This is a genomic window from Stenotrophomonas sp. P5_A9 (genome assembly GCF_056400525.1).
In genome coordinates this window covers 1-57,671 of the sequence record NZ_JBFULC010000016.1, presented here as the reverse complement: position 1 = coordinate 57,671, position 57,671 = coordinate 1, and the positions used below count along the sequence as shown (strand labels likewise).

General features: G+C 66.3%; 47 protein-coding genes and 1 pseudogene (1 of these 48 running past the window's edge). 33 read left to right on the top strand and 15 right to left on the bottom strand.

All coding sequences use genetic code 11. The features are described 5' to 3' along the window. The 16 genes and pseudogenes from dnaN to AC1DR7_RS07035 all read left to right on the top strand — a co-directional run. A protein-coding gene (gene dnaN / locus AC1DR7_RS07110) for a DNA polymerase III subunit beta (RefSeq protein ID WP_256776085.1) crosses the window boundary here: on the top strand, window positions 1-634 show its 3' portion. 467 nt of this gene lie to the left of the window's left edge; the window shows 634 of its 1,101 coding nt (coding positions 468-1,101); its start codon lies beyond the left edge, outside the window; the stop codon is at window positions 632-634. A gap of 945 nt (window positions 635-1,579) precedes the next feature. Continuing rightward, entirely contained in the window at window positions 1,580-2,677 is a 1,098-nt protein-coding gene (gene recF / locus AC1DR7_RS07105; protein ID WP_457319110.1) for a DNA replication/repair protein RecF, read from the top strand. Between the two features lie 114 nt (window positions 2,678-2,791). After that, a complete protein-coding gene (gene gyrB / locus AC1DR7_RS07100) occupies window positions 2,792-5,251 on the top strand; it encodes a DNA topoisomerase (ATP-hydrolyzing) subunit B (RefSeq protein WP_256776083.1) in 2,460 nt (819 codons plus the stop codon). 73 nt (window positions 5,252-5,324) lie between these two features. Beyond that, window positions 5,325-6,176, top strand: coding sequence for a lysostaphin resistance A-like protein (locus AC1DR7_RS07095; protein WP_478051677.1), 852 nt, complete (start codon window positions 5,325-5,327; stop codon window positions 6,174-6,176). A 72-nt stretch (window positions 6,177-6,248) separates the two neighbouring features. Continuing rightward, window positions 6,249-7,055: a M48 family metallopeptidase gene (locus AC1DR7_RS07090; protein WP_478051676.1), complete on the top strand. Its 807-nt coding sequence runs from the start codon at window positions 6,249-6,251 to the stop codon at window positions 7,053-7,055. A gap of 132 nt (window positions 7,056-7,187) precedes the next feature. Next, entirely contained in the window at window positions 7,188-8,390 is a 1,203-nt protein-coding gene (locus AC1DR7_RS07085; protein ID WP_478076432.1) for a tetratricopeptide repeat protein, read from the top strand. A 146-nt stretch (window positions 8,391-8,536) separates the two neighbouring features. After that, window positions 8,537-9,205 (top strand): energy transducer TonB, encoded by a 669-nt coding sequence (locus AC1DR7_RS07080; RefSeq protein WP_478052861.1) that lies wholly within the window; start codon window positions 8,537-8,539, stop codon window positions 9,203-9,205. 85 nt (window positions 9,206-9,290) lie between these two features. Further along, window positions 9,291-10,052, top strand: coding sequence for a TonB-system energizer ExbB (exbB, locus tag AC1DR7_RS07075; RefSeq protein WP_256776079.1), 762 nt, complete (start codon window positions 9,291-9,293; stop codon window positions 10,050-10,052). Window positions 10,053-10,109: 57 nt separating this feature from the next. Continuing rightward, complete coding sequence (locus tag AC1DR7_RS07070; protein WP_038691526.1) at window positions 10,110-10,535, top strand: ExbD/TolR family protein; 426 nt, start codon at window positions 10,110-10,112, stop codon at window positions 10,533-10,535. A gap of 3 nt (window positions 10,536-10,538) precedes the next feature. After that, window positions 10,539-10,952 carry an ExbD/TolR family protein gene (locus tag AC1DR7_RS07065; protein WP_038691524.1) on the top strand — a complete coding sequence of 138 codons (414 nt, stop codon included), beginning with the start codon at window positions 10,539-10,541 and terminating at the stop codon, window positions 10,950-10,952. Between the two features lie 125 nt (window positions 10,953-11,077). Then, window positions 11,078-12,538 carry a cardiolipin synthase gene (cls, locus tag AC1DR7_RS07060; protein ID WP_457319841.1) on the top strand — a complete coding sequence of 487 codons (1,461 nt, stop codon included), beginning with the start codon at window positions 11,078-11,080 and terminating at the stop codon, window positions 12,536-12,538. 64 nt (window positions 12,539-12,602) lie between these two features. Continuing rightward, the gene (locus AC1DR7_RS07055) at window positions 12,603-12,860 is read left to right on the top strand and encodes a hypothetical protein (protein ID WP_457319839.1); all 258 of its coding nucleotides are present in this window, start codon (window positions 12,603-12,605) and stop codon (window positions 12,858-12,860) included. Between the two features lie 4 nt (window positions 12,861-12,864). Next, window positions 12,865-13,608: a pyridoxine 5'-phosphate synthase gene (locus AC1DR7_RS07050; RefSeq protein ID WP_256776602.1), complete on the top strand. Its 744-nt coding sequence runs from the start codon at window positions 12,865-12,867 to the stop codon at window positions 13,606-13,608. A gap of 281 nt (window positions 13,609-13,889) precedes the next feature. Beyond that, window positions 13,890-14,981, top strand: coding sequence for a PA0069 family radical SAM protein (locus tag AC1DR7_RS07045; protein ID WP_478052860.1), 1,092 nt, complete (start codon window positions 13,890-13,892; stop codon window positions 14,979-14,981). 1,499 nt (window positions 14,982-16,480) lie between these two features. Beyond that, window positions 16,481-16,960, top strand: a pseudogene (locus AC1DR7_RS07040) (SPL family radical SAM protein); the annotation flags it as partial. 66 nt (window positions 16,961-17,026) lie between these two features. Further along, entirely contained in the window at window positions 17,027-17,374 is a 348-nt protein-coding gene (locus AC1DR7_RS07035) for a hypothetical protein (RefSeq protein ID WP_457317844.1), read from the top strand. A gap of 121 nt (window positions 17,375-17,495) precedes the next feature. Here the strand turns inward: AC1DR7_RS07035 and AC1DR7_RS07030 are convergent, their stop codons facing one another. From AC1DR7_RS07030 to AC1DR7_RS07020, 3 genes are all read right to left on the bottom strand, one after another. Then, entirely contained in the window at window positions 17,496-18,206 is a 711-nt protein-coding gene (locus AC1DR7_RS07030; RefSeq protein ID WP_457317845.1) for a 2OG-Fe(II) oxygenase, read from the bottom strand. Window positions 18,207-18,330: 124 nt separating this feature from the next. Beyond that, window positions 18,331-19,347 carry a class 1 fructose-bisphosphatase gene (locus AC1DR7_RS07025; protein WP_457317846.1) on the bottom strand — a complete coding sequence of 339 codons (1,017 nt, stop codon included), beginning with the start codon at window positions 19,345-19,347 and terminating at the stop codon, window positions 18,331-18,333. 279 nt (window positions 19,348-19,626) lie between these two features. Beyond that, the gene (locus tag AC1DR7_RS07020) at window positions 19,627-20,829 is read right to left on the bottom strand and encodes an amino acid aminotransferase (RefSeq protein ID WP_457317847.1); all 1,203 of its coding nucleotides are present in this window, start codon (window positions 20,827-20,829) and stop codon (window positions 19,627-19,629) included. 175 nt (window positions 20,830-21,004) lie between these two features. Between AC1DR7_RS07020 and AC1DR7_RS07015 the strand changes: the two genes are divergently transcribed. After that, complete coding sequence (locus AC1DR7_RS07015) at window positions 21,005-23,119, top strand: TonB-dependent receptor family protein (RefSeq protein WP_478051370.1); 2,115 nt, start codon at window positions 21,005-21,007, stop codon at window positions 23,117-23,119. Between the two features lie 47 nt (window positions 23,120-23,166). On the opposite strand, the gene AC1DR7_RS07010 is transcribed toward AC1DR7_RS07015, so the two are convergent. Beyond that, window positions 23,167-23,505, bottom strand: coding sequence for a hypothetical protein (locus tag AC1DR7_RS07010; RefSeq protein ID WP_457317849.1), 339 nt, complete (start codon window positions 23,503-23,505; stop codon window positions 23,167-23,169). A 143-nt stretch (window positions 23,506-23,648) separates the two neighbouring features. On the opposite strand from AC1DR7_RS07010, the gene AC1DR7_RS07005 reads away from it, so the two are divergent. From AC1DR7_RS07005 to ligD, 3 genes are all read left to right on the top strand, one after another. Continuing rightward, window positions 23,649-24,047, top strand: coding sequence for a hypothetical protein (locus AC1DR7_RS07005; protein WP_457317850.1), 399 nt, complete (start codon window positions 23,649-23,651; stop codon window positions 24,045-24,047). Between the two features lie 93 nt (window positions 24,048-24,140). Continuing rightward, complete coding sequence (gene ku, locus AC1DR7_RS07000; RefSeq protein WP_457317851.1) at window positions 24,141-25,073, top strand: non-homologous end joining protein Ku; 933 nt, start codon at window positions 24,141-24,143, stop codon at window positions 25,071-25,073. A gap of 6 nt (window positions 25,074-25,079) precedes the next feature. Next, window positions 25,080-27,635: a DNA ligase D gene (ligD, locus tag AC1DR7_RS06995; RefSeq protein ID WP_457317852.1), complete on the top strand. Its 2,556-nt coding sequence runs from the start codon at window positions 25,080-25,082 to the stop codon at window positions 27,633-27,635. 68 nt (window positions 27,636-27,703) lie between these two features. Here ligD and AC1DR7_RS06990 read toward each other — a convergent pair whose 3' ends face one another. The 3 genes from AC1DR7_RS06990 to AC1DR7_RS06980 all read right to left on the bottom strand — a co-directional run bounded on the left by AC1DR7_RS06990 (window position 27,704) and on the right by AC1DR7_RS06980 (window position 29,857). Next, window positions 27,704-28,090, bottom strand: a complete 387-nt coding sequence (locus AC1DR7_RS06990; protein ID WP_457317853.1) for a hypothetical protein — start codon at window positions 28,088-28,090, stop codon at window positions 27,704-27,706. Window positions 28,091-28,215: 125 nt separating this feature from the next. Beyond that, window positions 28,216-28,854, bottom strand: coding sequence for a bifunctional 4-hydroxy-2-oxoglutarate aldolase/2-dehydro-3-deoxy-phosphogluconate aldolase (eda, locus tag AC1DR7_RS06985; RefSeq protein ID WP_457317854.1), 639 nt, complete (start codon window positions 28,852-28,854; stop codon window positions 28,216-28,218). Further along, the gene (locus tag AC1DR7_RS06980; RefSeq protein WP_457317855.1) at window positions 28,841-29,857 is read right to left on the bottom strand and encodes a sugar kinase; all 1,017 of its coding nucleotides are present in this window, start codon (window positions 29,855-29,857) and stop codon (window positions 28,841-28,843) included. Before AC1DR7_RS06980 ends, eda begins: the two co-directional genes overlap by 14 nt. 270 nt (window positions 29,858-30,127) lie before the next feature. Here AC1DR7_RS06980 and AC1DR7_RS06975 point away from each other — a divergent pair, with 270 nt between their 5' ends. Both AC1DR7_RS06975 and AC1DR7_RS06970 read left to right on the top strand, forming a co-directional pair. After that, a complete protein-coding gene (locus AC1DR7_RS06975) occupies window positions 30,128-32,887 on the top strand; it encodes a TonB-dependent receptor (protein ID WP_478051366.1) in 2,760 nt (919 codons plus the stop codon). Between the two features lie 204 nt (window positions 32,888-33,091). Continuing rightward, on the top strand, window positions 33,092-36,907 hold the full coding sequence (locus tag AC1DR7_RS06970) for a LamG-like jellyroll fold domain-containing protein (protein WP_478052583.1): 3,816 nt from the start codon (window positions 33,092-33,094) through the stop codon (window positions 36,905-36,907). A gap of 312 nt (window positions 36,908-37,219) precedes the next feature. On the opposite strand, the gene AC1DR7_RS06965 is transcribed toward AC1DR7_RS06970, so the two are convergent. The 4 genes from AC1DR7_RS06965 to AC1DR7_RS06950 all read right to left on the bottom strand — a co-directional run bounded on the left by AC1DR7_RS06965 (window position 37,220) and on the right by AC1DR7_RS06950 (window position 41,589). Beyond that, entirely contained in the window at window positions 37,220-38,059 is an 840-nt protein-coding gene (locus AC1DR7_RS06965) for a PhzF family phenazine biosynthesis protein (RefSeq protein WP_457317858.1), read from the bottom strand. Window positions 38,060-38,217: 158 nt separating this feature from the next. After that, a complete protein-coding gene (locus AC1DR7_RS06960; RefSeq protein WP_457317859.1) occupies window positions 38,218-38,808 on the bottom strand; it encodes a cysteine dioxygenase family protein in 591 nt (196 codons plus the stop codon). Between the two features lie 154 nt (window positions 38,809-38,962). After that, on the bottom strand, window positions 38,963-40,591 hold the full coding sequence (locus AC1DR7_RS06955) for a carboxylesterase/lipase family protein (RefSeq protein WP_478076431.1): 1,629 nt from the start codon (window positions 40,589-40,591) through the stop codon (window positions 38,963-38,965). Continuing rightward, a complete protein-coding gene (locus AC1DR7_RS06950; protein WP_457317861.1) occupies window positions 40,588-41,589 on the bottom strand; it encodes an alpha/beta hydrolase in 1,002 nt (333 codons plus the stop codon). Before AC1DR7_RS06950 ends, AC1DR7_RS06955 begins: the two co-directional genes overlap by 4 nt. A gap of 150 nt (window positions 41,590-41,739) precedes the next feature. Between AC1DR7_RS06950 and AC1DR7_RS06945 the strand changes: the two genes are divergently transcribed. From AC1DR7_RS06945 to AC1DR7_RS06905, 9 genes are all read left to right on the top strand, one after another. Then, the gene (locus AC1DR7_RS06945) at window positions 41,740-42,561 is read left to right on the top strand and encodes a 2-keto-4-pentenoate hydratase (protein ID WP_457317862.1); all 822 of its coding nucleotides are present in this window, start codon (window positions 41,740-41,742) and stop codon (window positions 42,559-42,561) included. Window positions 42,562-42,598: 37 nt separating this feature from the next. Then, entirely contained in the window at window positions 42,599-43,603 is a 1,005-nt protein-coding gene (locus AC1DR7_RS06940) for a TRAP transporter substrate-binding protein (RefSeq protein ID WP_478051042.1), read from the top strand. Between the two features lie 11 nt (window positions 43,604-43,614). Continuing rightward, complete coding sequence (locus tag AC1DR7_RS06935) at window positions 43,615-44,148, top strand: TRAP transporter small permease (RefSeq protein ID WP_457317864.1); 534 nt, start codon at window positions 43,615-43,617, stop codon at window positions 44,146-44,148. Window positions 44,149-44,151: 3 nt separating this feature from the next. Beyond that, the gene (locus tag AC1DR7_RS06930) at window positions 44,152-45,435 is read left to right on the top strand and encodes a TRAP transporter large permease (RefSeq protein ID WP_256776624.1); all 1,284 of its coding nucleotides are present in this window, start codon (window positions 44,152-44,154) and stop codon (window positions 45,433-45,435) included. Between the two features lie 64 nt (window positions 45,436-45,499). Then, the gene (locus tag AC1DR7_RS06925; protein ID WP_478051047.1) at window positions 45,500-47,080 is read left to right on the top strand and encodes a family 43 glycosylhydrolase; all 1,581 of its coding nucleotides are present in this window, start codon (window positions 45,500-45,502) and stop codon (window positions 47,078-47,080) included. 43 nt (window positions 47,081-47,123) lie between these two features. Further along, complete coding sequence (locus AC1DR7_RS06920; RefSeq protein WP_457317867.1) at window positions 47,124-48,185, top strand: LacI family DNA-binding transcriptional regulator; 1,062 nt, start codon at window positions 47,124-47,126, stop codon at window positions 48,183-48,185. Between the two features lie 219 nt (window positions 48,186-48,404). After that, window positions 48,405-49,253 (top strand): 5-dehydro-4-deoxy-D-glucuronate isomerase, encoded by an 849-nt coding sequence (kduI, locus tag AC1DR7_RS06915; protein WP_256776626.1) that lies wholly within the window; start codon window positions 48,405-48,407, stop codon window positions 49,251-49,253. Between the two features lie 66 nt (window positions 49,254-49,319). Next, window positions 49,320-50,075: a 2-dehydro-3-deoxy-D-gluconate 5-dehydrogenase KduD gene (gene kduD, locus AC1DR7_RS06910; RefSeq protein ID WP_457317868.1), complete on the top strand. Its 756-nt coding sequence runs from the start codon at window positions 49,320-49,322 to the stop codon at window positions 50,073-50,075. Window positions 50,076-50,207: 132 nt separating this feature from the next. After that, window positions 50,208-51,308, top strand: a complete 1,101-nt coding sequence (locus tag AC1DR7_RS06905) for a GDSL-type esterase/lipase family protein (protein ID WP_478051044.1) — start codon at window positions 50,208-50,210, stop codon at window positions 51,306-51,308. Between the two features lie 30 nt (window positions 51,309-51,338). Here AC1DR7_RS06905 and AC1DR7_RS06900 read toward each other — a convergent pair whose 3' ends face one another. Next, on the bottom strand, window positions 51,339-52,028 hold the full coding sequence (locus tag AC1DR7_RS06900) for a DMP19 family protein (protein WP_457317870.1): 690 nt from the start codon (window positions 52,026-52,028) through the stop codon (window positions 51,339-51,341). 120 nt (window positions 52,029-52,148) lie between these two features. Beyond that, a complete protein-coding gene (phhA, locus tag AC1DR7_RS06895; RefSeq protein WP_478051048.1) occupies window positions 52,149-53,045 on the bottom strand; it encodes a phenylalanine 4-monooxygenase in 897 nt (298 codons plus the stop codon). Between the two features lie 127 nt (window positions 53,046-53,172). Between phhA and AC1DR7_RS06890 the strand changes: the two genes are divergently transcribed. After that, entirely contained in the window at window positions 53,173-53,655 is a 483-nt protein-coding gene (locus AC1DR7_RS06890) for an Lrp/AsnC family transcriptional regulator (RefSeq protein ID WP_256776630.1), read from the top strand. A 46-nt stretch (window positions 53,656-53,701) separates the two neighbouring features. On the opposite strand, the gene AC1DR7_RS06885 is transcribed toward AC1DR7_RS06890, so the two are convergent. After that, window positions 53,702-53,929: a hypothetical protein gene (locus tag AC1DR7_RS06885; protein WP_457317871.1), complete on the bottom strand. Its 228-nt coding sequence runs from the start codon at window positions 53,927-53,929 to the stop codon at window positions 53,702-53,704. A gap of 43 nt (window positions 53,930-53,972) precedes the next feature. Next, window positions 53,973-54,971 (bottom strand): patatin-like phospholipase family protein, encoded by a 999-nt coding sequence (locus tag AC1DR7_RS06880; RefSeq protein WP_457317872.1) that lies wholly within the window; start codon window positions 54,969-54,971, stop codon window positions 53,973-53,975. A gap of 299 nt (window positions 54,972-55,270) precedes the next feature. Between AC1DR7_RS06880 and AC1DR7_RS06875 the strand changes: the two genes are divergently transcribed. Continuing rightward, a complete protein-coding gene (locus AC1DR7_RS06875) occupies window positions 55,271-57,538 on the top strand; it encodes a TonB-dependent receptor (protein ID WP_478051045.1) in 2,268 nt (755 codons plus the stop codon). The last annotated feature ends 133 nt before the right edge of the window (window positions 57,539-57,671 follow it).

Sequence of the window (57,671 nt, the reverse complement as noted above, 5' to 3'; positions counted from 1 at the left end):
TTTGCTGTTCGACCTGCGCGGCGATGCCCTGCGAACCGTTGCCACCGACGGCCATCGTCTTGCGCTGTGCGAGACCGACCTGGAAAAGGCCAGCGGCGCCAAGCGTCAGATCATCGTGCCGCGCAAGGGCGTGACCGAACTCCAGCGTCTGCTGGAAAGCGGCGATCGCGAGATCGAGTTGGAAGTCGGCCGCAGCCACGTGCGGGTCAAGCGCGACGATGTCACCTTCACCTCGAAGCTGATCGACGGCCGTTTCCCGGATTACGAGGCCGTGATCCCGATCGGCGCCGATCGCGAAGTGAAGGTCGATCGTGAAGCACTGCGTGCCTCGCTGCAGCGCGCCGCGATCCTGTCCAACGAAAAGTACCGCGGTATCCGCGTGGAAGTCTCGCCGGGCAACCTCAAGATCAGCGCGCACAACCCGGAGCAGGAAGAAGCCCAGGAAGAGATCGAGGCCGATACCACGGTCAGCGATCTGGCCATCGGCTTCAATGTGAACTACCTGCTGGACGCGTTGTCGGCACTGCGCGATGAGTTCGTGGTGATCCAGCTGCGTGATTCGAACTCGTCGGCCCTGGTCCGCGAAGCCAGCAGCGAGAAGTCGCGTCATGTGGTGATGCCGCTGCGCCTGTGACCTGAGCGCTTGGTTCCACGTGGAACCGATGTTTTGAAGAAACCCGGCCTCGTGCCGGGTTTTTTTTTCAGCCTTCGAATGATCCATGTTCCACGTGGAGCATTGGCAATCATCATGGGGTGAACCCGAAACCGCGTCGACGTTGGCCAGGACGGCAGCGGTCGGTAATCAGAGTCGCACCGCTCGCGCTGAACTGCCTTGCTTCGCTAACACAAGCCTCAAAGGATCCGCACCGATTGCCAGCAGACCATCCTCTTCGAATCTCGCCCGATCCTGAAGCAGCTGCGTGTGGTTTCGCCTCGGCCTGATCCGCGGTCGGACGGCTCCTGATTCGCCCGCTGGATCACAGCTCTATGCTTTAAAAACTGTATATAAATCTAAAGCTAGGTGGTGGTGGTAGGGCCAGATTTGGTTGAAAAGTACCTTATCTAGTTGAAATATAAGGGTTAATTGACCTCGAAACCCCCTGTAAAAGAGGGTCTGGGCCTGGGGGTCATCCTGTGGATATCTTTCAGCCCTTCTAAAAGGGCACTTTTTATCCACAGCCGCTACAGTAGTTGTGCAGAAGCAATACATGACCCCTGTGGATAGCCAGCGGCAAAGGCGTTGAATCTCGTCAGATCTGGATATGCAGGCCTGGGTGGCCCGTCCAGATTTGAAGGATTTGCGCCCAAGCCGACGTTCGGCCTAGAAGAGCGATGCGTAAAACGCGCGCAATTTCTTCAAATCTGCACGGCACCCGCCCTGCTCGCGCCTCAGATTTCAAAGAATTCGGGGTGCCCAGAGCGGTCGCTGACAGACGCCCTTCCGGGCATAAGCCCCCAGTGCCGGCATATCGGCCCAAGTGCGGCGTTTGCATCGCCGGCCACGTGGAACCGGTCCGATGCAGTAAGCTGATCGATTCCCCCTACCCGACTGCCGCCTCGTGCGGCCTTGATCGACCGCATGCACATCCGCCGTTTGTCCCTGCACCAGGTTCGCCGCTTCGATCACGTGGAACTGGCGCCCCAACCGGGCATCAACCTGATTACCGGCGACAACGGGGCGGGCAAAACCAGCGTGCTGGAAGCCTTGCATGTCATGGCGTACGGGCGCAGCTTCCGCGGACGGGTGCGCGATGGCCTGGTGCGGCAAGGGCAGGAGGCTTTGGAGGTGTTCGTCGAGTGGGACGAGCAGCGCGAAGGCGCGCCAAGTTCCACGCGGCGTAAAGCAGGACTGCGCCACAGCGGCCAGGACTGGAAAGGTCGCTTGGATGGCGAGGATGTTGCCCAGCTCGGCAATCTTTGCGCTGCGCTGGCGGTGGTGACGTTCGAGCCGGGCAGCCACGCATTGGTCAGCGGTGGCGGTGAACCGCGTCGGCGCTTCCTCGACTGGGGGTTGTTCCACGTGGAACCAGACTTCCTCTCCCTGTGGCGGCGCTACTCGCGTGCCCTCAAGCAGCGCAATGCGCTACTCAAGCAGGGCGGGCATCCCCACGCACTGGACGCCTGGGATCGAGAACTGGCCGAGGCCGGCGAACCGTTGACCACGCGTCGCCAGCATTACCTCGAACGCCTGCAGGACCGCACCATCGCCTTGGCCGAAGCGCTTGCGCCTAACCTCGATATCCAGTCGATGACGCTCAATCCGGGCTGGCGCAAGCAGGAACTGTCCCTGTCCGATGCGCTGCTGCTGGCGCGCGAACGCGACCGCATGGCCGGCTACACCTCGGTGGGTCCGCATCGCGCGGACTGGAGCGTGGGTTTTGCCACCATTCCCGGCCGTGACGCCCTGTCGCGCGGGCAGGCCAAGCTCACCGCCCTCACTTGCCTGCTCGCCCAAGCCGAGGATTACGCCGAACAGCGTGGGGAATGGCCGGTGATCGCGCTTGATGACCTGGCATCAGAACTCGACCGCACCCACCAGGCGCGGGTACTGGACCGATTGAAGGCAGGACCCGCGCAGATATTCATCACCGCCACCGAGATACCGGCAGCGCTTAACGACGCAACGCATATCACCCGGTTCCACGTGGAACATGGACAGGTCCAGCCTGTGCCATAGTGGGCTCCCGGAGGGCCACGGTGCCCGGCTGGTATAATTGCTGTTGCAACCCCTTATTACTCGGCGCCCCGCCTCACGGTGGCGGCCCGACCTGCGGAGCCTACGGCAAGCGCAATGACTGAAGAACAGAACACCCCGGCAAATAGCGGCAACTACGACGCCAACAGCATTACCGCCCTGGAAGGCCTGGAGGCGGTTCGCAAGCGTCCCGGTATGTATATCGGCGACGTCCATGACGGTACCGGTCTGCACCACATGGTGTTCGAGGTGGTCGACAACTCCATCGACGAAGCCTTGGCCGGCCACGCCGACGCCGTATCGGTGATCATCCACGCCGACGGTTCGGTCTCGGTGTCCGACAACGGGCGCGGCATCCCCACCGGCAAGCACGAGCAGATGAGCAAGAAGCTCGACCGCGAAGTCTCCGCGGCCGAAGTGGTGATGACCGTCCTGCACGCCGGCGGCAAGTTCGATGACAACAGCTACAAAGTCTCCGGCGGCCTGCATGGCGTCGGCGTCAGCGTGGTCAACGCCCTGTCGCAGAAGCTGGTCCTGGATATTTTCCAGGGCGGCTTCCATTACCAGCAGGAATTTGCCGATGGCGCCGCGGTCAATCCGCTGAAGCAGCTCGAAGCCAGCACCAAGCGCGGCACCACCCTGCGCTTCTGGCCGTCGGTAAAGGCGTTCCACGATAACGTCGAGTTCCACTACGACATCCTGGCCCGTCGCCTGCGTGAGCTGTCCTTCCTCAATTCCGGCGTCAAGATCGTCCTGGCCGACGAGCGTGGCGACGGCCGCCGCGACGACTTCCACTACGAAGGTGGTATCCGCAGCTTCGTGGAGCATCTGGCGCAGCTGAAGACCCCGCTGCACCCGAACGTGATCTCGGTAACCGGCGAATCCAACGGCATCACCGTGGATGTGGCGTTGCAGTGGACCGATTCCTACCAGGAAACGATGTACTGCTTTACCAACAACATCCCGCAGAAGGACGGCGGTACGCACCTGGCCGGCTTCCGCGGTGCGCTGACCCGCGTGCTCAACAACTACATCGAGCAGAACGGCATCGCCAAGCAGGCCAAGATCAACCTGACCGGCGATGACATGCGCGAAGGCATGATCGCGGTGCTGTCGGTGAAGGTGCCGGACCCGAGCTTCTCCAGTCAGACTAAGGAAAAGCTGGTCAGCTCCGACGTGCGCCCGGCCGTGGAAAGCGCGTTCGGCCAACGTCTGGAAGAGTTCCTGCAGGAAAACCCGAACGAAGCCAAGGCGATTGCCGGCAAGATCGTCGATGCCGCCCGTGCCCGCGAAGCCGCGCGCAAGGCGCGCGACCTGACCCGCCGCAAGGGCGCGCTGGATATCGCCGGCCTGCCGGGCAAGCTGGCCGATTGCCAGGAAAAGGATCCGGCGCTGTCCGAGCTGTTCATCGTCGAGGGTGACTCGGCAGGTGGCTCGGCAAAGCAGGGCCGCAACCGCAAGAACCAGGCGGTGCTGCCGCTGCGCGGCAAGATCCTCAACGTGGAACGCGCGCGTTTCGACCGCATGCTGGCCTCCGACCAGGTCGGTACGCTGATCACCGCGCTGGGCACCGGCATCGGTCGCGACGAGTACAACCCGGACAAGCTGCGCTACCACCGCATCATCATCATGACCGACGCCGACGTCGACGGCGCGCACATCCGTACGCTGCTGTTGACCTTCTTCTACCGTCAGATGCCGGAGTTGATCGAGCGCGGGCACATCTACATCGGCCTGCCGCCGCTGTACAAGATCAAGCAGGGCAAACAGGAGCAGTACCTCAAGGACGACCCGGCGCTGGATGCGTACCTGGCCAGCAGCGCGGTGGAAAACGCGTCGCTGATTCCGGCCGAAGGCGAGCCGGGCATCGAAGGCGTCGCCCTGGAGAAGCTGCTGCTTTCCTACGCCTCGGCGCAGGAAACCATCGCGCGCAACACCCATCGCTACGATCGCCAGGTGCTCGAAGCCCTGATCGATTTCACCCCGATGGACCTGGAGCACCTGCGCAAGGCCGGCGCAGACGAAGGTCTGGCCGCGCTGGCTACCCGCCTCAACAAGGGCAGCCTGGGCTCGCCGCGTTTCAGCCTGGAACTGCAGGAACCCACCGACGAGCGCCCGGCCGCACTGCTGGTCACGCGTCGCCACATGGGCGAACAGATGATCCAGGTGTTGCCGCTGGTGGCCTTCGAAACCGGCGAACTGCGTGCTCTGCACCAGTCCTCGCTGCTGCTGCACGGCCTGGTCCGCAACGGCGCCAAGATCAGCCGCGGCGCCAAGTCGGTGGAGATCGAAAGCTTCGCCGACGCGCGCAATTGGCTGCTCGATGAAGCCAAGAAGGGTCGCCAGATCCAGCGCTTCAAGGGCCTGGGCGAAATGAACCCGGAACAGCTGTGGGATACCACGGTGAACCCCGACACCCGCCGCCTGCTGCAGGTGCGCATCGAAGATGCGGTCGCTGCGGACCAGATCTTCAGCACCCTGATGGGCGATGTGGTCGAACCGCGTCGCGACTTCATCGAAGACAACGCGTTGAAGGTCGCCAACCTGGATATCTGACACAATCGAAGCAGTGCCGGCCGGTTGCGACCTGCAACCGTGCCGGCCATCGCCTTTCGATGCCAGGAATCCGATGTCCGCTACTGCCCCGGCGTCCACCACGCCTCCGCTGCCCCCTGCCTCAACCACCGCATCCGGCGGCAAGCCGCGATCGCCCGTCGCGGGTTTCTTCATCGACCTGGGCATCGCCATCGTGGCGTTGTTCGGGCTCAGCCTGCTTAGTGGGCTGATCTGGGGTCTGTACCGCGGCGCCGTCGTCGGCTCCGAAGCGGCACGTCAAGGCAACGCGATCGACGCCAGCGCCCTGGCCCAGCAACTGGGCCAACCCGGTGCCCTGGCGCAGATCGTCATGGCGCTGGTCGCCACCGGCGGCACTGCGCTGCTGCTGTATTTCCTGCGCCGCCGTGCTGATGCCGGCGAACGCAACGCCTCGCTGCAGGCCGCACGCCGTCCCTCCACCTGGGGCTGGACGCTGTTGGTCGCCACCGGCGTGGTGATCGGCAGCAACCTCATCGCCTATCTGGCCAAGCAGGCCGGAATCGAACCGGTGCCGACCAACCTGGCGCTGATGGAACAGGCCCTCACCCGCTTCCCGTGGTTCCTCGCGCTGTTTGCGGTTGTGCTTGCGCCGGCCTACGAAGAACTGCTGTTCCGTCGCGTCCTGTTCGGGCGCCTGTGGCAGGCCGGCCGCATGTGGCTGGGCATGCTGCTGAGCAGCCTGGCGTTCGCGCTCATCCATGAAATTCCCGGCACCAGCGCCAATGGCCCTTGGGAAATCGCCCAGTTGTGGCTGGTCTACGGCGGCATGGGCGCCGCGTTTGCGTGGTTGTACCAGCGCACCGGTACGCTATGGGCACCGATCGTGGCGCATGGACTCAACAACGCGATCGCGCTGGCTGCGCTGGTGTTCCTTGGCCTTCACTGAGCGTCGCGCCCGCTTGACGAAAATTTACATCCGGGCCCTACACACTGGGCACATGAACACGGGGGACCTGCGATGAAACCAGTGCTGTTCGGCGTTGCGCTTGCGGTGTTGGTCAGTGCCTGCGCCACCACCACCTCGCCCACCGGGCGCCGGCAGATGGTGGGCGGTGTGTCGCAGGCCGAACTCGACCAACTCGGCGCGCAGGCGTTTACCGAGACCAAGCAGAAGGAAACGATCAGCACCGATGGCCGCCAGAACGGCTATGTGCAGTGCGTGGTCAACGCGCTGGTTGCCCAGTTGCCGCCACAGTACCGTGGCGTACGGTGGGAGACGGCGGTGTTCGTCGACAAGGAACCCAATGCCTTTGCGCTGCCAGGCGGCAAGGTCGGGGTGAATACCGGCATCTTCACCGTGGCCAAGAACCAAGATCAGCTGGCGGCGGTGATCGGCCACGAGATCGGCCATGTCATCTCGCGGCACCACGAGGAACGACTGACCCGGCAGATGACAGCGAACACAGGGTTAGCCGTGGCAGGCCTCCTGGCCGGCGCGGCCGGCGGCGAAGGTGCGGCCAACACTGTCAATCAGTTTGGTGGCATGACCGCGCAGGCGGCCTTCCTGCTCCCCGGCTCCCGTGCCCAGGAAAACGAAGCCGACGTGGTCGGCCAACGGCTGATGGCCGAGGCCGGGTTCGACCCCGGCCAGGCGGTCAACCTGTGGCAGAACATGATGGCCGCCAGTGGCGGGCGCTCCCCGCAATGGCTGTCCACCCACCCGGACCCGGCCAACCGTATCCGCGAACTGCAGCGCGACGCGCCGGCCCTGGCCGGGGTGTACCAGCAGGCGCAGGCAGCGGGGCGGAAGCCGAAGTGCGGGTGATCAGCGCAAAAGATGCTGTATTGCAGCATCGGAAACGATTTCTCACGCCATCAGTTTCTGATACGTTTGGCGGCTCAGATTTTTCTGACAGTCCGTTTTGATGCCGCTGCGGCGGTTCGATCGAGGTGAAAGATGATTTTCAGCAATCACAAGCAAGCCGTCCTTTCCGTCCTCATCGCGACCGCCATTGGTGGCGCCGTGGTCACCGATGCCTTCGCCCAGTCCTCCCGCTCGTCCGAGCGTGGTGGCCGCAGCGGTGGCAACAAGCAGGCCAAGGCCGAGGCGCTCTACCCGAACGCGACCCGCCAGGAGCCGAACCTCAAGGCGTCGGCCAAGCTCGGCAGCAAGCTGCAGAAGCTGATTGACAGCTACAACGACCAGAAGTTCCCGGAAACCCGGGCCCTGGCCGATGAAATCCTGGCCAACCCCGCCGCCAACACCTACGACAAGTCGCTGGCCGCGCAGCTGGGCTCCCAGGCCGCCTACAACACCGACGACTCCGCTGCGGCCAAKAAGTACCTGCAGCAGGTGCTGGAATTCAACGGCCTGGAAAACAACGGCCACTTCCAGTCGATGCTGATGCTGGCCCAGCTGCAGTTGCAGGACAACGAGACCGCCGCGGGCCTGGCCACGCTGGACAAGTACCTGGCCGAAAGCAAGTCGACCAAGCCGGAAGAACTGGTCATCAAGGGCCAGGCGCTGTACCAGGCCGAGCGCTACGCCGATGCCATCCCGGTGCTGCAGCAGGCCATCGCCGGCTCGCCCGAGCCGAAGGACAACTGGAACCAGCTGTTGATGGCGGCCATGTCCGAAGCCGGCCAGACCGGTGAAGCGGTCAAGCAGGCCGAAGCGCTGGCCACCAAGAACCCGACCGACAAGAAGGCCCAGCTCAATCTGGCCAGCATGTACATGCAGGCTGACCAGATGGACAAGGCCGGCGCGGTGATGGGCAAGCTGTACACGGCCGGTCAGCTCACCGACGAACGTGAATACAAGCAGCTGTATTCGATCTATGCCAACACCGAGGGCAAAGAAAAGGACGTAATTGCCGTTATCAATGATGGGTTGCAGAAGGGCATCCTGAAGCCGGACTACCAGGTGTACCTGGCCCAGGCCCAGGCGTACTACTACTCCGACCCGCAACAGACGGACAAGGCCATCCAGGCGTGGCAGAACGCCGCCCCGCTTTCCAAGGACGGTGAAACCTACCTGAACCTGGCCAAGGTGCTGTATCAGGAAGGTCGTATTCCGCAGGCCAAGGAAGCGGCGCGCCAGGCGAAAGCCAAGGGCGTGAAGAACCCCAAGGATGCTGACAAAATCATCAACCTGAAGTAAGTGGGAATAACGCCTGAATGCCTGCCACAGTGATGCGCAGGCGCTCAGGATTGGTATAAGCTTGGAGGTTCCTGCGGTGTCATGCACCGCTGATCATGGGCTACCTGTCCCCGGGTATCCCGGCCCCACTAATGAGCTCTTGGCGCATGACGGAACAACTAGTCGTTCACAGGTACGAACAACGCGATGACACCGGCTTCAGCTGGCCGCGGATCGTGGGTATCGCTTTTGTAATCGCACTGCATCTCACCGCCTTCATGATGCTTCTGATCCCCGCCGTGGCCCCCAAGGCTGCTGCGGAGAAGGAACGCAACATCATGGTGACCCTGGTCGACGCTCCGCCGCCGCCCCCACCGCCGCCGCCGCCGCCGCCGCCGACTGAAACGCCGCCGCCGCCGGTCAAGAACCTGTCGCCGCCGAAGCCGTCGCCGGTGCCGCCACCGCCGCAGGCTCCTGTGGTCGACGTGCCGGAACCGCGTGCGAACGACATCGTCACTCCTCCGAGCCCGCCGTCGCCGCCCGCGCCGCCGAGCACGATCGAGGCCAGTGTCGATATCTCCTCGAAGAACATGAACCCCCCGCGTTACCCGCCGGCTGCTTTCCGTGCAGGTATCCAGGGTGAAGTCATCCTGATCATTGATGTCGATGCCAATGGCAACGTCACCAATGTGTCGGTCGAACGGTCCAGCCGTAACCGTGACCTCGACCGCGCCGCAATGGAAGCAGCTCGCAAGTGGAGCTTCCGTTCTGCGGAGTCGGGCGGGAAGAAGGTCGCAGGTCGCGTTCGCGTCCCGGTCAACTTTGCGCTGAACTGATGGTTCGCGGTGGCCCGCCGGCCACCGTCCCGTCGGTTATTTGTAGCAACACCATTCATCACCACACACAACAAAGGTAAGCGTCATGCTGCAGGAACTCTTCATCGCCGCTGCTGCTGGGGGCAACCCGTCGAACGCCCTCTCGCAGATGGGCTTCGAGCACTTGATCCACGAAATGACCACCCAGCCGGGTGACTTCGCCGTCTCCTGGGTCGTGTTGCTGACCCTGATCGTCATGTCGGCCATGTCCTGGTACTGGACCGTCATCAACATCTTCCGTGCAACCCGCCTGAAGAGCGCGGCCGACAAGGTCGTGAGCCTGTTCTGGGATACCCCGAACGCGCAGGATGCCATCCGTGCCATGGAAGAACAGCCGGCTTCCGAGCCGTTCTCCAAGATCGCGCTCGACGCTGCCCAGGCAGCTGCCCACCACCAGCGTGCCGAAGGCGGCGCAACCGGTGGCCTGGGTGAGAACCTGAGCCGTTCGGAATTCGTCGATCGCGCCCTGCGTCAGGCCGTGACCCGCGAAAGCAACAACCTGCAGTCGGGCATGACCCTGCTGGCCACCGTCGGTGCAACCGCTCCGTTCGTCGGTCTGCTGGGTACCGTGTGGGGCATCTACGGCGCGCTGATCAAGATCGGTGCCACCGGTTCCGCCTCGATCGACGCCGTTGCCGGCCCGGTGGGTGAAGCACTGATCATGACCGCCATCGGTCTGTTCGTGGCTATCCCGGCCGTGTTCGCCTTCAACTTCTTCAGCAAGATCAACAGCGCCACGATCAGCAAGTTCGATACGTTCGCTCACGACCTGCACGACTTCTTCGCCACCGGTTCGCGCGTCCGCTAATTGCGACGCGCTTCACCGAGCGAGAACGTAGTCAACACGATCTAGACGGAGCCCGTTATGGCTTTCAGTAGTGGTAACAGCGGCGGCCCCATGGCCGACATCAACGTTACGCCCCTCGTGGACGTGATGCTGGTGCTGCTGATCATCTTCATCATCACGGCGCCTCTGATGTCCCACAAGGTCAAGGTGGATCTGCCGGAGGCCAACCTGGTGCAGAACCCGGAAGACGCTGAGAAGCGTTCGGGCCCGATCACCCTGGCAGTCAAGGAAGACGGCTCGATCTACTGGAACGACGAGGAAATCAACAAGCAGACCCTCGAGTCCCGCTTGTCGACCGCCGCCCAGCAGACTCCGCAGCCGCCCCTCAACCTGCGTGGTGACCGCACCACCAAGATGCGCGTCATCAACGAGATGACGAAGATCGCGCAGGAACAGGGCATGCTCGACGTTGGCTTCGTTGCCACCAAAGAGAAGGGGCAGTAAGCCATGGCGTTCAGTACTGGTGGTAATAAAGGCCCCATGGCCGACATCAACGTCACGCCCCTCGTGGACGTGATGCTGGTGCTGTTGATCATCTTCATCGTCACCGCGCCGATCATGACGTACCCGATCGCCGTGGACCTGCCGCAGCGCGTGCTCAACCCACCGCCGCAGCTGGTCGAGCCGCCGCCGCCGATCGAACTCAAGATCGACGCCAGCAACCAGGTCTCGTGGAACAACAGCCCGGTCGCGACCGGCGAGCTGCAGCAGCGGATGGAACAGGAGGTCCAGAAGGACCCGACGAACCAGCCGGAACTGCGCATCGACGCCAGCCCGGACTCCGAGTACGACGTGATGGCCAAGGTGTTGGCTGCCGCGAAGAATGCTCAGATGAAGAAGATCGGCTTCGTACAGCAGTAAACCGCACGACGCAGTCATGACGCGACTGGAAAACGCCCCTTGGAAGAGGGGCGTTTTTTTTTGCCCCGCCACTGGCCAACGCCGCGCGCGCGCACGGGACGCGCGCGGCCCGCTATCATCCGCGCATGCTCGCCACCTACCCTGCCCTCGCGGCCTGGCTCGACGCCGTCCCGCACCTCCGTCCGTTGCTGGTGGCGGCCTACATCCTCTACCTGCTCTGGCTGACCGGCTGGATCATGCTGCAGAAGCGCGAGCCGGTAGCCACGCTGAGCTGGATCCTGTCGATGGCCGCCCTGCCCTACCTGGGGTTGTTCATCTATTACCTGCTGGGCCCGCAGAAAGTGAAGCGGCAGCGCCTGCGTCGCGGTCGCGCGCGCTCGGGCATGGAGCACTACAGCAGCGTGTGCCCGCCCGACGCGGACTGCACCGAGCTGTCCAAGATCGCCCAGGCCACTACCGGGCTGGCGCCCAGCTCGGCCACCGAGGTGGAGTGGCTGGTCGACGGTGCGGCGACTTACCGCACGTTGCTGGCGGCGGTGGCGACTGCCCAGGACCACCTGCACGTGGAGTACTACATCTTCAACCCGGACCACGCCGGTACCGCCTTGCGCGATGCGCTGGTCGAGCGCGCCCAGGCCGGCGTGCGCGTGCGCCTGCTGCTGGACGCAGTGGGTTCCTCGGGCATCCGCAAGCGCTTCCTGCAGCCGCTGCTGGACGCCGGCGGCGAGGTGGCCTGGTTCCATCCGCGGCAGCTGCTCAAGCCGTTCAAGCGGCCGTGGTTGAACATGCGCACCCACCGCAAGCTGGTGGTGATCGACGGCCGCATGGCCTTCACCGGCGGCATCAACATCACCGACGAGGAGGACGAAAGCCGTCGTCCCGACGCCTATCGCGACCTGCATATGCGCGTGGTCGGGCACGTGGTGCGCAGCCTGCAGCTGGTATTCGTGGAGGACTGGATCTATGCCACCGGGCAGGAGCCGGCACGCTTCAACATCGCCCAGCTGTGGCCGCATGACATGCCCAGCCGCCAGGACGGGCGCATCGATGCGCAGGTGCTGGTGTCCGGGCCGGATTCGGCCTGGGAAACCATCCACCGGCTCCAGGTGGCGGCCATCCACGAGGCGCGTGAACGGGTCTGGCTGGTGACGCCCTACTTCGTCCCTGGCGAAGCGGCCCGCATGGCGCTCACCTCGGCCGCGCTCGGCGGGTTGGACGTGCGCCTGCTGGTGCCCAAGATGAGCGATTCCTGGTTCGTCACCCAGGCGGCGCGGTCCTACTTCGACGAACTGCTGCTGGCCGGGGTCAAGATCTACGAATACGGCCCGCGCATGTTGCACACCAAGGCCTTCATCGCCGACCAGGACGTGTGCATCGTCGGCAGTGCCAACTTCGACCACCGCAGCTTCCGGCTCAACTTCGAGCTGTCGATGATGTTCGTCGATGCCGATCGCGTGGCCGCGCTGGAGCGCATTCTGGCCGCCGAGTTCGACGCCGCCGTGCGCGTGCAGAACGACCGCAAGCGCTCGCTCTGGCGGCACCGGGTGCCCGAGGCGTTCGCCCGGCTAGCCTCGCCGCTGTTGTGACCGGCCACGTGGAACCGCAGCGGCCGGCGGCGCTACACTTGCCCGGTCAACGGGGAGAATGACGATGCATTGGCTGTTCCTGCTGCTGGCGCTGGGCGCATTCGCGCTGGCGCTGAAGACGCCCCACGATGGGGTGATGCTGCTGTCCCTGCTGGGGACGCTGGTGTTCCTGCTGGCCTGGGTGCGCGGGCTGTACGTCGCGCGTTTCGGCAACCTGCAGCGCGACATCTCCAGCGTGATCGATCCCGCCGAACTGCGCCGGCTGCGCGAACTGGGCCAGGCCCGCCGCCAGGCCGCCACCGAAGATACCGACACCCCGTAGTGCCATGACCCAGCTCAGCGTCAACGTCAACAAGATCGCCGTGCTGCGCAATTCGCGCGGCGGCACCGACCCGGATGTGCTGCAGGCCGCGACGGCCTGCCTGGACGCGGGCGCGCACGGCATCACCGTGCATCCGCGCCCGGACCGCCGGCACATCCATGCCGAAGACGTTGTCGCGCTGTCGTCGCTCACCGCCCGGCGTGGCGTCGAGTTCAACATCGAAGGCAACCCGTTCGCCCCGCCGCGCGAAGGCTACCCCGGCCTGCTGCCGCTGTGCGCGCAGACCCGGCCCGCCCAGGCCACCCTGGTGCCAGACGGCGACGGCCAGCTCACCTCCGACCACGGGTTCGACTTCGCCCGCGACGGGGAGCGGCTGCGCCCGCTGATCGCCGAGCTCCGGTCCTACGGTTGCCGCGTCAGCCTGTTCGTCGATGCCGGCAACCCGGATATCGCCCAGGCCGCGGCGATCGGCGCCCATCGCGTCGAGCTCTATACCGGCCCCTATGCCGAAGCACATGCCGCCGGTGACGCCAGCGCGATGCTGGCCCTGTTCGCCGATGCCGCGCGTCGTGCCCAGGCCGCCGGGCTGGGAGTAAACGCCGGCCACGACCTGTCGCAGGACAACCTGCGCGACTTCCTGCAGGCCGTGCCGGACGTGCTGGAAGTCTCGATCGGCCATGCGCTGATCAGTGAGGCCTTGTATGCCGGGCTGGACGCCACGGTGAAGGGATATCTGGCGTTACTGTAAGGCGCTCACCGACCGTTGACTGGCGCCATGACCGACGATGTCCTGCCCGTGTGGCCTGTGGACAAGTTTGGGGACGAATTCGTACCTGTACCGCCAGAGGCCCGTCGTAGCGGGACTTTCGGGATATAGTGGGGTTGTGGTTAGTAATACTGCTAACCAAAGATTAACCTCTGCGGCCCGCCTGCCATGAACACCCCGCTCCCCTCCGTCCAAACCACTGTTCCCGGAAGCATCGGCCGTACGTCTCAACCCCTGAGATCGCCCGGCGATAGCCTTTGACCATGGGTATCGCGATCAAAGGCCGAGGTTCCACCACGCATCTGGCGGGCCGTTTCGAGGCCACCGTCAGCGAAGTCGTGTACGACGGTTGGGACGCCGAGGAGAGCGAAGAATTCGCCGCGCCGCGTCTGCGTACCGAAGTGCGTGCCGAGACCGCGCGCAGCATCATCAGCCGCAACAAGTCGCCGGACGTGGGCTTCAGTCAGTCGGTCAATCCGTACCGGGGCTGCGAACACGGCTGCTCGTACTGCTTCGCGCGCCCCTCCCATGCTTACCTCAATCTGTCGCCTGGCCTGGACTTCGAGACCAAGCTGTTCGCCAAGACCAACGCGCCGCAGCTGCTGCGCAAGGAATTCTCGCGCTCGGGTTACGTGCCGCAGCCGATCGCGCTGGGCATCAACACCGATGCCTACCAGCCGATCGAGCGCAAGCTCAAACTGACGCGCCAACTGATCGAGGTGATGCTGGAAACCCGGCATCCGTTCTCGCTGATCACCAAAAACGCGTTGGTCGAGCGTGACATCGACCTGCTCGCGCCCCTTGCCGAGCAGAACCTGGTCAGCGTGCACTTCTCGGTGACCTCGCTGGACCCGCACCTGTCGGCAAAACTGGAACCGCGTGCCTCGGCACCACACGCCCGCCTGCGCGCGATGCGCCGCCTGCATGACGCCGGCATCCCGGTCGGGGTGATGGTGGCGCCGGTGATTCCGTGGATCAACGATGCCGAGCTGGAAGCGGTGCTGGAAGCCGCGCGCGATGCCGGTGCATCCACCGCCGGCTACGTGCTGCTGCGCCTGCCGCTTGAAGTTGCCCCGCTGTTCCGCGACTGGCTGGACACCCATCATCCGGACCGCGCCACGCACGTGATGAGCACCATCAACCAGCTGCGCGGTGGCAAGGACTACAACAGCGAATTCGGCAGTCGAATGCGCGGCGAAGGCGTCTACGCCGACCTGCTGTCGAGCCGCTTCAAGCTGGCGCGCAAGCGGCTCGGATTCGACGCGCAGAACAGCCATTGGCCGAAGCTGGATTGCGACAAATTTTTGCGACCGTTGCCGCCGCGGGTGGATTCGCCACAGGGGTCGTTGTTCTAAGACCGATGCCAGAGACTCTGCTTGATGTGCGCCAATACTCGAATGTCGCGATCAACGATCCATGTCTCGGGCAATCAGCGGCGTGGTGGCATGAGCTAGTTCCCGCAATGATGTGTGCTCACTATTCACGGTAAGATCCGCGCATTGGCCGAACCAAGGATGGGCGAGCGATGAATCTCAGGAAGCTGGAGAAGGATGCCCTTCTTTCCGAAAACGAAGAATCGTCTGATGCCGGGAACCACGCGTGAGTTCCATGCGCCGCCCCGCCCGGTGCTCCCGCCTCAGGGGCTTCCGCCCCGATCGAAGAGATCGCTATGACTAGGTGGCTGCGATGGGTTGCACTGGTGCCGGCTTCCGCCGCCGCATTCATAGCGGTGCTCATGTTGCTCTGGCCATTGCATACCTTATTGATGTATTTGTGCCCTGCCAGCGAAATATTCGACGAGGGCACCACGGATCTAGCGAAACCTGATTATGCGGCAATCGGTCAGGACTGCGCTGCGGCGTGGTTTCCGGGCGCAGAAACCGCGGTCTCGGTTGGAGTATTGGCGGCAGCGATCGCCGCCGCCGGATGTGTGGCAGCTTGGCTGGCTCCAGCCGGAAAGGCGGTATCCGCGTTCTGCGCATCGTGCCTAGCGCTGTGCTTGACGTATACGGTTTTCCGTCTCTCTCAATGACTGGAGTTCCGATCTTGCGGCTAGGCGCAGTCCCTGGCTGCCTCCACTACCGGACAACCGGCAGAATGTCCTGGTGAATGGCAGTGGAAGGTTAGCGGTCCACCTGGAAGTACCAAAGGGAATTGGGTTAACCCAAATACCGGAGGGAAGCTACACCCCGATTTCGGACATCCTCCACCCAATGGTCCCCATTGGGGATACACAGATGGTAACGGTGAGAAGTGGGACTATTTCCTTGATGGACGAGGTTGGCAGCAGCGAGATACCAAGTGGAAGTGAAAGATCACAGGTCCATTGAATGAATATTTTTTCCTAAGAATGGTACCGGGATGAATGGAGAAATCTCAGATTTCACTATGAGCTTGACGATGATGCCAAGCAATGGCGAATCACCGGCTCTGTGACCGGGCTGAGTTCGTTTGTTGCGGTACTGCGTGCTTATGCATCGGATCCAAATAACGACTGGATCTCCTGCCATCGCAATCTGGGTCCGCACGAATATCTGGAAATCGGCACATGGAGCTCGTCCATCATTGACGGTCATTGGATTGCAGGTCGCTTGAGCGATCTGCTTGGTCTTGCGAGTCGTGTTGAGGCGTGGCTAGACTCTGCACAGAGCGGGGATTCCCTCTTCGTCAGGGCATTCTTCAGCCCGGATTCGCCATACGACGTCTGCCTAACGGTCGCGCCGGTCGCTCTTGATCCATCGTCACTCGACGCTTCACTGGCACCTCGGGCAGATGGATAGTCGTCACAGACAACGTACCCGAATGACCTCGACGAATATGCCGGAACCACCCCTTAGTCCCCTCATACTAAAATCCGCGTGCCTCGGCACCGCGCGCCCGCCTGCGCGCGATGCGCCGCCTGCATGACGCCGGCATCCCGGTCGGGGTGATGGTGGCGCCGGTGATTCCCTGGATCAACGATGCCGAGCTGGAAGCGGTGCTGGAAGCCGCACGCGATGCTGGTGCATCCACCGCCGGCTACGTGCTGCTGCGCCTGCCGCTGGAAGTGGCGCCGCTGTTCCGCGACTGGCTGGACACCCACCATCCGGACCGCGCCACGCACGTGATGAGCACCATCAACCAGCTGCGCGGTGGCAAGGACTACAACAGCGAATTCGGCAGTCGCATGCGCGGCGAAGGCGTCTACGCCGACCTGCTGTCGAGCCGCTTCAAGCTGGCGCGCAAGCGGCTCGGATTCGACGCGCAGAACAGTCATTGGCCGAAGCTGGATTGCGGCAAGTTTTTGCGGCCGTTGCCGCCCCGGGTGGATTCGCCGCAAGGCAGCCTGTTCTGACCCCACTGGACGATGGGCCCGATGCCGACCACTATCGGAAGCACCGAAGGCACGTAGGGAAAGCGGGTGAATGTTGCGGCAGTCACCACGGCGGCCAACGCGACGATCCTCGCCGTAATGAACGAGCAGCGCCGCAGGGTGCTGGCCCACTTCAACGCGCACAAGGCGCTCTCGCCGGAGCGCGCGATCGCGCGTGATGCGTTGGAACCCGCGTTGCACGCCACGCTCGAACAACTGCGTGCGCAGGGCATCATCAAGGACAGCGGTGATGCGCTCAGCTATCTGGATGCCGACGCGCTGCTGGCGCATGAGAAGAAGATGGCCAAGAGTGGACGTATCGCCGTAATGGCGATGGTGCCGGTGTTGGTTGGGGTTGCGGTTGCCGTTGTCGTGGCGATTACATTCTCGCGTTGAGGTTGGCCGGCTTCAGCCAGGTGTGGCAGGAGCCGGCCAGCGGCCGGCACTACCGGGGCGTGCGTCGTATATCCAATGGGTGCGTGGCGCGGTTCAAGCACCTGGATATGGCCCGCCGCCTTCAGTTCCCGCCGAACAGCTTCTGAGCGTTCTGGAACAGCACCCAGCTGGTGGCGATGAACTTGTCGCCGCCGTGCGGACGATTGCCGCGGTGGGTGTGGGTGAACGCGGTCGGCGCGATCAGCAGGCTGCCGGTGCGTGGGGCGATCTTGCGGTCCTGGAACAGGAACTCGGTTTCGCCCTGTTCGAAATCATCGTTGAGATAGAGCGTCCACAACAGGTGGCGATGCAGGGTCTCGGCGGCGGGATCGCGCGGGTACAGTTCGCAATGCCAATAGGGATAACCGCCCTCGCCTGCGGCATACCATTGCAGATTGATGGCACCGGGACGCAGGCAGGTGCGGGCCAGGTCGGACAGCGTTGCATCGTCCATGCCTACGAAATCATCGGCGGCCAATCGACGTGGGCTACCGTCGCTGTCCTGGATCTGCAACATCAACGGCGAGATCAGTGCCTGTGGATAACGGCGTAGATAACTCATCACGCCGCGAAACACCGCCTGCTGCAACTGCATGTCCACATCGCGCCACGCGACATCGCCGCTGATGCGGAGATCCTTGCTGTGCTTGAGTTCCGGGAACACACCGCTGCCTACTTCACCGGGCCGCAACTGCGCACTGGTTCGCATCCTGGCCTGGATGGCGGCACACATCCCGGCGGGGATGGCGTTGTGGATTACTTCGATGAAGTCGGGCGGAGCGTGGGCCGTCATGGGGTCATCCGTGGGCATCTGACCCCGATGGTGACCGCTGCGCTGGCCGATGTCACGCCGTTGCCATGTAGGCATTTCCCTGCCGAAAACGGGACCGGTATCGCACCGGTCCCGTGCTGCGCCCTCAGCCCTGCGCTTCGTCGTGCGCGCGGTGGTAGCGGGTGGCTTCGGCCACTTCATTGCGCGAGCCGAGGAACACCGGCACGCGCTGGTGCAGGTGGTCGGGCTGGATGTCGAGGATGCGCTCGCGCCCGGTGGTGGCCGCGCCGCCGGCCTGTTCGACCAGCAGGCCCATCGGGTTGGCTTCGTACATCAGGCGCAGCTTGCCGGCCTTGGTCGGATCCTTCTGGTCCCACGGGTAGATGAAGATGCCACCGCGGGTGAGGATGCGATGCACGTCGGCGACCATGCTGGCGATCCAGCGCATGTTGAAGTTCTTGCCGCGCGCGCCTTCCTTGCCGGCCAGCAGGTCCTGCACGTAGCCCTGCATCGGGGTTTCCCAATGGCGCTGGTTGGACATGTTGATCGCAAATTCCTGGGTCTCGGCCGGGATCTGAATGTCCGCGGTGGTCAGGACGAACTCGCCCTTCTCGCGGTCCAGGGTGAAGGCATGGGTCCCGTGGCCGACGGTGAGCACCATCTGCGTGCTGGGGCCGTAGATACAGTAGCCGGCAGCAACCTGGCTGGTGCCGGGTTGCAGGAAGCTGTCGTCGTTGGGCTGTTCGGTGCCGGGCGGGCAACGCAGCACGGAGAAGATGGTGCCGACGGACACGTTGACGTCGATGTTGGAGCTGCCGTCGAGGGGATCGAACAGCAGCAGGAAATCGCCGCGCGGGTAGGTGTCCGGGACCGGCTGGCAGTGGTCCATTTCTTCCGAGGCGCAGGCGGCGAGGTGACCGCCCCAGGCGTTCGCTTCGAGCAGGATCTCGTTGCTGATGACGTCGAGCTTCTTCTGGGCCTCGCCCTGCACGTTGCCGGTGCCGGCTTCGCCGAGCACGCCACCGAGTGCACCCTTGCTGACGGCGATGGAGATGCTGGTGCAGGCGCGTGCGACGACGGCGATCAGCTGGCGCAGGTCGGCATTGATGCGGCCTGCGTGCTGCTCTTCGATCAGGTACCGGGTAAGCGACGAACGGGACATGGACTGTGGCTGCCAAAGACGTTTGGGGGCCATATTGTCGCCGGTCGTCCATGGCATTACGAGGCAGGCGGGGGACACCGCACCAGACCCTGTAGAGCCGAGCCATGCTCGGCTGCCTTTGGCACAGTCTCCGGCAGGGCGAGCAGCCGAGCATGGCTCGGCTCTACCGGGTCTGGTGGCGCCGCGGCAACAGGAGGGACGTCGGCAGCGCGATGGGTACGTCGCCAACAGCAGAACGGCCGCACAAGGCGGCCGTTCTTCATTGCACTGTCGCGTGCGTCAGCCCTTGGCGACGGTCGACACGGCCTTGGCCACGTATTCCAGGTTGCCCTGGTTGAGCGCGGCCACGCAGATGCGGCCGGTGCCGACGGCGTAGATGCCGAACTCGTCGCGCAGGCGGTCCACCTGCGGGCGGGTCAGGCCGGAGTAGGAGAACATGCCGGCCTGGTCGTTGATGAAGGCGAACTCCGGCGCGCCGGCGGCGACCAGCTTGTCCACCAGACCATGACGCAGGGCGTGGATGCGCTCGCGCATCTCGGTCAGTTCCGCTTCCCACACCTGGCGCAGTTCCACGCTGTTGAGCACGCCGGCCACCAGCGCCGCACCGTGGTTGGACGGGCTGGAGTAGATGGTGCGGATGATGCGCTTGACCTGCGACTGCACGGCCTTGGCCGCATTCGCGTCCGGGGCCACCACCGACAGCGCGCCGATGCGCTCGCCGTACAGCGAGAACGACTTGGAGTACGAGTTGGCGACCACGAAGCTGTCGATGCCGGCCTCGGCGATGATGCGCACCGCAGCGCCGTCTTCGCTGATGCCCTTGTCGAAGCCCTGGTAGGCCATGTCGATGAACGGGAACAGCTGGCGGTCCTTCAACAGCGCGGCCACCTGCTTCCACTGCGCGACGGTGAGGTCGGCACCGGTCGGGTTGTGGCAGCACGCGTGCAGCAGCACCACCGTGCCCGGCTGCAGCTTGCCCAGGTCGGCGAGCATCGCCTCGAAGTCCACGCCGTGGGTGGTCGGGTCGAAGTAGCTGTACTCGACGACCTCGAAACCGGCGGCGCCGAATACGGCGCGGTGGTTTTCCCAACTCGGGTTGCTGATGGCGATGGTGGCGTGCGGCAGCAGCCGGTGCAGCAGGTCCGCACCCACGCGCAGCGCGCCGCTGCCGCCGATGGTCTGCGAGGTGGCGACGCGGCCGGCGGCCAGCAGCGGCGAATCCTTGCCGAACACCAGTTCGCGGGTGGCCTGGTTGTAGGCCGGCAGCCCGTCGATCGGCAGGTAGCCGCGCGGTTTGGCTTCGTTGGCCAGCTGCTGTTCGATCTGCTTGACGGCGCGAAGCAGCGGAATGCGGCCGCTCTCGTCGTAGTAGATGCCCACACCCAGGTTGACCTTGGTCGAGCGGCTGTCGGCGTTGTATGCCTCGGTCAGGCCCAGGATCGGGTCGCCTGGGACCAGTTCCACATTTGCAAAGAAGGACACGGCGGTACTCATTCGGATGACGGAAGGGGGGAGGATGTCGCGACGCGCGGTGCGGCCGGTCCGGCCACAACCGGGCCATCGTAACAAAGCCACGCCGAGGGCGCGGCGGCCACCGTCACGTTGGCTTCCGTACCATGGCGTGCGGCGCCCCACATCGCCGAGGACCCCAGATCGCATGTTCCGCTTATCCCCGTTTGTCCCGTCCTGCGCGCTGCTTTCGGCAGTGCTGCTGCCGAACCCGGCACAGGCCGCATCCACGCCCGATCAGTCCCCCGAGGTAGCGCGGCTGCCCACGGTTCAGGTGCAGGCCGCGCGGGTGCAACAGGTGGACGATGTCGACCTGCCGGCCTCGATCAGCACGGTGTGGCTGGACGACGAGGCCAACGGCGCCCTGGCGCAGGTATCCGAGGCGCTGGGCGGCATCCCCGGCGTGGTCGCCCGCGACCGCCAGAACTACGCACAGGACACCCAGCTGTCGATCCGCGGCTTTGGCGCGCGCTCGACCTTCGGGGTGCGCGGGGTGCGGGTGCTGGTCGATGGCGTGCCGGCGACCATGCCCGACGGCCAGGGCCAGCTCTCGCATGCGAGCCTGCTCTCAGCCCAGCGCGTGGACGTGCTGCGCGGGCCGTTCTCGGCGCTGTACGGCAATTCCTCCGGCGGCGTGGTGCAGGTGTGGAGTGCCGAGGGTGCGCCGGGCGATCCCTGGCGGTTGCGACTGGATACCGGCAGCGACAACACGCTCAGCGCCGGCGCGCAGCTGCGCGGCCAGCAGGGGCCGATCCGCTACAACGTGGCCGCCAACCACTTCCGCACCGATGGCTGGCGCGAGCACAGCGCCGCGCGCCGCGAGTCGGTCAATGCGCGGTTGGGGACCGACGTGGGCGGTGGCCAGCTTGATCTGGTGCTGAACTACTTCGACTCGCCCGATGCGCAGGATCCCCTCGGGCTGAGCCGCGCGCAGGTCAATGCCGATCCGCGCCAGGCCACGGCGGTGGCCGAGCAGTACAACACGCGCAAATCCGTTCGCCAGGCCCAGGCCGGGCTGGTGTTCACCCGTACCGATGGGGCGCACACGTGGCGGGCCATGGGCTATGCCGGGCAGCGCAGCGTGGAGCAGTACCTGGCGATTCCGCCGACGCCGCAGGCCAACCCACTGCATGCCGGCGGAGTGATCGACCTGGACGGCGACTACGGCGGGGTGGACGCGCGCTGGAGCTGGCACGGTGACTGGGCCGGGCGACCCCTGGATCTGGTGATCGGCGCCAATGCCGACCGTCAGGCGCAGGATCGCCGGGGTTACGAGAATTTCGTCGGCGATCAGGTCGGCATCAAGGGCCGCCTGCGCCGCAACCAGGCCGACCGTGTCGAGAACGTGGACCAGTTTGCCCAGGCCTGGTGGCAGTGGGCACCGCGCTGGTCGCTGCTGCTCGGCGTGCGCCACAGCACGGTACGGTTCCGCTCCAACGACCACTTCATCACCGCCACCAACCCCGACGACAGCGGCTCGCGCCGCTACGACGCCACCACGCCGGTGGCCGGGGTGGTATTCCGCGCGACCGATGCCTGGCGGTTGTACGCCTCGGCCGGGCGCGGCTTCGAGACCCCCACCTTCAACGAGCTGGGCTACCGCGCCGATGGCCAGGCCGGGCTGGCGCTGGACCTGTCGGCGGCCCGCAGCCGTAACCTGGAAGTAGGCAGCAAATGGCACGCGCAGAGCGGGGCAAGGCTGGAGGCGGCGCTGTTCCGCGCCGACACCGATGACGAACTGGCGGTGGCCAGCAACACCGGTGGCCGTGCCACCTACCGCAACATCGGCCGCACCCGCCGCCAGGGCCTGGAGGCAAGCTACGTGCAGCCGCTGGGCGCGCAGATGGAACTCGCGCTAGCATACACCTACCTGGAAGCGACCGTGCGCGACCCCTACGTGCTGTCCGGGGCGACCGTCGTTGCTGGTTCGAGGCTGCCCGGCGTGCCGGAGCAGCAGTGGAACGCGCGCCTGCAATACCGCCCGGGCGCGTGGCAGTGGGCGGCCGAGGTGGTGGCCTCCGGCGACACGGTGGTCAATGACCTGGCCACCGACAAAGCGGCCGGCTACGCACTGTTGAACCTCGAGGCGGCGCGCCGCTGGCAGCTGGCCCAGGGCACGCTGCGGGCCTTCGCGCGCCTGGACAACGTGCTGGACCAGCGCTATATCGGCTCGGTGATCGTCAACGACGGCAATCAGCGTTATTTCGAGCCGGGCCCGGATCGCCGGGTCAGCGTGGGCCTGCAGTGGCAGTGGGCGCCGTAAGGATCATTCAGGCGCCCGCTTGAACCCTGCCAACCGACGGTTGGCACCTACTTCGGCACCTTTGCCGGGACGAACGGCGAGGTCGGATCGCTGGCCGGGAAGGTTTCTTCCAGTGCCTGGTCCTGGTTGTCGCTGGCGTGCTGCTTGCGCTGCAGGCGCTGGTGCTCGTCTTCGCGGCGATGGTGACCGGCCGGACCTTCGCTGCCGGGGGTGAGGTCCTTGCGGTCGCGCGAGGGGGCTGCCGGGGCCACCGCCACCGGCAGATGGTCCGGCTCGGGCGGCGCGGGCATGCCGGCGCCGCGGTCTTCGGCATCCTGGTTGTCATGTTTGGCGTGTTGTTCGCCAGGCACCGGGGTGCTGGCTTCGCGCAGGGGATCGCGTGGCATGGAAATAACTCCGGAACGGGAGCACTACTACAGCGCGATGGCGGTGAAGTCGCTGCGAATCCGCAGCACTGAACGGATCTGTCACGGCTGGCTAACGGGGCCGGGACTATTCCTGCCTGCCCCAGTACCGCCGGAGTCGTGTCATGCCCCGCCTGGACCGTCGTGCCGCCCCCGCGTTGTTCAGCGCCTACCCGCAGCCGCCCCGGACCACGCGCCGCGTGCGTCGCGAGCGCACCGAGGAAGCCCAGGCGGTCGCACAGGACTACCTGCAGTACATGCGCAGCGATTACGAACGGCGGCGCGGCCACGGCCACCGCAGTTGGCGCGACCTGTACCCGGCCTATGCCTTCGCGCTGACCACCCATTACGCCGATTGGCCACGCGGCAACGATGAAGACACCGCCGGTGAGCTGGCCGAGCACTGGGAGCAGATGCGCGGGCAGTCGCGGCTGGGCTGGGCGCAGGCGCGCGGCATCGTCGAGGACGCCTGGCTGGCACTGGACCACATGCCGCCGACCGCCGTGCACGGGTTGCTGCAGTAACGCGTAAAGGGCGCCTGCACGGGGCGGACACGGGCGTTTCACGTGGGCGGGGGTACAGCTTGCCGTTCTCTTCCACGCTGGAGCAGCACCGCCATGGCCCGACCGATCTGGACCGGAACCTTGTCCTTTGGGTTGCTCAATGTCCCGGTGTCGCTGATGTCCGGCGAACGCAAGGTGGACCTGCAGTTCCGCATGCTCGACTCGCGCGATCGCAAGCCGATCCGCTTCGAGCGGGTCAACGCCGATACCGGCGAAGAAGTGCCGTGGAAAGACATCGTCAAGGCCTACGAGTACGACAAGGGCAGCTACGTGGTGCTGGAAGAGGACGACATCCGCTCGGCCGCGCCGGAAAGCCATGAGGCGGTGGAGGTGGAGACCTTCGTCGACGCCTCCACCATCGACCCGCGTTACTACGAGAAGCCCTACCTGCTGGTACCTGCCAAGAAGGCCGAGAAGGGCTACGTTCTCCTGCGCGAAACCCTGCGCAAGACCGGCAAGGTCGGCATTGCGCGGGTGGTGGTGCGGACCCGCGAGTACCTGTGCGCGGTGATGCCGCACGGCGACGGGTTGGTGCTGATGATTCTGCGCTACCCGCAGGAACTGGTCGATCCGGAAGACTACAAGCTGCCCGCCGGCAGCCTGGCCGAGTACCGCATCAGCAGCAAGGAAACGGCCATGGCCGAACAACTGATCGATTCGATGTCCGGTGAGTGGAAGCCCGATGACTACCACGACGAGTTCCGCGAGCGTCTGCAGACGCTGCTGACCAAGCGGATCAAGTCCAAGGGGGGCACCACCAAGGTGGAGGATGAACCCGCGCCGCGCGAGGACGATGCCACCAACGTGGTGGACTTCATGTCGCTGCTGCAGAAGAGCCTGGATGCGAAGAAGCGCACGCCGCCGAAGAAGACGGCCGTGACGGCGGCGCCGAAGAAGTCGGCGGCGAAGAAAGCCAAACCCGCCAAAAAAGCCGCGAAGGCGACCAAGAAGACGGCCACGCGCAGCACCACGCGCAAGGCCGGGTAAGCGCAGATGTCACTGCAGGAATACCGCCGCAAACGCCGCTTTGATGGCACCCCCGAGCCCGATGCCGAGCGCACCGGTGCACCGGCGCGACGCCCGATCTTCGTGGTGCAGCTGCATCACGCCAGTTCCCGTCACTACGATTTCCGCCTGGAAGCCGATGGCGTGCTCAAGAGCTGGGCGGTGCCGAAGGGGCCGTCGCTGCGCGTGGGCGAGAAGCGCCTGGCGGTGGAAGTGGAAGACCATCCGCTGTCCTATGCGACGTTTGAAGGCGATATCCCTAGCGGCCACTACGGCGCCGGACATGTGGATGTGTACGACCACGGCACCTGGGCGTGCGACGGCGATCCGCTCGAGGCGATCGCCGCCGGCAAGCTCGACTTCGTCCTGCACGGCGAGCGGCTCAAGGGCGGATGGAAGCTGGTGCGTACCGCGATGAAAGGCAAGCAGCACCAGTGGCTGCTGATCAAGCGCGACGATGACGATGCACGCGATGCGGAGGCCGATGACATGCTCGATACAGCGCCTGCTCGGCGTACGACTGGCAAGCGTACTGCTGCCTCGACAACCCGCACCGGCACCGGCAAGGCAGTGAAGACGGTCGCCAAGGCGCCGGCGGCACGCAAGGCCGACGCACGTTGGCACAAGCGCGCGCTGGCGCTGCCGGAGGCACGCGACACGCCTTATCCGCAGGGCTTCAAACCACAGTTGACCGACCACCGTGCCACCGCACCGGAGGGCGATGGCTGGTTGCACGAGATCAAATGGGACGGCTACCGTCTGCTGGCCGAGGTCAGCGACGGCGTGGTGTCCCTGCGCTCGCGCGGTGGCCTGGACTGGACCGATGACTTCCCCGAAGTGGTACAGGCGATTGCCGCGCTGCCGGTGCGCGACCTGCGACTGGATGGCGAGCTGGTGGTACTGGACGCGCAGGGCCGCAGCGACTTCACCGCGTTGCAGAAGGTGATTGATGGCACGGCCAGACAACCCTTGCGCTACGTGGTGTTCGACATGCCCGGTATTGCCGGCGTCGACATCAGCCGCGCGCCCTTGCTGGCCCGCAAGGCGCTGCTCAAGGACCTGATCGGCCCCGCGCCGGGCACCCTGGCCTACAGCGAGCACGTGCTCGATCATGGTCCGCAGGTGTTCGCCGCCAGTGGCGATGCGGGCTACGAGGGCATCATCAGCAAGCGGGTGGATGCGGTCTACGTCAACACGCGATCGCCGACCTGGATCAAGATCAAGCATGAAAATACCGATGAATTCCTGATCGTCGGCTACACCGAACCCAAGGGATCGCGCACCGGCTTCGGATCGCTGTTGATGGCCACCCCGGACAAGGGCGGCCTGCGCTATGTGGGCCGTGTCGGCACCGGTTTCGACGATGCGTTGCTGCGTGCGCTGACCCGCCAGCTCAGCGCGCTGGCGGTGAAAGACGCGGCGGTCGCCCTGCCCGCGCATGTGCCCTTCCCGGCGCGCAGCGTGCACTGGGTGAAACCGGTGCTGGTGGCCGAGGTCGCTTTCCGCGGCTGGGCCAAGGAAGGGTTGCTGCGCCAGGCCAGTTTCAAGCGGCTGCGCGAGGACAAGGCCGCGAAGGATCTGGGCGGTGCGGCGAAGGTGCCAGCCAAGGAAAAAAAGACCACCGCCGGCAAGATCACGACGAAGGCAGGCGCTGCGGCCAAAACGCGCGCTGTCGCCGAAAACGCTGGCGACGTGAACATCAGTCACCCCGAACGCGTGGTGTTCGCCAAGGCGAAGATCACCAAGGGCGAGGTGGCCGACTACTACCGGCAGATGGCGCGCTGGGTGCTGCCCGAAGTTGCCCGGCGGCCGCTGTCGCTGCTGCGTTGTCCGGATGGCGTGGACAAGCCGTGCTTCTTCCAGAAGCACCATGGCACGGGCCTGGGCGAGGCCGTAGGGGCCATTCCGCTGGAACAGAAGAGCGGGCGCGAAGACTACCTCTACATCGAGGACCTGATGGGCCTGCTGCAGCTGGTGCAGATGAACACGCTAGAGCTGCACCCGTGGGGTGCCACGGTGGCCGATCCCGAGCGCCCGGACCGGCTGGTGTTTGATCTGGATCCCGGCGAGGGCGTCACCTGGGCGCAGGTCAAGACCGCCGCGCGCGATGTGCGCGACCGGTTGCTGGAGACCGGGCTGCAGAGCTTTGTGCGGCTGTCCGGTGGCAAGGGCGTGCATGTGGTGGTGCCGCTGCAGCCCAGGGCCGACTGGGCGCAGGCCAAGGACTTCTGCGAGGCGTTCGCGCAGGCCATGGCCGAGCACGCGCCGGAGCGCTACGTGGCCACCATGAGCAAGGCCAAGCGTACCGGCGTGATCTTCATCGACTGGCTGCGCAACGCACGCGGTGCCACCAGTGTGTGCTCCTGGTCGCTGCGGGCGCGCCCGGGTGCGGGCGTGGCAGTGCCGTTGCGCTGGGAAGAACTGGGCCGGGTGACCGCTGCCGACGCGTTCCCGTTGGCCAAGGCGCTGCAGCGGGCGCAGCGGTTGAAGCAGGATCCGTGGGACGGAATCGACGCGGTGAAGCAGGTGCTGCCGGGCGCGTGACGCAGGGGCGCGTCATCGCCATTGCGCGGCCCGCCCGGCCTGCCGCCACGCCTCGTCGCACGCTCCCGTCAACGCGGCCGGTAGCGCGCGCCCAGCCAGATACCGGCCGCCTGGAACGGCAGCGCGATGAGCAGCACGGTGACGAACCAGAATGGGAAGTCGCTGCCCAGGTCCCAGGCCGCATAGACCGACGCGGCGGCGATCACTGCCCAGACCACCCCGCCGTGCATGTAGGGCGCGTTCGGCGCGTAGCGCGCCGCGAAGGCCGTGGCGGCCACGCCGCCAAGGATCGTCCAGGCCAGGTCCCACGCCAGCCGCGCCTGCCCGCCTTCGCCCAGCCCGATCCACGGTGCGATCCAGCCGGCGGCGCCGCTGACCATGCCCAGCACGAACACTGCCACGACCACGCACAGGATGGAGAGCACGACGGTCTTGGCAAGCGACAACGGGGACATGGGGATTCCGGAGACGACGAACGTGCGCCCATTATGGACGCACGCCATGCCTCAGACCCTCCCGGACGGCCTCAACGACGCCCTCTGGGCCAAGCCGCGCACCGGCACCGAGCCTGCACCCGGTGTCAGCCGACCAGCGCGGCCGAATCGCGGGCCAGCTGCTCGATCCCGGCCCAGTCGCGCGCCTGCAGCAGCGCACGCGTGGTCAGCCAGGAACCGCCCACGCACAGCACGTTGGGCAGGTGCAGGAAATCGCGCGCGGTCTGCGCGGTGATCCCACCGGTCGGGCAGAAGCGCACGTCGCCGAATGGCCCGTTCCACGCCGACAGCATTGCCGCGCCGCCGGCCTGCACCGCCGGGAAGAACTTGAAGGTATCCAGCCCGTGTTCCAGGCCGAGCATCAGCTCGGACGACGTCGCCACGCCGGGCAGGAACGGCAGGTCGGTATCGCGCGCGGCCGCATACAGGCGCGCGGTGGCGCCCGGCGATACCGCGAAACGTCCGCCCACCTGCTTGACCTGTTCCATGTGCGCGGCACTCAGCACGGTGCCGGCACCCACCACGGCATCGGGCACGGCCTCGACCATCGCCTTGATGGCGTCCATCGCCACCGGCGTGCGCAGGGTCACCTCGATCACCGGCAGGCCGCCGTTGAACAATGCGCGCGCCACCTCGACCGCGTCGTCGACGTTCTCCGGGGTGAACACCGGAATCACCGGGGCCAGCTTCAGGACTGCGCGTACGCGTGGATCAGCGCCGGACATCGAATCGCTCCTCGCCCGTGAGGGCCATGATGTCAGCCTCGCTGACAGGGTTGAAATCGCCGGGGATCGAGTGCTTCAGGCAGCCAGCAGCCAGGCCGAAGCGCACGATCGCATCCGGCGCGAAGCCGCGCATCATGCCATGCAGGATGCCGGCGGCGAAGGCGTCGCCGCCGCCGATGCGATCCACGATGCCGAGCATGTCGCGGGTCGGCGCCACCGCGCGGGTCCCATCGCGACCGAGCAGCATCGCCCCCAGCGCATGGTTGTCCACGCTGTGCGGGGTGCGCTGGGTGCAGGCCATCCACTGCAGCCGCGGAAACGCGGCGAACGCCTGCGCGGCGGCCGCATCCACGCGCTCGGCCAACTGCGCCTGCGGGAACTCCCCGCCGAGTACCACGCCGATATCGCGGTAGTCGGCGAACAGCACGTCGGCGCAGGCGAACAGCTCGCGCAGGATCCCGGCCGCATCGCCCTGCCAGCGCGCCCACAGCGACGGACGGAAATTGCCGTCGAAAGACACCTTCACCCCACGCGCGCAGGCGGCGCGCGCCGCCACCAGCGTGGCCTCGGCCATCGCCGGATTGAGCGCCGGGCTGACCCCGGACAGGTGCAGCCAGTCGGCGTTGGCCAGCAGCGTGTCCCAGTCGTAATCGGCGGCACTGCTGCTGGCAAACGCCGAATCGGCGCGGTCGTAGACCACTTCGCTGGCGCGCTGCACCGCACCGGTGGTGAGGAAGTACAGGCCCATGCGCCCCGGCCGTACCTGCACATGGCCGGTGTCCACGCCGTGCCGGCGTAGTTCACCGGCGACGAACTGGCCCAGCGGATTGGCCGGCAGCGTGCTGACCATCGCCACCGTATGTCCCAGATGGGCCAACGACACCCCGACATTGGCTTCGGCGCCCCCCGGATGCACCGCCAGCTGCGCACTCTGCAGCAGCAGCTCGCGGCCCGGTGCGCTCATGCGCAGCAACAACTCCCCAAAACAGACGACGCGACTCATGATCATGGATCCTTGTGAAAGCGAGGGCCGGTGGAACGTCGCCCAGGAAGAATGGCTAGCGGTGTCATTCTAGCCTTGCGGCGCCTGCCGTCCACCTGGGGAAATGTCGAAAGCTTTGTCCCGCAAGCCTCCAGGGGACATTCAAAATCTGTTGCGCTGCAAGATGCTCCTTCTGGAACGGGCTGTTAACGTCCGCCCTGACCAGCGGTGTCATTGCACTGACATGTCGCCGGATTGCTGTTTCATGTAGCACCTTGGGAGAGGGAAAACATGCATTCTCGAAACATCCAGAAAAAGACACCGGTTACCTTGCTTGCCCTGTCGATCTGCCTGGCGCTGAGTGGTACCGCGCTGGCTCAGGAAACGCCCACCGGCACGGCCACCGACCTGGACACCGTGACCGTCACCGGCTACCGCGCCAGCGTCGAAAAGGCCTTGGACATCAAGCGCGGCGAAGCCGGCGTGGTCGATGCGATTGTCGCCGAAGACATCGGCAAGTTCCCGGATCTCAACCTGGCCGAATCGCTGCAGCGCATTCCGGGCGTGGTGATCACCCGTGAAGCCGGCGAAGGCCGCAACATCTCCGTGCGCGGCCTCGGCCCGGATTTCACCCGGGTGCGCATCAACGGCATGGAAGCGCTGACCACCGTCGGCGCCGGCGACCAGAGCGGCGGCACCAACCGCGGCCGCGGCTTCGACTTCAATGTGTTCGCCTCGGACCTGTTCTCACAGCTGCTGGTGCGCAAGACCGCCTCGGCCGACGTGGAAGAGGGCTCGCTGGGTGCCACGGTCGACCTGCGCACCGCGCGCCCGTTCGACTACGACGGCTTCACGTTTGCCGCCAGCGGCCAGGCCAGCTACAACGCCATGGCTGAAAAGGCCGATCCGCGCGTGGCCGCACTGATCTCCAACACCTTCGCCGATGGCACCTTCGGTGCGCTGTTGTCGGTGGCCTATTCCGAGCGCCAGGCGCTGGAAGAAGGCTCCAACACCGGGCGCTGGGCCAACGGCCCGAGCAACAACAACTTCAACGCGGCCTCGCCGTTCGCCGCTGCCCGCAGCGCCGCCGTGTACCACCCGCGCTTCCCGCGCTACGTACAGATGGAACACGAGCAGAAGCGCCTGGGCGTGACCGGCACCCTGCAGTGGAAGCCCACCGACGCGACCGAAATCTCGCTGGACACCCTGTATTCCAAGATCGACGCCAAGCGCGACGAGCACTACATCGAGGCGATTTCCTTCAGCCGCGGCACCAGCACCAACCCGCGCCTGGTCGGCAAGCCGGCGATGATCGTCAAGAACGGCGCGATCGAGAACAACGCGCTGGTCTACGGTGAGTTCGACAACGTCGACATCCGCACCGAAAACCGCCATGACGAGTGGAGCACCGAGTTCAAGCAGGTCGCGTTGAACGGCCAGCACCGTTTCGGCGATGACTTCACCTTGTCCGGCAAGGTCGGCATCTCGCGCTCCAAGCACGAGAACCCGATCCAGACCACGATCATCATGGACAAGTACGACGTCGACAATTACAGCTACGACTACCGGGGCAACAGCCGGTTCCCGACGCTGAACTACGGCATCGACCCGACCAACCCGGCCGGCTGGGAACTGGCCGAAATCCGCCTGCGTCCGCAGTACGTGGACAATGACTTCGACACCGGCCAGATCGACTTCAACTGGAACATCAGCCCCGGCTTCCGCCTGAAGGGCGGCATCCTGGCCAAGAATTACACCTTCAAGACGGTCGAGATGCGCCGCGCCAGCGAGCTGGCCGTGCCCAACTTCCCCAACGGCAGCAAGATCGTGCCGGTGGACATGACCCAGCAGGAAGGCCTGAAGGGCATCACCGGCAACCCCAACAACTGGGTGGTGCCCAACCTCGATGCGATCGCCGACCAGTTCGACATCTACAGCAACAGCGGCATCTTCGCCGTCGCCCCGCGCGCCAACAACGTGCGCAGCGTGGACGAAGAGGATCGCGGCGGCTACCTGATGGGCGAGTTCTCCACCGAACTGGGCAGCATCCCGTTCTCGGGCAATTTCGGCGTGCGCTATGTGCGCACCAAGCAGACCGCCACGGGTCTGTCCACGTTGACCACCACCACGGTCTCCACCACCGCCGAGCGCACTTACGACGACACCCTGCCCTCGTTCAACCTGGTGGCCGAAATCACCCCGGACTTCCTGATCCGCCTGGGTGCGGCCAAGGTGATGAGCCGTCCGGGCCTGGGCAACCTGACCCCCGGTTCCACCGTGGCCGTTGCCGGCGCGGCGCGCACCATCGCCACCGGCAACCCGGACCTGGACCCGATCCGCGCCACCAACGTGGACCTGGGCTTCGAGTGGTACTTCGCCGAAGGTGCCATGGCCGGTGTCGGCCTGTTCTACAAGGACATCGAGACCTTCATCCAGACCACGCGCGAGACCCACCCGTACAGCTTCAGCGGTCTGCCCGACGCGCTGCTGATCGGGACCGGCGCCAGCCCGGACAGCGACTTCACCTACACCAAGCCGGTGAACACCCCGGGCGGTGAACTCAAGGGCGTGGAGGTCAACTACACCCAGCCGTTCACCTTCCTGCCGGGCAAGTGGTCCAACCTGGGCGTGCAGCTCAATTACACCTGGGTGGACTCGCAGATCCAGTACATCAATTCCAGCGGCCAGCCGGTGCTGAAGGCCGACCTGACCGGCCTGTCGCGCAACTCGTGGAATGCCACGCTGTTCTACGAAGGCAAGGTGTTCTCCGGCCGCGTTTCGGCGACCAACCGCGATGACTACCTGACCCAGGTCACCGGTACCGAAGCCGGCTTCAACCTCGATGGCTACCACGGCATGACCGGCACTACCTTCATCGATGCGTCGATCCGCTATGCGATCAACGAGAAGCTGGAGCTGAGCCTGGAAGGCATGAACCTGACCAACGAAGCCAGCGACGAGTGGGTCTACTCGCCGTCCACCGGCCAGCTGCCGCTGCAGTACACCGAGACCGGACGTCAGTTCATGCTCGGCGTGCGTTACAAGTTCTGATCCACACCAGACGGCGGCGGCGCGAGCGATCGCGCCGCCGCTGTTGCGTCGCAAGATGTTGGGGAACGTCGGCTTTGCTAGCGTGCGTTGCGTGCAGGACACGCGGCGGGGAGGCTGCGCGCCCGCACGCAGCGCACCGGCACTGCCTTCGATCCAGCTCCCCGCGCCACCGCCGTAACGTTGAGCTGTCGAAAGGAACCTGCCATGCCGCTGCACGCTGTCCGTTCGCCCCGTCGCACCCGTCTTTCGGCCAGCCTGCTGTGGATGCTGCTGGGAGGCAGCGCCGGCGCCTGGGCACAGCCGGCACCGCAGCTGCTGTTCCACGTCTCGGCCGACAACGGCTTTACCGCCGACACCGCGCAGGGCGATGCGGTCCCCAATTTCCTGGACAAGGTCAAACGCGTGCCCGATGGCGCGCGCGGATCAGCGATCCAGTGGGAAGACGACGGCGTGCTCTCGTGGAACGCGCCCGGCAACATCCAGGCCCAGCGTGGCACGCTCGGCTTCTTCTGGCGCCCCCGCTATGCGGTGGGTGAAGCGCCGTTCGTGATTTTCCGGGTCGGCTACGCCGACCACAGCAGCTGGGACATGGCCTGGCTGCGCATCGACTGGAACGGCCACGGCTTCGACGCGTTCGTCACCGACGCCAACCTGGCCCGCACGCGGGTTTCCTTCACGCTCGACCACACTCCCTCACCGCAGCAGTGGCAGCACATCGCCTTCGGTTGGGACGAGGACCACGGCGTACGCCTGTACGTCGATGGCAAGGAAGTGGCACGCCAGGAAACCACCGCCGATTACGACGCCGCGCTCGACCAGCTCGGCTTGGCCGGGCGGGTGATGGCGCCCTACCAGGTGCAGAGCCGCTACAACTTCCTGCGTGGCAGCGACCTGGACGAGATCCGCGTCTACGACCGCCTGCTCGACCCGGCCGGCATGGCCGCGCTGGCACGCAATACGGCACCGACCACGGCCGTGGCCGCGCCCGATCCGATGCGTGCCTGGCGCCATCGCTTCGGCTGGGACAACGCGGCGCCTCCAGCGCTGACTGCACCGACCACGCGCATCCGCAAGGTCGAGTTCGCCGATACCAAGGACCACAAGCAGTGGATGTGGAAGGCCACCGACGGCATCGCCGAGACCACCTGGCCCGGCGTGTACAACCGTTCGCGACTGCCCGGCCGCAACGACTACTTCCAGCTGCCGGACTGGAACACCTACGTCGACGGCGGGAAGCAGCTTGACCTGACCCTGCCGCCGGGTGAGACCGTCAACCGCATCGAAGTGCGCGGCGCCGCGTTCGGCACGCTCAGCCATGGCGACGACGGCCAGTCGCCGACGCCGCTGCTGCAGCGCCGCCAGGGCGTGGTGCGCAGCGTCGATGACATCCCCGCGCAGACCGGCGGCGTACTGCACTTTCGCAATACCGAACAGGAAACCCCCATCCAGGAAATCTGGGCCTACGACGTCAGTGCGGCGCCCGAGCCCGCCGGCACGGTCAAGCAGCGCTACGTCATCGACAGCCAGGCCCTGCCGGACTACCTCAACATCGCCGGCCTGCGGCAGTACATCGACGGCCGTTTCCCGGCGGCCGAACGCAGCACGGTGATGGCCCTGCCCAAGGGCGCCGGTTCGCGTCGCCGCAGTGCCGATACCCTGCCCGCGCAGCCGCTGCCGATCGTGCACGTGCTGATCCCTTCCGGGGTGGCCGATGCGCCGGCCGCGCAGCCGTTGATCCGCAGCTGGGCCTACAGCTGGGAGAACATGCATGACGGCCTGGACGGCGTGGCCATCGACCTGCCCGCGCTGGACCTGCCCGCCACGATCGACGGCCTGATCCCGCTCAACCTCCGCATCAAGGACCCGATCTGGCCGGCGCGCGACATGATCGATGTGTCGGTATCGGTCAAACCGGGCGAAAAGCGCACGCTGTGGCTGGACCTGCGCGACCGCATCCTCACCGCCGACAGCCTGTGGCTGTCCATCGCCTCGGCCGCACCGGGCTTCAACGCCGCCTCGCTGGACGGTGCGGAGATCCGCATGGTCTACAAGGACCGCGAAGAAGCCAAGCAGGAGCACGTGGCCGACCGCTTCAACCAGGCGCGCGACAACTGGGGCTTTCTCGTCGAGGAACACACCACCTCCAAGCGCCAGCGTCTGTATGCACGCGTCTATGCCGACCTGACCGATCTGCTGCGGGTCGATCCGGACCACGAACTCGGCCGGCTGTACTGGAACTACATCAGCTACAACAGCCAGGGCAAACCGCCCTTCGTCGCGCCGATAGCGCCCAAGGGCGTGCCGCAGTGGGCATTCGCGCAGACCGAAGACCTCAAATACGTACGTCGCTTCGTGGACTGGTGGATCGACAACCGCCAGATCGCCTACGGCGACTTCGGTGGCGGCATCTCCGATGATTCCGACCTAACCCAGCAGTGGCCCGGGTTGGCATTGATGGGCGTGCAGCCGGACCGGCTCAATGCCTCGCTCACCGCGCTGTCCGATGCGGTGTACCGCAATGGCATGTTCAGCAATGGCCTGAGCACCATCGAAACCGACGAGCTGCATGCCTACGAGGAAGGCATCAACACCAACAGCGCCATGCTCTACCTCAACTGGGGCGACCCGCTCACCGTCGAGCGGCTGATGGAGACGGTGAAGGCCTTCGACGAACGCATCATCCTGCCCAACCCGCAGGGCCAGCTGCTGTTCTCCAGCAACTGGTACGGCGGTAACAAGGTCTACCGCGAGCCGAACTGGCAGTGGCAGAAGCCGTACTCGTTCCCGGCGCTGCATCCGGCGTTCCTGATCGGCCAGTACAACGCCGATGCCACCAGCCGCAAGCTGGTCACCGGCCTGGCCGACAGCTACCTCGCCCATGCCTACACCGACGACAAAGGGCGCTGGGCGCTGCCCAACGAGATCCACTGGGCCACGGGCAAGACCCGCGGCGGCGAGCTCAACAACGGGTCCGGCGGTGGCGATGTCATGCACACCTTCTGGGCCGCGTGGCGTTGGAGCGGCGATGCGAAGTACCTCAAGGCGCTGGACTATCGCGTCGAGCGCGGCGGCCCGGGTGCGTTGTCCAACCTGGGCGAGAACTACGTGGAGGTGCTAGGCCGGGGCGGGGAGTGGAACCCGCGCCTGATCGCCGATGCCGATGCGGGCACTACCGGCTTCTCCAGCCTGATGGCGTGGCAGGCCAGTGGCGACAAGAAATACCTTGAAGCCCTGCACGCCGACGGCATCCAGGCCAAGGCGCAACGCGAGTACATGAATACCGAAGGCCATTGGTGGTCCGACCGGGTCGAAGCGCCGAGCGAGTTCCTCCAGCGTGCACGGCTGGGCGGCATCGCGCTCAAGCGCAACCAGAGCTGGCCGGGGCACACCGTGAGCTGGCGCTTCGCCCAGCCCGATGCCGCCGAACAGGTGGCGCTGCTGGTGCACGCGCCGTCGCCGGCGCGCTTCAAGGTGATCGCCTACAACCTGGGCAAACGCGCGGTGGAAGCGGACATGACCGCCTGGAATGTCACCGCCGGGCAGTGGCGGATGACCAGCGGCATTGACCGCGATGGCGATGACCGCATCGACGGCAAGGCCAGTGTGCGTGAGCTGACGCTGGAGCGCAGCGCGTCCACGGTGCTGCGCTTTTTCCCCGGCCAGGCCCAGGTGTTCGAGTTCGAGCTGGTGCAGGCCGGGCAGCCGGTCGAGCAGCGCCCCGACCTGGGCATCGGTCGCGGCGATGTGCGTGTCGATGCGGGCCAGGTGCAGGTGACCGTGCACAGCCTGGGGCATGTGGCCACCGGCGCGGGCGTGGTGCTGCTGGAAGACGCCAACGGGCGCGAGATCGCCCGCAGCGCGGTGCCGACAATGGCCGCGCCCAGTGACCTGGTGCCGAAGACCCATACGCTGCGCCTGCCGTTGCCGTTGGGAAAGCACAGCGGCCTGCGCGTGCGGGTGATGCTGGCCGATGGCGGCGCCGAGGTGACCCAGCGCAATAACGTGGTCGTGTTGGACTGACGCGCGCAACAGCGCAACAGCGGTGGGGGTCATGCCATTCCCGTGCCGCCGGCGGAGACCGGCGGTCGTTCGGGGTGCGACCCTGCCGAGGCTGCGTGCGCCTGTCAGTGGTACCGGTCTGCGGCGGTGATGCAGGGTGATGGGGTCAAGCGCACGTGCCGGTGTGGAGGTCCTGCATGCCTTGATGAGGCTGCACACGCGCAAACGCGCAGCGATACGCGCCGCCCGGGCCGCATCCCGATCGACTGCCGATGGACCTGCAACCGGTGATGTTGGCATGACCCCCGAACGAAGCACGCGCCCCATCCCCGGTTACACCGTCACCGTGCCCGCGATGCAGGTCACGCAGGCCCCGCCGATCCACAGCGCATCGCCCACCCGCTCCACCTGTAGCCGCCCGGCGCGTCCCAGCACGGTGCCCTGACTGATCACGTAGCGGTCCGGTACCTGCCCTTCCTCGAGCAACCAGCGCGCGATACCGGCATTGAGGCTGCCAGTGGCTGGATCCTCCGGCGCGCCGTCGCCAGCGATCAAGGCGCGGCTCTCGAACCGGGCCGCGTCGCCGTCGTCGGCCTGCCACGGCCCGAACACCCCCACCTTCAAACCGTCCAGCTGGGTGTAGTCCGGCTGCAGCGCCAGCACCGTGGCGCGGTCACGCAGGCGCAGTGCCAGCCAACCGGTGCCGTTGTCCACCCAGCGCGCCTCCCGCACGTCCTCGGCAGCCAGCCCCAGGGCACTGCGTACGCGATCGCGCAGCGCGGCATCGAGCGGCCCGCCGCGCAGCAGCGGCGGTGCCAGGAATGCCAGCCCGGCGTCGCTGCGGCGGATCCGCACCAGGCCGATACCGCATTCCTGCACGATCTCCTCGCCCTGGGGCGCCCCGCCCTGCGCCAACCACGCGTGGCAGCTGCCCAGGGTGGGGTGGCCAGCGAATGGCAGTTCCTCCAGCGTGGTGAAAATGCGCACCCGGTAGTCCGCGCGCGGATCGGTCGGCGGCAGCACGAAGGTGGTTTCGCTGAGGTTGGTCCAGCGCGCGAACGCGGCCATGCGCGCGTCATCGATGCCGTCCGCCTCGAGTACCACCGCGAGCGGATTGCCCAGCAGCGGATCGGCACTGAACACGTTGACCTGTTGGAACGGATGGGTGGACATCGGGAACTCCGGGAGCACCACCGGATTATCCACGCCCGCCCCCGGCTAGAGCCGAGCCACGCTCGGCTGCCCTTCGCGGGAGATGACAGGCCGGCACGCGAAGAGGCGCATGATGCGCCGGGTTGCGTCGTTGCCGAGCAGGGCCCGGCACGACCGGATCACGCCGCGTCGGTTTCCATCACCTGCACGCGGCGCGCGTACCAGTCGCCGCCGTCGGGCTCGAACACCGCGCTGCGGGTCATTTCACCCTGGTAGACGTGGACCGAGATCGCCAGATCCTCAGCGCTGGTGTTGCGGATGGTGTGGTACTCGTGCGGCGGGATCAGGCTGCCGGCACTGCCGCAGTCGCCGAGGATGGCCGGTTGTGCGCGGAAGCGGAAGCGCTCGCCGTCGCGCTCCAGCAGCTGGTACTGGGTGATTTCCAGCTGGCCCAGCCACACCCCTTCCACGCACCACAGGCCGCTGTGGTCGTGCAGTGGCGTGCCCTGCCCCGGCCCCCAGCTCATCGCCACGATGCTGTAGCCGTGCGCGGCGCTGCGGTACAGCTCGCGGCGCGCGTAGTGGTCTTCGATCGGGTGGTGCACGCAGGCGGGCAGCTGGATGCGGCTGTCGGCGATCGCCTCGCGCAGCGCGTGGCGCAGCGTGGCGGCGATCTGGTGGGCATCATCGTGCTGTACCGCGTGATCGACGGCGGCAATCAATCGATCACGTCCGTGGAACGGGGGAAACGGGTCGCGGAAATCGTGCATGTCCCCAGTCTAGGCGATCACGGTGAACGCCATGTTTGACGGGAATCACGACAGATCGGGTCGAATCAAGCGTAACGCCAATTAAAATCGACGAAAAAGTGCCTAACGCCTATCAAACGAACCGCGCGCCAGGTCGTATTCGGCCCGCATGCCATCACCCGAACGTACCGCGCTGGATGAAAGGCGCCTGCCTGTACAGCTCGCGCTCGCCCCCGCGTGGATCGTCGGCCTGGCGCGGGGTCCGGTCGAACAGCATCGTCTCGCGGCGATCGAGCGAGTACCTGTCCCACCGTGGCAGTCCCGCATGGTGGGGATCGCCATGCCGCGCGAACGCGATCAACGCCTCGCTCATCAATGCGGCCACCTGCCGGGCGTCATCACCATCGCCCGTGCGCGAACCCGGCCGGTCGGTGGTGTCCAATACCAGCGGGATGTCCAGCGTGTGGAAGGCACCGAACCGCCCCCCGTCCAGTGGTGAGCCCCAATCCAGCTGGTAGGCCCAGGTCGGTGCGCCTTGGCGTGCACGCGCCTCCAGTTCTTCCACCGCACCGCGCCACGAGCGCCCGGCGGTGGTCGCCGCGAAGAACACGTCCGAGGGCGTGTAGTGCGGATACAGGCGCCGGTACTCGGCGATCACGGTCGAAGGCAGCAGGTCGGTGTACTGCTCCTTCTCCAGCTTGGCCGGCAAGGTCTCCCAAGTAAGGGAGAAGTTGGCCGGGTCGTTGCCGAGGAAGGCGCGGGTTTCATCGTGGGTGTTGCCGATCACCATCGGGATGCCGGCCGACTGCGCGGCCGCCTCCGGCCAGAACGGATGTACCGGCAACACTGCGCCATCCAGCACCGGGCCGAAGTACAGGCCCGTGTCTTCCACCCGCGAGGGATCACGGGCCCGCGTGGCTGCCAGCAGTGCCTCGGTGGACAGCGCGCGCAACGCGGCCACGTCGGCCGCACCCACCGCCTGCATCGCAATCCGCGCGCGTTGGCTGGCTGCACGCGGACCAGCGGCGGTCACCTGCTGGCCGCTCATGGTCCACGCGCGCTGGAACAACCCACGCGCGGCGGGCATCGCCATCAGCGTGGCGATCTTCGCACCGCCCCCGGACTGGCCGAACACGGTGATGTTGCCGGCATCGCCGCCGAACTCGTGCGCGTGCTGGCGTACCCACTGCAACGCCTGCACCAGGTCGAGCTGGCCGACGTTGCCCRAGCCGGCCAGGGCCGGGTCGCCGAAGGCGCCCAGGTACAGATAGCCGAACACGTTGAGCCGGTGGTTGACCGTCACCACCACCACATCGCCGCGCCGGCACAACGCGGCGCCGTCGTACAGCGGATCGCTGCCCGAGCCGTTGTTGTAGGCGCCGCCGTGGATGTAGAACAGGATCGGGCGCTTGCCGCCATCGCGCAGCGCCGGCGTCCACACGTTGAGGTACAGGCAGTCTTCGCTACCCGGACCCTCGCTGCTGCCCTGCGGCGCGGCAGGACCGTACGCGCTGGCATCGCGCACGCCGCGCCACGGCAGTTCCTGCAGCGCCGGCAGGAAGCGCCGGGTGCGCGTATCGGCACCGTAGGCAATGCCGCGGAACACGTTTACCTCCTGCTCGATCTGGCCGCGTAGGCGTCCGCTGCGCACCGTCGCCAGCGGCGCGGCATCGCGGCGTGGGCCGGGGGCCGCCGCCGCGGCCGTCGACAGCAGCGGCAGGCTGCCCGCGGCGAGCATCACCGCGTAGCGCGCGCTGTCGCGCAGGAAGCGGCGGCGTTGCAGATCGGCGGGTGAATCGCTCATCGGCGTGCCTCCGCAGCCTGCGTGCCTTGCGCCTGCATCCACTGCAGGGCCAGCGTGGGCCACTGCGCGGTGGTGAGCCCGGGGCGGATGCGCACGCCGAAGCCGTGCCCGCCCTGCGGGAACAGGTGCATCTCGCTGGCGACGCCGGCCCGGGTAAGCGCCTGGTAGTAGACCAGGCTGTTGTGCACCGCCACCACCTTGTCGTCCTGCGCGTGCACCAGGAAGGTCGGCGGCATGTCCGCGCGCACGTGCTCCTGCATCGAGAACTGCGCCACCCGCGCCGCATCGGGATGCTCGCCGAGCAGGCGAACGCGCGAGCCCGTGTGCGCGTGCGCCCCCATGTCGATCACCGGGTACAGCAGCAGCGCCACGTCCGGCCGCGCGCTCTGGCGGTCGATTGCATCGCGCGCCGGGTACACCGGCAGATCGAAGCCGGTGCTCAGCCGCGCCGCGACGTGGCCACCGGCGGAGAACCCGATCACCCCGATGCGGCCCGGATCGAGCTGCCAGCGGTTCGCGCCGTCGCGGATCAGGCGCAGCGCGCGCTGTGCATCGGCCAACGCGGCCTGGCGATCGCTGCGCCCGACTGGCAGCCGGTAGCGCAGCACGAACAGGGTCACCCCGCCGTGCTCGACGAAGGCCGGCACCAGTGCGGTGCCTTCCTTGTCCAGCACGATGCGCTGGTAGCCGCCGCCGGGAATCACCAGCAGGGCGCTGCCGTTGGGCTGCCTGGGACGGTAGGCGACCAGATACGGGGCATCCACATCGTCGATGTAGCGGTCCGGCACTGCCGGGTCGTCGCTGCGCTCGATGACATGCGGGGTGCGCGGCGCGCCGGTTTCGCCCGGCACTTGCCCGGCCGGCCACAGCGCGATGCGGTCCGGACTGCCCGGGGCGGGCTCGCTCGCCGGTACGCTGCGCTCGGCGGCGTGCAGCATCGAAGAGGAGCTGGCCAGCAGCAGCCAGGCCAGCAATGGCAACAGAACAGCGCGGGGCATCGGCAGGTGTCCTTGTGGGCGGATGGAACGGTCATCGTGCCCCAGCCGCAGCCTTCTGACGCGCTGCACATTGCCAATGACACCGGTTTACCATATACAGCTCATCCAGGCGCTGTCGATGGGCAGTGCACCATTCACCGGGAGACCCGCTTGAGCAACGATCACGGCACACACGACCTGCCAGACCAGGGGTTGGGCGAGATCGCCCACGCCTTCGTCGGCGCCCGCCAACAGGGCCGCGCGCTGCCCGAATTCCCCGGTGAGATCCCGCCGGACCTGGTGACCGCCTATCGCGTCCAGGACCAGGCGATCGGACTGTGGGACGACCAGGTGGTCGGGTGGAAGGTCGGTTACATCGCTGCCGAGCGTCGCGACAGCTCCGGTGATGACCGCCTGCTGGGCCCGATTTTCGCCCGCCGGCTCTGGAATGCTACCGGTGGAACAGTGGACATTCCGGTGTTCGTCGGCGGCTTCGGTGCGGTCGAGGCCGAGTTCGTGATCCAGCTGCTGGAAGACGCGCCGGCCGACAAGCTGCACTGGACCGCCGAGGAAGCCGAGGCGCTGCCGGCCAAGCTGTTCTACGGCGTGGAAGTGGCCAGCAGCCCGCTGGCCACCATCAACAAGCTCGGCCCGCGCGTGGTGGTGTCCGATTTCGGCAACAACAACGGTCTGGTGCTCGGCGCGGAAATCCCCGACTGGACCGCCCTGGACGACGCCGACCTGCGGGCGGAAACCCGCATCGAAGGCGAGGTGGTCGGCACCGGCGGCGCCACCCTGCTGCCGGGTGGACTGCGTACCGCCTATGCGTTCGCGCTGGCCCGTTCGGCGCAGCGCGGGCGGCCGCTCAAGGCCGGCGACCTGATCGCCAGCGGCAACGCCACCGGCATCCACGATATCGCCGTAGGCCAACAGGCACTGATCCGTTTCGCCGGCTACGGCGACATTACCTGCAGGGCCATCGCTGCCGGGTAACCGTGCAGCCATGGACAGTCCGCTTGGGAGGGCGCAGATGTTCACTCGCAGAAATTTCCTTGCCACCAGTCTGGGCGCGCTGAGCGTGCCCGTGCTGTCCGGTTGTTCGCGTCCCGGTGGCACCGAGGTCGCCGGCGCACGCCTGCTGACCGCCACCGACGTGCACGTGGCCGACTACCCCACCGTGACCGCGGTGAAGTGGATCGGCCAGCAGCTCGAGCAGAAGACCGGCGGCCGCCTCAAGCTGCGCCAGTACCACTCCGGCCAGCTCGGTCGCGAGTCCGAGGCGATCGACATGGCGCGCTTCGGCGCCATCGACATCACCCGGGTCTATTCCGGCGCGCTCAACAACGCGTTCCCGATGACCCAGGCGCTGTGTCTGCCCTACGTGTTCGAGTCGGTGGCGCACATGCGCCGCGCCCTCGATGGCGGCATCGCCGATGCGGTGCTGCGCGGTTTTGAAACCCGCGACCTGGTCGGCCTGGCCATCTACGATTCCGGCGCGCGCTGCTTCTACAACACCAAGCACCCGATCGTCGAACCCAAGGACCTGCACGGGCTGAAGTTGCGCGTGGCGTCCTCGGACATCTTCATCCAGCTGATCCGCCTGCTCGGTGCCAATCCGACCCCGATGTCGCTGGGCGACACGTTCTCGGGCATGGAGACGCACATGATCGACGGTGCGGAAAACAACATGCGCAGCTTCCACTCCAGCCGTCACTTCGAGGCCGCGCATTACTGGTCGCAGAGCGATCACTCCTATGCACCGGACGTGCTGCTGATGTCGCGCGACAGCTTCGAACAGCTCAGCCCGGCCGACCGCCAGCTGCTGCTGCAGACCGCGCGCGAATCGGTGGACGTGATGCGCCAGCAGTGGGATGCCTCGGAAAACGCCGCGCGCCAGGCCGTGGCCGACGCCGGCATCCAGTTCAACGCGGTCGACATGCCCGCTTTCCGCAAGGCCGCCGATCCGCTGTTGCAGCAGTACCTGCAGCAGCCGGAGATCGCCGCGCTCACCCGTCGCATCCGCGACTTCGCCTGAGGCCCGCCGCGATGTCCGACATGAGTTCAGAAACCACCGCCGTCACCGTCAGCGCGCCGCAACGCGTGCTCAATGCCCTTGCCGACGGCGCGATCCACATTGCCGTCCTGGCCCTGCTCGGGCTGGTGCTGGTGCAGGGCTGGCAGGTGTTTGCCCGCTACGTCATCAACGATTCGCCCAGCTGGACCGAGCCGGTCACGCTGCTGCTGCTGGCCACCGCGATGAGCCTGGGCGCGGCCACCGGCGTGCATACGCGGCGCCACTTCGGCTTCTTCCTGCTGGCCGCGCACATGGGCCCGGGCCTGCGCCGCGCGGTGGATGTGTTCGCTGCGCTGGTGGTGGCCGTGCTCGGCGTGGTCATCGCCTGGTGGGCGGCGGTGCTGCTGCTGGACGGGCTGGACATCAAGGCCGCCGGCGCCAACCTGCCGCAGAGCATCAACTACCTGCCGCTGTGCATCGGCGGCGCATTGATGGCGATCTTCGCGGTGAACCAGATGGTGCAGGCGGTACAGCCGGCCGACGTTGTTGCAGAAGGAGACCGTTGAGTCATGGGTATCACGATCCTGTTCACTGTTTTCGCGGTACTCCTGCTGCTTGGCGTGCCGGTCGCCTTTGCCCTGGCCGCGGCCGCCCTGGCCACGCTGTGGTACCTGGACCTGCCCACGCTGGTGCTGGTGCAGCAGATCTCCGCCGGCACCGGGTCGGCGTCGCTGATCGCCATCCCACTGTTCATCTTCGCCGGCGAAATCATGATGCGCGGCGGTATCTCCGAACGCCTGATCTCGCTGGCGTCCTCGCTGGTGGGACGCATGCGCGGCGGCCTGGGCCAGGTCTCGATCCTGTCCTCGCTGTTCTTCGGCGGCGTGTCCGGTTCGGCCATCGCCGATGTATCGGCGGTGGGCGGCACGATGATTCCGCAGATGGTCAAGCGCGGCTACGACCGTGATTTCGCGGTCAATGTCAGCATCACCGCTGCGCTGGTCGCGCTGCTGGTGCCGCCGTCGCACAACCTGATCCTGTTCTCGGCTGCGGCCGGTGGCGGGTTGTCGATCGCCGATCTGTTCGCTGCCGGTATCGTGCCGGCGCTGTTGATGACGGTGGCGCTGATGGTCACCGGTTACGTGGTCGCGCGCCGTCGCGGCTACGGCGTGGAAGTGTTCCCTGGCTGGCGCGCGGTGCTGTTGCGCATGGTTTCAGCCCTGCCCGGCCTGGGCCTGGTCGCGCTGATCTTCATCGGTATCCGCGCGGGCATTTTCACCGCCGTGGAAAGCGCCGCCATTGCCGTGGTCTACGCACTGCTGGTCACCACCGTGCTGTACCGCCAACTCAACTGGCGCGAGTTCCTGGGCACGGTCACCCATGCCGCACGCAGCACCGGGGTGATCCTGTTCGTGATCGCCACCGCGGCGGTGTTCGGCTGGCTGCTGGCCTACCTGGAGGTGCCCGCAGCGGCGGTGGACTTCCTGCAGTCCTTCGCGCACAGCAAGTTCATGGTGCTGCTGATGATCGTGGTGATGCTGCTGTTGCTGGGCACCTTCATGGACCTGGCGCCGATGATCCTGATCTGCACGCCGATCTTCCTGCCGGTGGCCAAGGCGTACGGCATTGATCCGATCCACTTCGGCCTGGTGCTGGTGCTGACCGGTGGCCTGGGGCTGGTGACCCCGCCGGTGGGCTCGGTGCTGTTCATCGGCACGGCGATCGGCAAGATCAGCGTCGGCGAGAGCATGCGCTCGATCTGGCCGTTCTGGTTCGCCGCGCTGGGCGTGCTGGTGATCGTCACCTTCTTCCCCGAACTGTCGCTGTGGCTGCCGGCGCTGTTGCGCGCCTGAGCCAGGACCTCGCCGGGACGCGGCACGTACGCGCGCGTCCCCACGCTGCAACGCGGAGATGTCAATGCACCTGAGCAAGATCCTGGCCGGCCTCGCCGCCGGCCTGCTGCTGGCCACGACGGCACACGCCGCCCCGCCACCGGCCACGTCGTGGAAGCGCGGCATCGAGAACCAGCGCCAGGCCGATCTCGGCGACGGCACCTTCCTCAACCCGGTGTTCGCCGGCGACCGCCCCGACCCGTCGGTCCTCAAGGATGGCGAGGACTACTACCTCACCCTGTCCTCGTTCGACGCCTACCCGGGGCTGCCGATCTGGCACTCGCGTGACCTGGTCAACTGGCAGCCGCTGGGCCATGCAATCACGAAGAATGTCGGGGCGATCTGGGCGCCGGACATCGTCAAGCACCAGGGCCGCTACTTCATCTACTTCCCCGCGCGCACCGCCGAGGCGCGCAGCAACTTCGTGGTGTGGGCCGACAGCATCCAGGGCCCGTGGAGCGAGCCGATCGACATCGGGCTGGGCGGGTATATCGATCCTGGTCACGCGGTGGGCGAAGACGGCAAGCGCTACCTCTTCCTCAGCGGCGGCGCTTACGTGCAGTTGGCTGATGACGGCCTGAGCGTGGTCGGCACCCCCAAGCATGTCTACGACGGCTGGAAATACCCGCAAAGCTGGGACGTGGAGGCCTATGCGCAGGAAGGGCCGAAGATCAATGTCCGCGATGGCTGGTACTACATGACCACCGCCGTCGGCGGTACCGCCGGTCCGCCGACCGGGCACATGGTGATCACCGCGCGCTCGCGTTCGATCCACGGGCCGTGGCAGAACGCGCCCAACAACCCGATCGTGCGCACGCAGTCGGCGGCCGAACCGTGGTGGTCGCGCGGCCACGCCACGGTCATCGAAGGCACCGACGGGCGCTGGTGGATGATGTACCACGGCTACGAGAACGGGTACTGGACCCTGGGCCGGCAGGCGTTGCTGGAACCGATCGAATGGACCGACGACGGCTGGTTCGTGGCCAGGGGCGGCGATCTGGGCCAACCGCTGCGCAAACCGTCGGGCACCTCGTTGGGCGCGCATGGCATGGCGTTGTCGGATGATTTCAGGGGCCCGGCCCTTGGCGCGCAGTGGTCGTTCTTCAACCCGGCCCAGGACGAGTACCGGCGCCTGGACTTCAGCGGTGACGGCCTGCTGCTGCAGGGCAAGGGCCAGACCCCGCGCGATGCCTCCCCGCTGACCGCGATCGCCGGCGATCCGGCCTACCAGTTCGAGGTCGAGATGGAGATCGCCCCCGGCGCGGTGGGCGGCGCCCTGCTCTTCTACAGCGACCGCCTGTACGCCGGCGTGGGCAGCAACGGCGAGGCCCTCGTCATGCACCGCTACGGTGAGGAGCGCCCCACCCGGCTGGCGCCCAGTGCCAAGGGCGGCAGGCTGTGGCTGCGGGTGACCAACAACCGCCACATCGTCACCCTTCACACCAGCAACGACGGCCAAACCTGGCACAAGTACCCGGTTCAGATGGAAGTCTCCGGCTACCATCACAATGTGGCCGGGAAGTTCCTCGCCCTGAAGCCGGCCCTGTATGCCGCCGGCGACGGCAAGGTGCGGTTCCGCCATTTCCGCTACCGGGCCCTGGATTGAACGGCCCGCTAGAATCCCCTGACTCATCCCCGGTTTGAACGACATGTCATTGCGCAGCAAAACCGATCCGATGCCACCGCACGGATTGACCAAGGGCAAGGCCGCTACGATCAATGACATCGCGCGCCTGTCCGGGGTATCCAAGAAGACCGTCTCGCGCATCATCAACAACTCGCCGCTGGTGCGCAAAGACACCCGCGACAAGGTCGAGGCGCTGATGCGCGAAGTCGGCTATGCGCCCGACCCGCTCGCACGCGGGCTGGCGTTCCGGCGCTCGTTCCTGATCGGCATGGTCTACGACAACCCCACCGCGCAGTACATCGTGGACATGCAGTACGGCGCGCTCGACGCGCTGCGCGGGTCCAGCTTCGAACTGGTGGTGCATCCGTGCGACTCGCGCAGCCCCGGTTACATCGAGGGCGTGCGTCGCTTCGTGCAGCAGCAGAAGCTGCACGGTGTGATCCTGGTGCCGCGTGCGTCCGAAGACCAGGCGCTGGTGGACATGCTCGACGAGATCGGCTGTCGCTTCACCCGCATCGCCTCGCTGCCGCTGGATGACACCTCGCAGATGGTGGTCACCCATGACCGCGACGGCGCCGCCGAAGCGGCCGATTACCTGCTCTCGCTCGGCCACCGCGACATCGCGCTGGTCACCGGCCCGAGCGCGTACCGCTCGGCGCACGAGCGCACCGCTGGCTTCATCGATGCCCTGGCCAAGCGCGGTATCGAACTGCCGCCGGCACGCATCGTCGAAGCCGGTTACACCTTCGAATCGGGCGTGGCCGCTGCTGAAAAACTGCTGCTCGGCAAGCAGCGCCCGACCGCCATCTTCACCGGTAACGATGAAATGGCCGCCGGTATTTACAAGGTCGCGCTGCGCGCGGGCATCAACATCCCGCGCCAGCTGTCGATCATCGGCTACGACGACAGCCCGCTGGCCTCGCGCCTGTGGCCGTCGCTGACCTCGGTCCGTCGCCACACCCGCGACACCGGGCGTACCGCCGCGGCCATGCTGATCCAGCCTGACGGCCAGGCCGCGCTGCAGATCGCCAGCGTGCGCCCGCACCTGATCGTGCGCGATTCCTGCCAGCCGCCCGAGGATTGACCCGCGCCGCGATGGCAACGACGGGCGTTCATGATGAACGCGTCGCCACGCGCCCGTGCAATCGGTTGCCGATCGCACGGCTTTTCTGACATGGACCCCACGCCGGGCCTGCCCTGGCCTATCGTGCGCTGCAAAATGACACCGGTTTACCAACTCGCTACACTTTGACCAAATCGCGCCGGGGCCGACCTGTTGCCCCACCCCTGCTCTGGAGACGCCATGTACTGCAAGACCCACTACGCCACCCATCCCGACGCCATCAAGGGCGCCAGCAATGACGACCTGCGCGAGCTGTACCTGCTCGACGGCCTGTTCAATGCCGATGCGGTGACGCTGAAGTACACCCACTACGAGCGCTTCGTGCTCGGCGGTGCCGCCCCGGTCAATGGCCCGCTATCGCTGCCCAGGCAGACCGAGCCGGCCTCCGCTGCCGGCCACCCGTTCCTGGAGCGTCGCGAGCTGGGCATCATCAACGTCGGCGCCGGCAGCGGCACCGTCACCGTGGATGGCACCGTGTTCACGCTCGGCCCGAAGGACGGCCTGTACGTGGCGATGGGCAGCGTCGAGGTGGTGTTCGCCTCCGATGACGCGGCCACGCCGGCGCAGTTCTACCTGGCCTCGACCCCGGCGCATGCGCGCTTTGAGACCAAGCAGCTGTCGATCAAGGACGCCGTCGCGCTGGATCGCGGCGCGCTGGAAACCAGCAACGAGCGCACCATCTACCAGTACATCGTGCCGGCGACCTGCCAGTCCTCGCAGCTGCTGCTGGGCCTGACCGTGCTCAAGCCGGGCAGCGTCTGGAACACCATGCCGCCGCACCTGCACGACCGCCGCAGCGAGGTCTATTTCTACTTCGACCTCGGCCAGAACGACCGTGTGTACCACTTCATGGGCGAGCCGGACGCGCAGCGCCACATCGTCATCCAGAACAACGAAGCGGTGGTCTCCCCGCCGTGGTCGATCCACATGGGCGCCGGCACCAGCAACTACGCCTTCATCTGGGCGATGGGCGGCGAAAACCTGGATTACACCGACATGCACGTGCTGGACATCTGCCAGCTCAAGTGACCCCGATGCGTCGCCCGCAGCGTGCGGGCGGCGCCTGTGCCGCATTGGAAAAGGACCGCATACGCAATGGCTAATCCGTTCAGTCTGGAAGGCAAGGTCGCCCTGGTCACCGGTGGCAACACCGGCCTGGGGCAGGGCATCGCGGTGGCGCTGGCGCACGCCGGTGCCGACGTCGCCGTGGCGGGCATCCAGCCGCCCACCGAGACCATCGCCGCCATCACCGCGCTGGGCCGCCGCTGCTTGGCGATCGAAGCGAACCTGATCAGCATCGAGCCGGTGGAACGCGTCATCCGCGAAACCATCGAGGGCCTCGGTGGCCTGGATATCCTGGTCAACAACGCCGGCCTGATCCGCCGCGCCGACGCGGTGGATTTCAGCGAGCAGGACTGGGACGACGTCATGAACGTCAACATCAAGTCCGCGTTCTTCATCTCGCAGGCCGCCGGCAGGCACTTCATTGCCCAAGGGCGCGGCAAGATCATCAACATCGCCTCGATGCTGTCCTTCCAGGGCGGCATCCGCGTGCCGTCCTACACTGCCAGCAAGAGCGGTATCGCCGGCGTCACCCGCCTGTTGGCCAACGAGTGGGCCAGCAAGGGCATCAACGTCAACGCGATCGCGCCGGGCTACATGGCCACCGACAACACCGCCGCGCTGCGCGCCGACCAGGACCGCAACAAGTCCATCCTCGACCGCATCCCGGCGGCCCGTTGGGGCACCCCGGAAGACCTCGGCGGTACGGCGGTGTTCCTGGCCTCCAGCGCATCGGATTACGTCAACGGCGCGGTGCTGCCGGTCGACGGCGGCTGGCTGGCGCGGTAAGCGACACCATCGAACGGTGCGCCCACGCGGGCAGACGATGGGCGCCCTTGGGCGCCCATCTGTCATTCGGACATCCCATCTGCCCGGTAGTGCCGGCCGCTGGCCGGCAGCTCTCCACCCAGGAGCATGACCATGTTGCGTTTGCTGCTGTCCCTGTCGCTGTTGATGGCGGCCCCCAGCGCGCTGAGCGCCCCGCACCGCATCTTCATTGCCGGGGATTCCACCGCCGCCGAGTACGGCCCCGAGCGCGCGCCGCAGGCCGGCTGGGGCCAGGCCCTGCAGAGTTACCTCGATCCCGCCGCGTGGGAGGTGCGCAACCACGCCAAGGGCGGGCGCAGCACGCGCAGCTTCATCGAAGAAAAACGCCTGGACGCCATTGCCGGCGAGCTCCAGCGCGGCGACGTGCTGCTGATCCAGTTCGGCCACAACGACGCCAAGGTCGAAGATCCCTCGCGCTACACCGACCCGGCCACGGCCTACCCGCAGTACCTGATGCGCTACGTCCAGCTGGCCCGCGACAAGGGTGCAACGCCGGTGATGATCACCCCCGCGGCCCGGTTGCTGTACGACTTCGGCTCGCTGTTGGACACCCATGCGCTGTACACGCAGTCGATGAAACAGCTGGCCACGCGCGAGCAGGTGGCGCTGATCGATCTCAACGACACCTCCACGCGCTGGATCCGCGCGCTGGGCGAGCAGGGCGCGCGTCCGTACTTCCTGTTCGTCCCGGAACAGAACAAGGCCGATGGCACCCATTTCAGCGTCGCCGGTGCCAATGCGGTGGCCTGCCTGGTGGTGCGCGACTGGGTGGCGCTGCAGCCTGAACTCAAGTCGGCGCTGAAGCGTGATATCGACTGCGAGGTGCGCAGTGCGGGGCAGGGCGGTGATGCCGCCAGCCCCTCGCGTGTCGTGCACGAGCGCGATATCGCCGTGACCCAGCCGGGGCCGCATGGTGGGGCGGGGCCGACCACCGCTTATCCCTTCTTCGCCGAGGATGACCTGCCGTTCGTGCTGCGCAAGCGCGTGCTGCACAAGGGCGCGGGCATCGGCCTGCACCCGCAGCACAAGGACGAGATCTACTACATCGTCAGCGGGCGCGGCAGCTACGTGCTGGATGGCAAGCAGTACGACGTGGTGGCGGGCGATGCGCTGCTGACCCGCACCGGCAGCCTGCACGCGCTGCAGCAGGTGGGCGACGATGACCTGGTGGTGTTGCTGGCCTATCCCCGGTAAGTACCGACCGCTGGTCGGCACCGGGCGTACTCACTGCTGCGGGCCGGCATCCGGCTCCGGCCCGAAATGCAGCACGCCGAGCCTGGCCAGGTCCTCGGGGCGTGCGTAGTACGCCTCTTCAAACTGCTCCAGCGCGTCCTGCTCCGCAGGCGTCATCGCCTCGTACAGATCGCTCAACTCGGTCACCGCCGGATCATCCTCAAAACGATCCAGCAGCCCGCGCATGCCGGCCAGCGCCGCATGGGTCTGGTCCGCACCCATGGCACGCAGCCCCTGCAGGGCCAGTTGGCAGGTGGGGTCGCCCCAGTTGCACAGGAACTGCATGAAGCCGCCGTTGTTGATGTCCGCTTCCATCCGCCACAAGGCCACCAGCAGCTGGTCCTGCGCTGACAGCGCGTCCAGTCTCCAGTCCAGCGCATGCAGCCGCTGCATGGCATGGTCGTAGCGCGCATCCCACAGCAGGTCCAGCACGTAGACCATGCCGGTGGCCGACGCCGGCGACAGCGCCGGCCAGTTCGCGCCGAGGCCGTCGTCGGTCAACACCCACTGCGCACGCTGCTTCGCCGACGCCTTCTCCAGCCGCGGGTTGCGCGTGAGGAACTCAGCCACCTGCGTCCCGTTGGCCAGCTGCAGGTGTACGTGGGTGGCATCGAAGTGGATGGATTGGATGCGGAACGCGGGCAGAGGCATGGCGTTGGACAGCGGCACGGGCAGGGCCAAGACCTTATCAGAGCTCAATCCATCCCCCGGTAGAGCCGACCGTTGGTCGGCTGCTCCACATCCATGCTGCCCGCGGCACTGTCGCGCGAACGGCAGCCGACCAACGGTCGGCTCTACCGATCAGACGTCGCCGCCGGCTTCCCAACCTTCGCCTGTGCCCTTCTGGAACACGCGGTCGCCGTCCTGCACGTCACCGGCCGGCAGGTGGTCCTTGGCTTCCAGCGCCGCATAGATCGGGGTGAAGTCCGGCGCGGTCGCCTGCATCAGCTGCTCGAAGCTATCGATGACGAAGTAGGTCTTCTGGAAGGTGTCGATGCGGTAGCGCGTGCGCATGATCCGCTCCAGGTCGAAGCCGATCCGGTTCGGCGCCGCCGATTCCAGCGAGTACAGCGATTCGCCCTTGGACGAGACGATGCCGGCGCCGTAGATGCGCAGGCCCTCGTCGGTGTTGATCAGGCCGAACTCCACCGTGTACCAGTACAGGCGGGTGAGGTGCTGCAGCGCTTCGGGGCCGATCGCATGCGCCTTGACGCCGCCGCGCCCGTAGGCGGCCATGTAGTCGGCGAACACCGGGTTCATCAGCAACGGCACGTGTCCGAACAGGTCATGGAACATGTCCGGCTCGGCGATGTAATCGATCTGGTCCGGGCGACGGATCCACCAGGTCACCGGGAAGCGACGGTTGGCCAGGTGGTCGAAGAAATCCAGCTCCGGCAGCAGCCCTTCCACCCCGACCAGGGTCCAGCCGGTGGCCGCGCCCAGTACTTCGTTGAGCTGGTCGAAGCGCGGGATCATGTGCGCGCTCATGCCCATCTCGTCCTGGGCGTGCAGGAACTCCTTGCTGGCGCGGCCGTCGAGCAGCGCGCGTTGGCGCTGGTACAGGGTGCTCCAGGTCGCGTGGTCGTCGGCGGTGTAAGTGTCCCAAGGCTGTTCAACCACGGCGGTGGTATAGACCGGCACGTATCCCTTGTCGGTCTGCTGGTGTTCGACACGGCGTGGGGTGGTGGCGGTTTCCATCGTGGTGGTCTCCTGGGACGTCATATGACGATGCTAGGGCAGGGGGCGCGCAAGAGGATTGCAAAGTTGCGCGGATATGCCGGATTGGCGCAATATCATTGCGTCCATCTCATGTTGCGGAGCAGCAATGGCCGGAGATACCCAGTTCGACCGCACGGATCTTCGCCTACTGGCAGAAATCCAGCAGCACGGCCGTGCCACCAACGCCGAGCTGGCCGTCCGGGTGAACCTGTCCCCGTCGGCCTGCCTGCGCCGCGTGCAGCGCCTGGAAAGCGAGGGGGTGATTGCCGGTTACGGTGCGCGGCTGGAGCCACGCCTGATCGGCCTGGGCCTGCAGGCCTTCGTCCGCGTGCAGCTGGAGAAGCACGACCAGCACGCCATCGGCGTGTTCGCCGACAGCGTCGTGGAATGGGATGAAGTGGTGGCCTGCCATGCGCTCACCGGCGACATGGACTACCTGCTGCACATCTACGTGCGCGACCTGGAGCATTTCTCCAGTTTCCTGCTCGACAAGCTACTCAATGCCGCCGGCGTTGCCGACGTCAATTCCAGCTTCGTGCTGCGCACGGTGAAGGACTTCCGCGCGCTGCCGCTGTCGCAGCTGGAGTAATGCGGATCGCAAACGCGATCACGTGGTGTAACCGCCCGGCGGTCGCTTACACGATCATTTCAACCCGGTAGAGCAGACCGTTGGTCGACCGCGCGACCACCCCAACCCGGTAGAGTCGACCGTTGGTCGACTGCGCGACCACCCCAACCCGGTAGAGCCGACCGTTGGTCGGCCGCGCGACCACCCCAACCCGGTAGAGTCGACCGTTGGTCGACTGTGCGACCACCCCAACCCGGTAGAGTCGACCGTTGGTCGACTGCGCGGAAACCAACATCAGGAGCAGCCGACCAACGGTCGGCTCCACCGGCGGCGGGGCGTCAGCCCTCGCACTTCTCCTTGCGCCCCATCAGCCGGCCCACGCGCGAGGGTGCATCACACTTGGGCTTGGGCGGCGGCGGGGCGAGCGCGGCGGCGCGCGCGCGCTGCAACTGCTGCACCTTGGCGCGGATCTGCGGCATCACCGCCATCGCCGCTTTCTCGCCTTCCAGGATCGCGTTGTTGCGCTGGCTGAAATCGGCCGCGCCAATGTCCAGCACCTTGGGCCGGATGATGATGTCCGCGCGCGCCAGTTCCTGCTCGCCCAGGCGCTGGCCCATGATCGAGATCGACTGGTTGACGATGCCGAGCATGCCGGTGGGCGCCTTGCCGCTGGCCTTGCTGGAGATGTCCACGGCGATCACGATGTCCGCGCCGAGCTGGCGCGCGGCATCCACCGGCACCGGGCTGACCACGCCGCCATCGATGTAGTTGCCCTTGCCGATCTTCACCGGCTCGAACACGCCCGGGATGCTGCTGGAGGCGCGCACCGCCTGGCCGGCGTTGCCGCGCACGAAGATCGCCCGGTCGCCGGTTTCCAGCTGGGTGGCCACCGCGGCGAACGGCTTGGCGAACTTCTCGATCGGGCGGTTGCCGACCTGGGTGTTGACGTAGTCCTGCAGCTTCTGGCCCTGCACCAGGCCGCCGGAGAACAGGCGCACATCGCGGATGCTGGTCTCGTCCAGGGCCACTGCCTTGGACTGCATCTGGAACGCGTCCATACCGCTGGCATACAGCGCACCGACCACGCTGCCGGCACTGGTGCCCGACACCACCACCGGCTCGAAGCCATTGGCCTCGAGCATCTTGATCACCCCGATATGCGCAAAACCCTTGGCCGCACCGCCACCCAGTGCGATGCCGATCCTGACCGGCTTGGCCTGCGCCACGGGCGTAGCCACCGGCGGCGGGGTCGGGCGGACCGGATCACCGCCGCAGCCGGCCAGCAGGCCGAGCAGGGCAACGGACAGCGTCAGGCGGGTGCGGCGCAGTGATTTCATCGGGGTGTCTGCAGGTGAATAGGCAACGGAGGGCGCCAGCATACCGAAGCCACGGCGGGCCGGGCGGGACACGGCAGCGCTTATTCAGCGCCGCGCTGGCCCAGGCGGCGGCTTCGTGCATCGGAGGAGGCCTGCCGCGTGTGCGCTTCCGGCAACCATCAGGGAATCTGCGAACCGCGTCCACAACGACATGGCCGAATCCTGCTAATGAATGACCGCAATTTGCGACGCTGTTGTTGTACTGCAACAATTGTCTGGTAGCGCCGGTCCACCACCCCTCCCAACACAGCCTAATCGCCATGTTCCCGAACCGCACTGCCCACGGCCGGTTTCCGTCCGTGCACCCGCTCGTCCTCGCTCTGACCGCCCTGCTGCCATTGACGGCCGCAGCCCAGGAAGCACCCGCCGCCAAGGATCCGGTCGCCCTCGATACCCTGCAGGTGACGGCCCAGCGCCGCGTGGAAAACGCCAAGGACGTGCCGGTGTCGATCTCGGCCATCCAGGGCGAGAAGCTCGATGTGCTCGGTTCGGCCGGCGACGACATCCGCTTCCTGGCCGCGCGCGTGCCCAGCCTGAACATCGAATCGTCCTACGGTCGTGCCTTCCCGCGCTTCTACATCCGCGGCCTGGGCAACACCGATTTCGATCTGAATGCCTCGCAGCCGGTGTCGCTGGTGTATGACGACGTAGTGCAGGAAAGCCCGCTGTTGAAGGGCTTCCCGCTGTTCGACCTGGCCGGCGTGGAAGTGCTGCGCGGCCCGCAGGGCACGCTGTTCGGGCGCAACACGCCGGCCGGCGTGGTCAAGTTCGATTCGGCGCGCCCGTCGCAGGACGCCGACGGTTACATCAAGGTGGCCTACGGCAGCTACAACACCTGGAACACGCAGGGCGCCTTCGGTGGCCCGCTGACCGACCGCTGGTCGGCACGTGTGTCGGCGCTGTACCAGCGCCGCGACGACTGGGTCACCAACACCCGTGCCAACGCACCGGCACAGGGTTTTGAAGGCTACGACGAGGCCGCCGCACGCGTGCAGTTCCTGTACGAAGGCGACGACGTGGAAGCGCTGTTCAACCTGCACAAGCGCAAACTCAACGGCACCGCACGGCTGTTCCGCGCCAACATCATCAAGCCGGGCACCAACCAGCTGGTCGAGAACTTCGACCGCGATGAAGTAGCCACCGATGGCCAGAACTTCTCCGACCTGGAAACCTGGGGCGGCAGCGCGCGCCTGAAGTGGGACCTGGGCCGGGTGACCCTGCACTCGATCACCGGCTATGAGACCGCCGAATCGCTCAACCATGGCGATATCGACGGGGGTTACGGCGCGGCGTTCCTTGGCGCGGGCAACTACGGTCCGGGCTTCATCCCGTTCCCGTCCGAGTCGGCCGATGGCCTGCCGCACCACCGCCAGTGGACCCAGGAATTCCGCGTGGAATCCAACGAATGGGGCCGTCTGGACTGGCAGGCCGGCGTGTTCTACTTCGATGAAGACGTCACCATCGACAGCTTCAACTACGACTCGCTGACCCCGGGCAATCCGCAGACCGGCCACGCAGTGCAGCAGCAGCGCAACAAGGCCTGGGCGGCGTTCGCCTCCGGCGATTTCGACGTGACCGAGCGCTTCAAGCTGCGCGGTGGCGTGCGTTACACGCAGGACAAGAAGGACTTCAGCGCCAGCGTGCTGCAGGCCGTGTCCGGTGGTACGCCGGTGAGCGGCCCGTACATCGCCAAGACCGATGTCGACGATGTCAGCTGGGACCTGAGCGGTGTCTACAAGATCACCGACAACCTCAACGCGTATGCGCGCGTGGCCAAGGGCTTCCGTGCACCGTCGATCCAGGGCCGGTTGGCCTTCGGTGGCGTGTCGCAGGCCGATTCGGAGAAGGTGATTTCGTACGAGGCCGGCATCAAGGCCGACCTGTTCGACCGTCGCGCGCGCCTGGGCTTCAATGTGTTCCGCTACAACGTCGACGGCCAGCAGCTGATCGCGGTGGGCGGCAGCAACAACACCGCCACCCTGCTCAACGCCGACAAGACGTTGGGCCAGGGCGTGGAGCTGGACGTCGAAGCCTACCTGACCGACCACGTCCTGCTCACCTTGGGCAGCAGCTACAACGACACCGAGATCAAGGACCGCGACCTGGCGGTGGCGATCTGCGGCGGCGGCTGCACCATCACCGACCCGACCACGGTCATCGATGGCGGCACCTACGCGCTGGTCAACGGCAACCCGTTGCCGCAGGCGCCGAAGTGGATCCACAACCTGACCCTGCGTGCCGGCTTCCCGCTCAACGATGCCAGCGAGCTGTACGTCTACACCGACTGGGCCTACCGCAGCGAGGTCAACTTCTTCCTGTACGAGTCGCCGGAGTTCCGCGGCCGCTCGTCGCTGGAAGGTGGCCTGCGCCTGGGCTACAACTGGGATTACGGCCAGTACGACGTGGCCGTGTACGGCCGCAACCTGACCGACCAGGTCCGGGTGGTCGGCGCGATCGACTTCAACAACCTCACCGGCTTCCTCAACGAGCCGCGCACGTTCGGCGTGGAGTTCACCGCGAAGTTCTGATGCAACGTCACATGTCGTGAAAAACCAGGAACGGCGCGGAGAGATCCGCGCCGTTCTTCGTTGATGGCCTCCGCCATTTCGCCGCTTCGGTAGCGCCGACCGTTGCTCGGCGCTGCACGCTGTCGATCAGCAG

Coding starts and splice junctions, on each gene's coding strand:
- recF (WP_457319110.1), top strand. CDS start 1,580: ATGCACATCCGCCGTTTGTCCCTGCACCAGGTTCGCCGCTTCGATCAC.
- gyrB (WP_256776083.1), top strand. CDS start 2,792: ATGACTGAAGAACAGAACACCCCGGCAAATAGCGGCAACTACGACGCC.
- AC1DR7_RS07095 (WP_478051677.1), top strand. CDS start 5,325: ATGTCCGCTACTGCCCCGGCGTCCACCACGCCTCCGCTGCCCCCTGCC.
- AC1DR7_RS07090 (WP_478051676.1), top strand. CDS start 6,249: ATGAAACCAGTGCTGTTCGGCGTTGCGCTTGCGGTGTTGGTCAGTGCC.
- AC1DR7_RS07080 (WP_478052861.1), top strand. CDS start 8,537: ATGACGGAACAACTAGTCGTTCACAGGTACGAACAACGCGATGACACC.
- exbB (WP_256776079.1), top strand. CDS start 9,291: ATGCTGCAGGAACTCTTCATCGCCGCTGCTGCTGGGGGCAACCCGTCG.
- AC1DR7_RS07070 (WP_038691526.1), top strand. CDS start 10,110: ATGGCTTTCAGTAGTGGTAACAGCGGCGGCCCCATGGCCGACATCAAC.
- AC1DR7_RS07065 (WP_038691524.1), top strand. CDS start 10,539: ATGGCGTTCAGTACTGGTGGTAATAAAGGCCCCATGGCCGACATCAAC.
- cls (WP_457319841.1), top strand. CDS start 11,078: ATGCTCGCCACCTACCCTGCCCTCGCGGCCTGGCTCGACGCCGTCCCG.
- AC1DR7_RS07055 (WP_457319839.1), top strand. CDS start 12,603: ATGCATTGGCTGTTCCTGCTGCTGGCGCTGGGCGCATTCGCGCTGGCG.
- AC1DR7_RS07050 (WP_256776602.1), top strand. CDS start 12,865: ATGACCCAGCTCAGCGTCAACGTCAACAAGATCGCCGTGCTGCGCAAT.
- AC1DR7_RS07045 (WP_478052860.1), top strand. CDS start 13,890: ATGGGTATCGCGATCAAAGGCCGAGGTTCCACCACGCATCTGGCGGGC.
- AC1DR7_RS07030 (WP_457317845.1), bottom strand. CDS start 18,206: ATGACGGCCCACGCTCCGCCCGACTTCATCGAAGTAATCCACAACGCC.
- AC1DR7_RS07025 (WP_457317846.1), bottom strand. CDS start 19,347: ATGTCCCGTTCGTCGCTTACCCGGTACCTGATCGAAGAGCAGCACGCA.
- AC1DR7_RS07015 (WP_478051370.1), top strand. CDS start 21,005: ATGTTCCGCTTATCCCCGTTTGTCCCGTCCTGCGCGCTGCTTTCGGCA.
- AC1DR7_RS07010 (WP_457317849.1), bottom strand. CDS start 23,505: ATGCCACGCGATCCCCTGCGCGAAGCCAGCACCCCGGTGCCTGGCGAA.
- AC1DR7_RS07005 (WP_457317850.1), top strand. CDS start 23,649: ATGCCCCGCCTGGACCGTCGTGCCGCCCCCGCGTTGTTCAGCGCCTAC.
- ku (WP_457317851.1), top strand. CDS start 24,141: ATGGCCCGACCGATCTGGACCGGAACCTTGTCCTTTGGGTTGCTCAAT.
- ligD (WP_457317852.1), top strand. CDS start 25,080: ATGTCACTGCAGGAATACCGCCGCAAACGCCGCTTTGATGGCACCCCC.
- AC1DR7_RS06990 (WP_457317853.1), bottom strand. CDS start 28,090: ATGTCCCCGTTGTCGCTTGCCAAGACCGTCGTGCTCTCCATCCTGTGC.
- eda (WP_457317854.1), bottom strand. CDS start 28,854: ATGTCCGGCGCTGATCCACGCGTACGCGCAGTCCTGAAGCTGGCCCCG.
- AC1DR7_RS06980 (WP_457317855.1), bottom strand. CDS start 29,857: ATGAGTCGCGTCGTCTGTTTTGGGGAGTTGTTGCTGCGCATGAGCGCA.
- AC1DR7_RS06975 (WP_478051366.1), top strand. CDS start 30,128: ATGCATTCTCGAAACATCCAGAAAAAGACACCGGTTACCTTGCTTGCC.
- AC1DR7_RS06970 (WP_478052583.1), top strand. CDS start 33,092: ATGCCGCTGCACGCTGTCCGTTCGCCCCGTCGCACCCGTCTTTCGGCC.
- AC1DR7_RS06965 (WP_457317858.1), bottom strand. CDS start 38,059: ATGTCCACCCATCCGTTCCAACAGGTCAACGTGTTCAGTGCCGATCCG.
- AC1DR7_RS06960 (WP_457317859.1), bottom strand. CDS start 38,808: ATGCACGATTTCCGCGACCCGTTTCCCCCGTTCCACGGACGTGATCGA.
- AC1DR7_RS06950 (WP_457317861.1), bottom strand. CDS start 41,589: ATGCCCCGCGCTGTTCTGTTGCCATTGCTGGCCTGGCTGCTGCTGGCC.
- AC1DR7_RS06940 (WP_478051042.1), top strand. CDS start 42,599: ATGTTCACTCGCAGAAATTTCCTTGCCACCAGTCTGGGCGCGCTGAGC.
- AC1DR7_RS06935 (WP_457317864.1), top strand. CDS start 43,615: ATGTCCGACATGAGTTCAGAAACCACCGCCGTCACCGTCAGCGCGCCG.
- AC1DR7_RS06930 (WP_256776624.1), top strand. CDS start 44,152: ATGGGTATCACGATCCTGTTCACTGTTTTCGCGGTACTCCTGCTGCTT.
- AC1DR7_RS06925 (WP_478051047.1), top strand. CDS start 45,500: ATGCACCTGAGCAAGATCCTGGCCGGCCTCGCCGCCGGCCTGCTGCTG.
- AC1DR7_RS06920 (WP_457317867.1), top strand. CDS start 47,124: ATGTCATTGCGCAGCAAAACCGATCCGATGCCACCGCACGGATTGACC.
- kduI (WP_256776626.1), top strand. CDS start 48,405: ATGTACTGCAAGACCCACTACGCCACCCATCCCGACGCCATCAAGGGC.
- kduD (WP_457317868.1), top strand. CDS start 49,320: ATGGCTAATCCGTTCAGTCTGGAAGGCAAGGTCGCCCTGGTCACCGGT.
- AC1DR7_RS06905 (WP_478051044.1), top strand. CDS start 50,208: ATGTTGCGTTTGCTGCTGTCCCTGTCGCTGTTGATGGCGGCCCCCAGC.
- phhA (WP_478051048.1), bottom strand. CDS start 53,045: ATGGAAACCGCCACCACCCCACGCCGTGTCGAACACCAGCAGACCGAC.
- AC1DR7_RS06890 (WP_256776630.1), top strand. CDS start 53,173: ATGGCCGGAGATACCCAGTTCGACCGCACGGATCTTCGCCTACTGGCA.
- AC1DR7_RS06885 (WP_457317871.1), bottom strand. CDS start 53,929: ATGTTGGTTTCCGCGCAGTCGACCAACGGTCGACTCTACCGGGTTGGG.
- AC1DR7_RS06880 (WP_457317872.1), bottom strand. CDS start 54,971: ATGAAATCACTGCGCCGCACCCGCCTGACGCTGTCCGTTGCCCTGCTC.
- AC1DR7_RS06875 (WP_478051045.1), top strand. CDS start 55,271: ATGTTCCCGAACCGCACTGCCCACGGCCGGTTTCCGTCCGTGCACCCG.